The sequence below is a fragment of the Thioalkalivibrio sp. ALM2T genome (assembly GCF_000381505.1).
GTDB lineage: Bacteria > Pseudomonadota > Gammaproteobacteria > Ectothiorhodospirales > Ectothiorhodospiraceae > Thioalkalivibrio > Thioalkalivibrio versutus.
Map to the genome: position 1 here is coordinate 1 of NZ_KB906557.1, position 54,519 is coordinate 54,519.

Consider the following 54,519-nt stretch of genomic DNA (forward strand, 5'->3'; position numbering starts at 1 on the left):
CGCACGTTCACGAGCGCCCGGCAGGCGGCGGCGTTCCATGGGCTGGTACCGGTCCATCAGGAGTCCGGGACCTCGATCCAGCGGCCCCCGCGACTGGCGAAGGCCGGCTCGGGCCGGCTGCGCAAGACGCTCTACATGGCGGCTGTGGTGGCCACCCGCTACAACCCGGACGTGCGGCACCAGTATCACCGCCTCCTGAGGCGGGGCAAGGCCAAGATGGCGGCGATCGGGGCGGCCATGCGCAAGCTCCTGCACATCGCCTTCGGCGTGCTCAAGTCGCAAACCCCGTATCAACCCCGTAATGACATGCCTTGCAACTCATAGATCAAGACGGTATCTACAAAGCTCCGCAGGCACCCTGCGGGTGGACATCGTCGACCGCAGGATGCGTTGAGCACCGCGAAACGCATCATCGACTAGCCCCCGACTCTCCCCCGCACTGACATCAGGACGCGGAAAAAACCATGCGGATGCGCGCGCCGTGGAGCTCCGGGGCCTGCTCAATGAACAGCGTCCCGCCGTGATCAGTCACCAGGGTGTGGATGATGCTGAGACCGAGCCCCTGACCCTCACCACGGCCGTCATCCTGGCCGCCGCGGGTATCGGCGCGCTGCCCGCGTTCCAGCACCCGGGCACGATCGGCCGGCGGGATGCCGGGGCCGTCATCGTCGATAATCAGCATCACCTCGCCCGGCTGACAACGGGTGGTAATGCGTACCCGCGTGGTCGCATGGCGGATGGCATTGTCCAGGGTGTTGCCAAGGAGCTCGAAGATGGCCCCGCTGTCCATGCGCAGGACGCAGCCCGCAGCCAGATCGGTCTCCAGCGCCACCCCTTCGTGGGCCGCGAGCCGTCCCAGTGCCTGGCCCGTACGTTCGATGATCGGCCCCAGTGGCTCGGCGGCCTGGAACGGGGCCGGCCCGAGCCGCTGGGCCTGGTTGAGCTGATGCTGGACGATGCCCTGCAGCCGGTCGACCTGGCGCTGCATGTCGTCATGATCCGGTCGCGCGCTCTCGAGGTTCAGGCGCAGGGCGGAGATCGGGGTCTTCAGGCTGTGAGCCAGGTCCGCGAGGGCATTTTGCTGGCGCGCCAGGCGGGCGCGTTCGAACTCGACCAGGTCGTTGATGCTGCCCGTCAGGGCGCGAACCTCGGTGGGATAATCGCCAGCCAGATGCGCATGGTCGCCGTGGCGCAGGGCATCGAGGTCACGCCGGACCTGGCGCAGCGGGCGCAAGCCCCAGAACCACAACGCCAGCGAGAGGACCAGGATCATGGAAAGGGTCATGGTCATCAGCCCCTGCCAGAGGCTGGTGCGGTACTGCTCGACCTGTTCGCTGAAGGCCTCACGATCCTCCAGCATCTGGAAGGTCAGGCCGACCTGACCGCCGTCCAGTTCCCACTGCACCGGCAGGCTGAAACTGAAGTACTCGTCTTCCGTCCAGCCGCGCAGGGAGACGCCGACCGCCGACGGCGAGCGCCACAGGGTCTGGCCCTCCTCGCCCAGGATGCGCGCGTAGAGCCCGCTGACTGGCAACTGCAAACGGCTCTCGGGGAGCATCTCGGGGACGCGCACATCGGCCGGGCCGACCACTTCGGCCAGCCCCATCAGCAGCAGGACTTGCGCCTCGAGGCGGGTTTCTACCGCATCCGCCGCATTGTCACGGAAGGCGGCCTCCAGCACCCAGGCGGTCAGCAACGAGAAGATCAGCACGGTGATCGCCGTGACCCCCGCCAAGCGCAGGACCAGACTCCCACGCAGCTTGCGCAGGGCCGCTGTCATGCGGACCGGGCGGCCTCGCGGCAGGTCATCGAGGGCTGTCCGACTCGTTTTCCGGCGCGGCGTCGGGTTCACGGGCGAAGCGATAGCCACGTCCGCGCAGGGTCTCGATCAAGCCCAGGCTGCCGTCGCCATCCAGCTTGCGCCGCAGGCGCCCGATCAGGACCTCGATCACGTTGCTCTCGCGGTCCTCGTCGTGATCGTAGAGGTAGTCCGCCAGCGCATCCTTGCTGAGCACCCGGCCCGGCTGGCGCACCAATGTCATCAGCAGGCGGTATTCGAAGGTGGTCAGGGTGACCGGCTCACCATTCAGCCAGACCTCGTCGCCGGCGGTGTCGATCACCAGTGGCCCGAACGCCAACCGCTCCTGGCCCGACTGCAGGCTGCGGCGTGCCAGGGCGCGCAGCCGCGCCAGCAATTCCTCGATGTGGAACGGCTTGGCGAGGTAGTCGTCAGCCCCGGCCTCCAGGCCCTCGACCTTGTCCTGCCAGCGGTCGCGCGCGGTCAGGATCAGGATCGGCAGGCGCGGCTTGGACTCGCGCGCCTTGCGGATCACGTCCAGTCCGTCCATGCCGGGGAGCCCGAGGTCGACCACCGCGATATCGCAATGGTACTCGGTCAGCAGGTAAAGCCCGGTCTCGCCGTCCGAGGCGGTATCCACGCGGCAGCCACTGCGGTCCAACTCCTCGCCAATCTGGTTGCGCAGCGCGACGTCGTCTTCAATCAGTACCACGCGCAGGTTCATTCCGGGAGCTCCACTTCAGTGCCTTCCTCGATCCGGAGGGTACGCACTTGTTGATCGTTGGTCAGGATACGGATGATGAACAGACGCGCCCCGAACTGGCTCACATCCTCGCGCGCGTGGAGCACCCGGCCGGGGTAGTGCGCCTCGATCTGGGCAACGGCCTCGTCGAGGTCCCAGACGGCGGCCTCGGGGTCATCCGTGTTGAACTGGCCTTGCGCCGGAAGCGCCACGAACAGCAGCGTCGCCAGCACCAGTGCGTGGCCCGCGCGGGGCCGCGTCAGGTCCCGCCCGCGGTGTCCGGGCTGGAGATCCGGCGTGGGTCGCATATCGGTGCATTCTCCGGACGCGTGCGTGGGCAGATGTTGAAGATACAAGGGTATCGGCCTAGCCTGAACGATATCTGAAACCGACTGGAACCGTCATGCACGAGGCCTCTGCCGAACAACCCGAAGTCCCACTGGAAGAACAGGCCGGCCCGCTGCCGTGGAAAGACCTGATGCCGCATTTCGCGCGCGGCGTGGTGATCCGCGTGGCACCGGAGCTGGATCTGATCGAGGTCGCCCGCGCCATCCGCGACGATGCGACCCACCAGGTCAGCGAATGGCTGGCCAACGACCAGGTCGCGCGGGCCTCGGATGACGATGCCCGCCGCTGGGCCGCGAACGACCCGATCTTCACCGCGATCGTGGCCGCCCCCTGGGTCCTGGCCCAGGAACGGACGCCGGCCCACTAGATGGCCATCTCCCTCGGCGTCACCGGCGAGACGATGGAGCGGTTAATCCAGGCCGCACGGGAATTCCATGCCAAAGAGGATGTGGTCTTCCCGGATACCGGAAGCGAGGGTAGTGACGACGACTGGGCGATGCAGATCCTGGCTGATCACGCCAGCGACCTGACCCTGCAGGAGCTGGAAGGCACGCTGCGCGACCTGGGTCCGGACCAACAGGCGGAGCTGCAGGCCCTCAGCACCCTGGGGCGCGGGGATTACACGGCAGCAGACTGGGAGAGCGCCCTGCAGGACGCGCAGGATGACTGGAGCCCGGACACCGTGAACTGGCTGCTGACCAACCCGCTGATCGCCGACGAATGGGCCGCGGGACTGGAACAGATCGAGCGCGAGGTGTAACGCCCGCTCCCGGTGGCTATTCCAGCTCTTCGGGGTCAAAGCGCACCGCAATACCCCCATCCATCACCCGCACCACCTGGGCCTTGACCCGCGGCGCCTCGCCGCCGTCCCCCAGCATGCCGAATACCTGCAGCATCAGTTCGTCGTCCGAGGCGAGCTTCATCAGGTGCCCCACGCAGGCATTCTCCGGGTCTTCCCACTCAAGGAAGGCCCCCCCGCCGGAGATATCGTTCGTGGTCAGGGTGACCGTATCCCCGCTCTCGCACTCGGCCACGACCTCGACCGTCATCGGGATCCTTGGATGACGACGTCGTTCTCCTGTCATGGCACTCCTCCTGGCGGCATATGCCTTTGCAATGCATCGAAAAGGCGTTTTTTCTGTGCTATACGAGGTTCATGATCGTTGGTTTTCGCGATCAGGCGCAACTACCGGGCTCGAACCCGGTGGCGCAACCACAACCCGGATCTTCACACCGGGCCAAAGGATGAAGGCAGTACGTCATAGCTGTCGCTCGCAAAAAGCCACTTCTAACGGAGGAGTCCGTTCCAATGAAGAAATCGCATTTGTATCTGGCGGGGCTTGTCGCCTCGCTGGCGATGGCGGGCACTGCCACCCAGGCCCTCGCCGACGACGAAATCACCCGGGGCCAGCTGATGGCCGCGTCCTGCAAGGCCTGCCACAACGCCGCCGCTGCAGGCGACGGCGTACCGGAACTGAACCGCATTCCCGCTGAAGTCATCGAGAGCCAAATGAAGGCATTCCGCGACGGTGACCGCGACGCGACGATCATGGATCGTCACGCCAAGGGCTACACCGACGAGGAAATCGAATCGATGGCCGGCTACTTCAGCCGCTTCTGATCAGGGGGAAACGAATCATGCATGACTTTAATCGACGCAATTTCCTGAAGGTCGCGGGCATCAGCAGCGCCGCGGCCCTCACCGGTATCGGCTGTGCCGCCAATGGCATGCGCGGGGCCGAAAAGGCCCACATCGTGGTCGTCGGCGGCGGCTCCGGCGGCGCGACCACCGCGAAATACATCAAGCAATTCTCGCCCGACATGCGTGTAACGCTGATCGAGCCCAACGCCACCTACTACACCTGCTACGGCAGTAACTGGGTGATCGGCGGCTTCGCCGGCATGGACGACATCGCCCAGGGCTACGACACCCTGCGCGATGAATACGGCATCGAGATCATCGAGGACCGCGTCACCGCGGTGGACGCCGATGCGCGCAGCGTGCGCCTGAGCGGAGGCGACCGCGTGAGCTACGACAAGCTCGTGATGTCACCGGGCATCGACTTCCGCTACGACGACATGCCGGGCATCTCCGAGTCCGATGCCGAGCGCATCCCGCATGCCTGGAAGGCCGGTTCGCAGACCGAACTGCTGCGCTCCCAGCTGCAGGACATGCCGAACGGCGGCGTATTCGTCATGGTCGCCCCGCCCAACCCGTTCCGCTGCCCGCCGGGGCCGTACGAACGGGTATCCCTGGTCGCGAACTACTTCAAGCAGGAGAAGCCGCGTTCCAAGATCATCATCCTCGACCCGAAGGATGGCTTCTCCAAGCAAGGCCTGTTCGAGGAGGGCTGGGCCGAGCATTATGGCGACATGATCGAGTGGCGTGCCGGCTCATCGGGCGGGCGCGCCGAGGAGATCGACGTCTCCAACATGACGGTACTGGCCGACAGCGGTTTCGAACGCGTCCGCGCCGACGTGCTGAACTTCATCCCGGCCCAGCGCGCCGGTCAGATCGCTCATGACGTGGGCCTGACCAACGACGAGGGCTGGGTACCGGTGGACCAGCTGACCTTCAAGTCGGAGATGGACGACAACATCTACGTCCTGGGGGATGCCAGCGTGGCGGGCGCCATGCCGAAATCCGGCCACTCGGCCAACAACCAGGGCAAGATCGTCGCTGCCGCCATCGTCCGCGAACTGGCGGGTCAGGAGCCGATCAACCCCTCCTCGGCCAACACCTGCTACAGCCTGGTGACCCCCGACTACGCGGTCAGCGTGGCCGCGGTCTACCAGTACAAGGATGGTGCGCAGGCCGGGGTCGACGGCGCCGGTGGCGTCAGTCCCTCCGGTGCCAGCACCAGCTTCCGGCGTCGCGAGGCGCAGTACACCCGCGCCTGGTACAACGGCATCACCAGCGACATCTGGGGCTAAACCCCGGCGTTCCACTATGGAACACACCCAAACGGCGCCTCCGGGCGCCGTTTTTTGTTGGCCACCACGAAGTACACGAAGAAGGGCGATTTGCACCACAGATGTCAGCGATGAAACCGGAGATAACATACAAGAAGGGTAGGATGCCGATGAGCACCGCGAATCGCATCGGTTCCGCGGAACTGCCGCCCCCTGATGCATCTCGCAACGCTCAACGCATCCTACTCGCCTGATAACCGCCTGATCCCGGCCCTTCTCCGTGCCTTCGCACGCTTCGTGGTGAATACACCCGCGTCAGGCGTTGAGGTCGGGGATCAGACGGCTGCGCAGGCGCTGGATAGAGTCCTTCAACTGCAGCTTGCGCTTCTTCAGGCGCTGAATGGCGAAGATGTCCGGTGCGGCCTGCTCGTGCATCACGCCGATCGCGGAATCCAGAGCCCGGTGCTCGGCCTCCAGCTCAGCCAGGCGTGCGCGAATCTGACTCTCGGTTTCCAAGCCGTCCCCCAGTGGTCCCGTGAAGTGGTGGCCGTATACCGGGAGACACCCCGCGTGGCCATTCGGATCATCAAACCCGTATGATCGCAGACCGTCCCCGATGGGACCATAGCGAATACCCTTCATCCGGAGCCCCCCCGATGGCGACCCACAACACGCCGCTGACCATTCAGACCCCCCGCGGCGTCCGCCTCGGCGGCGTGATCGTTGCGCCCGAGCCCGATGCCCTCCGCGGCCAGGCCTGCATTGCCCACTGTTTCGCCTGCTCCAAGGACTTCCCCGCCACGGTGCGCCTGGCGCGCGCCCTGGCCGCGGAAGGCATCGCCACCCTGCGCTTCGACTTCATGGGGCTGGGCGACTCCGAAGGGGAGTTTCGCGACAGCACGCTTGCAACCTACTGCGAGGATCTGCACTCCGCCATCGAGGCGCTGGAGACCTACACAGGGCGGCATACCAACCTGCTGATCGGCCATAGCTTCGGCGGCGCCATGGCGATCTATGTGGGGGCGCAGCGCGAGTCGCTGGACGGCATCGTGACCATCGCCGCCCCCAGCCGCCCCGGCCATGTCGCCCACCTGTTCGGCGATACCGCGGAGGAGATTCGGCGCGAGGGTTCGGCCCGCATCAGCATCGGCGGGCGCCCGGTGGAAATCGGCCACGCCTTTATCGAGTCGATCAAGGAGCCGACCCTGGATGCCGCACTGGAGACCCTGGAGCAGCCACTTCTGCTGCTGCATGCACCGGGCGACACCGTGGTCAGCGTCGACCACGCGCGCAAGATTTTCCAGCAGGCCCATCACCCGAAGAGCTTCGTCGCCCTGCACCAGACCGACCACCTGCTCTCGCGCCCGGAACACACCCGCTATGTCGCCGGCCTGATCCGCGCCTGGTCAGCCAATCTGCTCGACTAGACCCGGAACGGCAGGAGCTCCCCCGTAGGAGCCTGCTTGCAGGCGAACGCCCCTGCCCATATCGAGCGTTGGCAGGGGCTTCGCGTGCAAGCACGCTCCTACATATCCGGGGCCTACCAGTAGTTCTCGGTCGTGATCTGCCCCGGCTTGCGTCGGCGGTTCTTCTCCAGGCCGCGCTCGCGCAGGATCGCGGCGGTATCCTTCACCATGTCCGGGTTGCCGCACAGCATGACCTGGGAGTGCTCCGGCGTGATCTTCAAGCCCGCGTGATACTCCAGGCGGCCCTCGGCAATCGCGGCCGGTACGCGGCCCTCGAGCCCACCCGGGAACGGCTCGCGGCTGACAAACGGGATGTACTGGAACCGCTTCGCATCACGTTCCTGGAACTGCCGGATCGTGTCCTGGTAGGTCAGTTCTTCGGCCTTGCGCGCCGCGTGGATCAGGCGGATGTTCTCGAAGCGTTCCCAGGGGATATCGGTCTTCAGCATGGACAGGAACGGCCCCAGCGCAGTGCCCGTGGAAAGCAGCCACAGGTCGCGGCTGTCCGGTAGCTCATCCAGGGTGAAGAAGCCGGTCGCCCGCGGCATCAGCTCCACCGTGTCGCCCGGCCCCAGTTGCGCCAGACGATTGGACAGCGGTCCATCCGGAACGGTGATCAGATAGAAGTCCAGCGGCGTTTCGCCCGGCGCGTTCACGTAGGAGTACGGCCGCGCCACCGGCTCGCCGTCGATCTCCAGACGCAGGCGGTTGAACTGCCCGGCCTTGAACCGCTCGACCTCGGCATCCACCCGCAGCGAGAACAGTCGATCCGTCCACTGCTTGCGCTCCTGTACGACACCGGTCACCCAGCCCATATTCCTTACTCCATTACTCGGGTATTATCTCGAAGAGTGCTGGCGGGGCCGGAAGGTTTCAAGCCCCCCCGGCCAACGCCGTATAATTGTCGCAAATCCGAACACTGGAGCAGTCATGGCCCGCACCCCCTCGCAGATGATCGAACTCGGCACCGAGGCACCCCGCTTTTCCCTTCCGGACGTCGTCTCCGGCGAGACCATCAGCCTCGACAGCTTCCCCGAAGCGAAAGGCTACATCATCGCCTTTATCTGCAATCACTGCCCGTTCGTGCAGCTCATCCGTCACGAATTCGCCCGCTACGGCCGCGAATATTCGAACAAGGGCATCGCGGTCATCGCGATCAACTCCAACGACATCCAGGCCGTACCGGACGACGCGCCGGACAAAATGAAGGACGATGCCCGCCGCTTCGGCTACAACTTCCCCTACTGCCTGGACGAGGACCAGTCCGTCGCCAAGGCCTATCACGCCGCCTGCACGCCGGACTTCTACCTGTTCGACGCCGAACGCAAGCTCTACTATCGTGGCCAGTTCGACGAGACCCGCCCGGGATCCGACGTCCCGGTGACCGGACGTGACCTGCGCGCCGCCAGCGACGCACTCCTGGCCGGCAAGCCGGCGCCCGAGCCCCAGCACCCGAGCCTCGGCTGCAACATCAAGTGGCGCCCGGGAAACGAGCCCGACTACTTCAGCTGAACCGGGCACTCCTGTTCAAACAAGCCTTTGTGGGAACCGCCCTATGGGAGCGACCCTGCCCGCGCCCGATCCTGGCCGGGGCATTCGCCCGCGGGCCATCCCCAACAAGCCCCTCGCCGCGCCGTATACTGACCCCATCTATTTTCCGGGGAGCGCCGCATGCCGCCCAATAACGTAATCGACGGCCCGCGAGTCTCAACATGGCGCTGCCCCTCCTGCCAGGAGTCGGTCCCGCGCCTGCTTCCGAACGGCAAAACCAACCGCATCCCGGTCGCCCCGGAACGCATGGCACTGCCAGACGGAACTGTGCGTCAAGCCTGTGCGCGCGTGCAGGGCCTGCGTGCACCGGAAATCTGCTATGCCTGTGACCAAGCCTATCAGGAGCTGCTGGGCACACTGGTGCGCCCCCCCGCCGAGCTCGGCGATGCCCGCGGCGACCCCGGGCTGAACGACACCGGCCTCATCGGCGCCTTGCTGCCCATCGCCGACCAGGGTACGCAGATCCTCATCTTCAACGTGATCAACGAGGAACTGCGTTGCACCGAGATCGAGCGCCTGATCAGCTTCAACCCCGACCGCCTCACCTACCCCGGCTCGCGCGGCGCCATCGCCCCGCGTATCTGGGCGCTCTACGAAGACCACCTGGCCCAACTCCACGCCCGCGCACCCGTCCCCTACCACCCCGAGTAGAAGCACCTCAGCCCCCGGTGGAGCCTCCCCACGACGGATTGATGGGTACGTCATCGCGAGGCGCGCCGTGGCGACCTCCGCGGACAGCCCGAACGCCACCCCCTCACCCGCGAGCATCGGGGTTTCGGATGGATATTGCCACGGCCCCTCAGAGGCCTCGCAATGACGGAGGATATCGTCCTCCCGGCCGAAGCGAAGCGTAGAGCCGGGATCTCGCCGGAATGGGGACAGGATCAGGAGATCCCGGATAACCGCTACCCGGTTTCCGGGATGATGAACGTGGAGAGGATGCGTCAGGCGTCGTCTTCGGCGTCCACACGCGCGAGCATGCGCATCCCCCCAACCATGCAACGCAGCGCCTCCAGGGTCTGCAGGTCGAACGCCGCCCCGGTCTCGCCCGGCAGCGTCCAGTACTTCGGGCGGCAGGTGGCCGGGCGTTCGGCGGGCATCGCGCGGGCGGCCGCCGCGTCGACCGCCACGAGCAGGTCGGCCCACGCCAGATCCTGTGCCGTGACCCCGCCCATGGCACGCGCCGGGCGCACCTCGATCCAGTCCTCGAACGCGTCCGCGGCCGCCAGCTCGGCCACGCGTGCAGCACGCCCGTCGGCACGCTCGGCCGCCACCAACAGGCGCGCCCGCCGCTTAAACATCTCCGATACCCCGCAAGCCCATTTGTCCAGCCACCGAGGTCAACGCCAAGCTATATTCAGAGACACGAATTACCCACCCCATATGGAGAACGGACACCATGGCCCACCTCGACTGGTCGCATTATCCGGTGAATGAACTGAAGCTCGTCTACAGCACGTTGCACACGCAACTGACGCTGGAGCCCGAGCTGATGGATTCCGAACTGATGGCCGACCTGCAGACCCACCTGCAGCAGGAAGCAAAGGCTGCCGGCGTGGACGCCTCCACCCACTCGCAATGGGCCGCATGGCTTAACGACCGATAGAAACCTATGGAACACATGCCCCACGCAGCTAGCGGCGGACGTCGAAGCCCGACAGGCGGCCGAAAAACCCTAGCCCCTACAACTCCTGGCGCATCTTCTCGAGACCGCTGACCAAATCTGGAAGGTGCTCGTCCACCAAACTCCAGATCGTGTCGCTGTCGATACCCAGATAGGCGTGGATCAACCGATTGCGGGTAGCAACGATCATGCGCCAGGGAATATCCGGATGGGCCTCCCGGACCTCGGAGGGCACATGACTAGCAGCCTCGCCGATCAGCTCGAGGTTACGGAGTACGGCGTCGAAGACGAGCTCATTCTGTATGAACATGTCGCGATCAAGACCATCCGTATAGGCCATCGCCTTGCGAGCGAACCGAACCATGTCATCCAGATAAAAACGCCACTCGCGCCCGGCCATGGACTCAGACACGGATCGCCTCGCGCTCGACGAACGGACGAAGCTCGGCGCGCAGAGCTTTTTCCGAGACCAGGTCCACCGGATAACCCAGAAGATCCTCGAGGTAAAACTGGACACCGAAATACTGTTGTGCAGAGGCCGGGCCGTCGTAACCCACCAGGATATCGACGTCACTCTGCTCTCCGGCCTCGTCGCGGGCCAGCGAGCCAAACAGCGCCAGGCCGCACACGCCGAATTCGCGCTCGAGATACGCGCGGTGATCTCTGAGCGCCTTCAAGACTGCGGTACGGTCCAGCCTGCGAGACATTTGGCCCATTACATCGTCCTGTTAATGCCCGTCGGTCATCCCGGCAAAGTGCTCAGGCGTCGCCTTCGGTGGCCTTGCGATGTTCGGCGGCGAAATCGAGCATGCGCTGGGTGGCGACCAGGGCCTTCTGGCGCGCGGTCTCGTCGACGAAGATCTCGTTCTTCGCCGGCTCGTTGGTGTCTTCCAGCGTCTCGGCCAGCGAGACCAGATCGTTCATCGCCATCCACGGGCAGTGCGCGCAACTGGTGCAGGTGGCGCTGTGGCCACCAGTGGGCGCCTCGATCAGCTTCTTGTCCGGTGCGGCCTGCTGCATCTTGTAGAAGATGCCCTTGTCCGTCGCCACGATGAATTCCTGTTCCGGGCGGTCCTTCACGGCCGCGATCAGCTGGCTGGTGGACCCCACCACATCCGCCTGGTGGATCACCTCGCGCGGGGATTCCGGGTGGACCAGCACGGCGGCGCCGGGATGGCGCCCGCGCAGATCTTCCAGCGCCCAGGACCGGAACTCGTCGTGCACCACGCAGGAGCCGTCCCAAAGCACCATATCGGCGCCGGTGGTGCGGCGGATGTAATCGCCCAGGTGCTTGTCCGGGGCCCAAAGCACCTTCTTGCCCTGATCGCGCAAGTGCTCGACCAACGGCACGGCGATGCTGGACGTGACGACGTAATCGGCCTGCGCCTTCACGTCCACCGAGGTATTCGAATACACGACGACCGTGTGATCCGGATACTGCGCGCGGAACTTCGCGAATTCGTCCGCCGGACAGCCGAGATCCAGCGAACACTCCGCCTCCAGCGTCGGCATCAGCACGCGCTTTTCCGGGCTCAGGATCTTGGCGGTCTCGCCCATGAAGCGCACGCCGGCCACCACCAGCGTCTCGGCCGGGTGCTCCTTGCCGAAGCGCGCCATCTCCAGGGAGTCGGACACACAGCCTCCCGTCTCGTCCGCCAGGCGCTGCAGGGATTCGTCCACGTAGTAATGCGCAACCAGCACCGCGTTGCGCTCGATCAGCAAGCGCTTGATGCGGCGCACCAGCTCGTCGCGCTGGGTGTCGGTCAACGCGTGCAGCGAGGCCGTCACATGGTCCGTGCGCGGCACGTGGAAGATCGGTTTTTCGGCCACCGGTGCGTTCATCTGCCCTCTCACCCCAGGATCCGGGGTAGATCATCGTCTTCTAATAGTACGACAGGCCCCCGGCCGCTGTCGTTCCTGCACATTGTGGGGTCGTATCCGCGCATCCCAACCGGCCCGCCTATAATGTTGCGGCCATGACCGAGCTGAAGCAGCAATACAAGGCGATGACGTTCGAGGAACGCATGGACCTGGCCCTGTCCGCAGACCTCGAGGACCAGTGGCGCCCGCTACTGGTACGCGACCAGCACGCCCAGGTGAAGGCGTATTTCTCGCGGCGCATGGACCTGACGCCGGAAGAGGTCGTCCTCCTACTGGCCGACCCGAACCAGACCGTGCGCCTCAACTGCGCCAAGCGCCCGGACCTGACCCCGGACCAGGTGGAGGCTTGCGTAAACGACCGCGACCCCAACCTGCGCTACTTCGTCGCGCGCAATCCGCTGTTAACCGAGGCCCAGAGGGAACGCCTGATGAAAGACGAGGACGAACTGGTACGCATCGCCGTGCGCAAGGGCCCGAAGACCCGCGGCACCCGCGCACGCCCTGGACAAGCCGAGATGATCCGTTGACCGAGACCCCGCCAGAAAAGCCGAAACGCCCCAAGCCCTCGCGGCGACGCCGCGCGCTCAGCTGGGGCATCCAGATCGGGCTCGCGCTGGTGATCTTCCTGGCGGTGCGCGCCTGGATGGCGCGCGACATGGTCGAGGGCCCGGCGCCGCAGTTCGAGGCCCATCTTCTGGATGGAACGCCCGTTTCGCTCGCGGACTACGCGGACGAACCCATGCTGCTGCACTTCTGGGCCACCTGGTGCCCCATCTGCCGCCTGGAGGAAGGCGAGATCGTGCGCCTGTCGCAAAGCCACCCGGTGCTGACCGTGGCCATGCAATCCGGCGTGGAGGAAGAGGTCCTCGATCACCTGAACGAGCGCGAGCGCGAACTCGCCGTGATCAACGACCCGGACGGCGCCCTGGCCGCTCGCTACAACGTGCGCGGCGTGCCGGCCAGCTTCATCATCAACCCCGACGGCGAGATCGTCTTCCGCAAACAGGGCTACGCCCCACCGCTCGAACTCCGCCTGCGCCTCTGGCTCGCCCGCTGGCTGTAGCGGCACCGCCCGACACGGTGCAGTTCGCTTCGCTCAGTGCACCCTACGTCTAGCAAGCCCCGAGTAGGATGCCGTTAAGCGCAGCGAAACGCATCACCCCCGCCTTCCCCGGCCCGTACCCCCCACTACGCCACGATCACCGGACCAACCGGCTTGCGGGCTACCCGCCCCTTTATATGTACATCATCCTGTGCATGTACGCGCTCAGCCTCCCAGAGGTACCCCATGGACGCCATTAGCTACACCGCGGCCCGGAGCAATCTGGCCAAGACGATGGAAAAGGTCTGCGAGGATCACTCCACGATCATCATCACCCGCAACAAGGCGCCCTCCGTGGTCATGATGTCACTGGAAGACTACGAAGCCCCGCAGGAAACGGCCTACCTGCTTCGGGCGCCAGAGAATGCTCGACGCCTGCTGGCATCGGTCGCCGAACTGGAAAAGGGAGGGGGCAAGGAGCGGAGCCTGGAGGAGTGAGGCTGCTCTTTGCTGAACTTGCCTGGGAGGACTACCTCTACTGGCAACGACACGACAAGAAAACCCTTCGCCGCGTGAACGAGCTAAGCAAGGCCATCCAGCGCGACCCGTTCACGGACATCGGGAAACCCGAACCCCTCCAGCACAACCTTCCCGGCTACTGGTCCCGCCGGGTCGATAGCGAACACCGCATCCTGCTGATTGCGCAGCTCCGCTACCACTACTGACCGGAACCATCGGCCGCGACAGCACCCCGCAGCATCACGCGGCGCGGGGTTCGATCTCACTGCGAACGCGGTCCGCGAGTTCAATCTGGGCGCGCCGCAGTTCGTATTCAACCTGCAGGTTAAGCCAGAAACGTTCAGTTGTGCCGAAATAGCGTGCCAGCCTCATGGCCGTGTCGGCGGAGACGCCGCGGCGCTCACGCACAATGTCATTCATCCGCGTCGTCGGTACATGCAATGCCCCGGCAAGCGCGTTCACACTCAGCCCCAGCGGAACAAGAAACTCCTCACGCAGGATTTCGCCTGGATGGATGGGCCGCATACCGTTTGTATTCATGCTCGAACCTCCTTCGAGAACCCTTCAGTGGTAATCGACGATCTCCACGTCCTCGGCACCCTCGTCCGTCCACCGGAAACAGATGCGCCACTGGACGTTGATGCGTTTCGCTTCGCTCAGTGCACCCTACGTCCAACCATCCCCGCGTAGGATGCTGTTGAGCGAAGCGAAACGCATCACGCCCACAACAGCCCGCCCAGCGTTTCACCCTGCACCGCGACCCCGCCCGGTACGTCTCAAGCGTCCAGCTCGCGCAGGACGCGGAAGCCCAGGTTGGTGTCCATCTCGTCGATGTTGCGACGTCGGCGGGCGGCACTGCGGGTGTTCACGGCCGGATCGAACCAAGAGCCACCCTTGGTCACCACCCACTCGTTGTCCGAGTCAGCGCGGTAAACGCCGTCGCGAGGACAGTTCGCGTGGCTGTCGCGCCAGGGGGTCGCGGTGAATTCCTGCACGTTACCGTGCATGTCGTACAGCCCCCACAGGTTGGGCTGAAAGCTGCCGACATCCAATGGGCGCGACAACGGGAAACACGCCGGGATATACCACCTGCGCCGCTGGCGGCGCTCCTCGTACGGAAACAGCGAATTGAAGTGCACGTCGCGGCACCCCACCACCTCGCCAAAGGCGAACGGCGTGCGCGTGCCTGCCCGACAGGCGTATTCCCACTCCGCCTCGGTCGGCAGGCGATAGCGCTTGCCCGTCTCCTCGCTCAGCCAGTCGAGATACTGATGGATGCTGTCCGGCTTGATGTTGAAGATCGGCATGCGCGGAGTACTGGGCCACACCAGCCACTCCCAGGGTTCCCAGCCGGTCGCGGCCTGGAAGGCCTCCCACTCCTCGCGCGTGACTTGATAGCGCCCCAGCGCAAAGGGTCGCTCCAGCGCCACGTAGCGCCGCGGTGCCTCGTGCGGCTGATGGCCGTACTCCGAGGCATCCGAACCCATCTCGAACTCGCCCGCCGGGATCACCTGCAGCTCCGGCGTCAGTGCGCCGGAACGCGCCTCGTCACGAAAGCCAACCGACACGCCTGCCTGGCGCGCCGCCTGCTGTTGCAGATCCAGCAGATCCGCCTGATCCATCCGCTGCACGTCCTTCACCATGAGCCTGCTCACCTCCAGCACCTTCAATTTCCCCGTACCTGCCACGCCACGTCATTCCGAAGACATCGCGACACCGCCCCGTCATTGCGAGCGCAAGCGAAGCACTCTCCTGTCGCATCCGCGGCATCCAGCCAGAACTACCGCCCGCATGCCTGCCCGGACCTCTGACTTGTAGGCAACCTGTCGCCAGCAACGTTCCAGCACCACCCGACCTGGCCCGTGGCCTCGACCGCCGCGCTCGTCTATGCTCTCGCATGCACGCGATCTCAGGGAGGAGACGACGATGCAGACTTGCAAAGGAATCACGGCCATCGAGCTGATGGTCGCGTTGGGTGTGCTCGCCATCCTGGCGATGCTCGCCGCCCCTAGCTTCGGCCAGATGCTCGAGCGTCAACGCGTCATCGGCGCCACCAACAGCCTGCTCAACGCCATGCATCTAGCGCGCAGCGAAGCGATCAAACGCAACGAGCGGGTCACCCTTTGTCCGTCCAGCGACGGTGAGACCTGCCGCGAAGACGGCGACTGGGCATATGGCTGGATCTGGTTTGCCGACCCGGAACACTCGGGCGAGCGCTCTGGTGGGGACCCTCTCATCGGCTACGAGAATCTAGGGCTACAGGACTTGCTCTCTATAAAGGGGAACACCCCGGTCCGGGACTACGTGTCCTACGTAGCCCGGGGAACAACCCGGCGCACGAGCGGCGCATTGCAGATGGGCAGCTTTATGGTTTGCGACAACAGTCACGAAGGCCGACGCGTCATCGTCAGCAGCATCGGGCGGCCGCGGAGCGAGCCATCGAAGACCTGTCCTGGTTAGCGTTGTCCTCAGCCCACAAAAAACGTTCGGCCACGAACCTACGCATCACCAGCAATCATCGCCACCCGGGGCTCCATCCCGCGCCGCGCTCCCTCCGGTAACCACGAGCGTAATGCTCTGACAATTGGAGTCATTCGCCTGGCGCCCCTGGGCGGTGGCGGTCGCGGTAAAGCTCGACCCCGACTCGTTGGATATCGCCAGCTGGTAATGCCCATCGTCCGATTCGGCGGTCAGCCCCAGGTCCGAAAGGTCTCCGGTGTAGGCCGGATTGTTTGCCCGCCAGCGCTCCTGCTCCAACTGGATGCGCAGCAGGGCGTCATGTGCATCGGCGCGCTGCGACTTCAGGATATAGTTCTGGTACGACGGATATGCGATTGCCGCCAGGATGGCCACGACCGCGACCACGATCATCAGCTCGATCAGGGTGAATCCCAGCGCCTTCGTGTTTGCTGCCTTCATCGCTCCATCCCCTCGGACACTTCCGTTTTCGTCAAATCTGATTCCACCACAATCGCCCAGCGGTAAGCCCCACCAATATCGCGAGTGGAAGCATTCGCACCACGAGCGGTAGCCAGACGACATGCCCAAGATACCCCAAACCGTATAATGGGAGTCGAGACCTCCCTTCCTCCTGCCCCGGGGACCGCGCATGGCCGCACCGCTAAAACCCTTCGGCTTCACCCTGATCGAACTGATGATCACCATTGCCGTGCTAGTGATCCTCGTCACGCTGGCCGCTCCGGCCTTCAACCTGGCCGAGCAGCGCCGCGTGATCGGCGCCGCCGAGAGCGCCCTTGATCAGATCCAGACCGCCCGCAGCGAGGCCATCAAGCAAGGGCGCGACATCTGGTTCGTCAGCCAAACCGACGATGACGAATGGTGCCTTGGCATCTCCCAAACTCCCGGCTGTAACTGTTTCGAACCAGCCGGCGCTGGCGATGCATGCGAGATCACGATGGCAGGCCAAGAGGACCCTACCCTGCGAACTACCACCTCCAGTAACTACCGGAATATCACCATGGCTGGGGATCAGGAATTAAGGTTCGACCATGTCCGAAGCACAGCTTCAGGTACACGTAACACCCTCGAATTCACCTCGTCACCAAACAACTTCCTAATGGAAGTTCGGATCAATCCGATTGGGAGGCCAAGTGCCTGCGGAACGAGTCGCGCAATGGGAGCGTATCCGGCATGCTGACCACCCAACGCTGCCCACGCCGCACCCCGAAAACGCAGCGCTATTCGGGCTTCACTTTGGTCGAGTTAATGATCGGGATCCTGGTCGGAACCATCGTCGTAGCCGGAGTCATTGCTCTCTACATCACCGTCATACGCGGAAGCGCCTTCGTTGTCACAGAAGCCCGCGTGACACAGGACACCCGTATTTCGATGGACCTAATGGCCAGTGACATCCGACGAGCCGGCTACTCACACCCGAGCCGTATCGATGTTTCCGAAGAAACCGGAATGCCGGAAAACCCCTTTATGGTCGAAGACCGCAGCATTGCCATCCACGACCATGATGGTGGTGACGGCAACTGCATCTTGGTGAGCTACGACCCCACCTTTCAGTACGCCCCAGAGGACGCCTCCCTCGAGTTCGACCTCTCGGACCTTGCTGGATCCAGCCAATTCGTCTTCGGCTACCGTCTAAATGCAGAAGGCGTCATTCAAATCCTCGCGTCATCCGATCTAACCAGCACCGAAAGTTGCGAAGCAGGTCGATGGGAAGCGCTAACCGACCCCGCAACCATACGTGTCGATTCGCTCACCTTCAGCACTGAAGGTTCAACATGCCTCAACACATCACTGGACCTTAGTAGTGCCAGCGGCAACACAGAAGACGACGCGTTCTGGGAGGCGGGGGGCGGGAGTCGCACCTTCTGCGAGGGGGCGTACAACGGAGCGCTCGAAGACGATCAAGACAATGTGCTGATCGAAAGTCGACAAGTGCGAGTCATCCTCGATGCTGTCGACCGATCCAGCGCCAGCACGCGGGTAACCTTTGACGAGAGCATAAGGGTCCGCAATAACCGAATCTTTTCGGTGGAGGCCCCTTAATGCGCCACGCTCCCTTCAGCTCGCTCCCGACAAAACAACGTGGACTCGCAACCCTGTTGATCGCATTGATCATCATGGTCGCCGTCACCGTAACCGTTTTATTCACGGCGCAGACTAGCATCCTTGAAGAGCGCATGGCGGCCAATGAAACCCGCATGAAACAGACCACCAATGCGGCTCAGGCAGGGCTTGAGCGGGCGGTTGCATTTGCCCAGGATGGCGAGGAAAACGTCGGCCAGGTGTTTGAGCACAACTACTCACTAGACCGGCCGGTTTTTTACCGTTCCGCATTCATAAGCCCCGACGCGGTAGATGAGATACCCATCTGCCCCGATTCGCCTGACGACTTTCAAGGCATAGCGGCCGCCCTCGGCCAACCTGAGAGCTTGCGGAATGCGGGTATCTGGTCTTGTGGCTGGAGTGACGACCAAAGCGCACGTCGAGGCGTGACCACGACCATCCTCGGCGCCCCCTCTCTGGCGGACCCACCCACCAACCCGCTCACAACACGGGGGGGTGTAAACACCAATGGCCGGGCCCGCGTATTCAATGCCTACAACAATTTGACCATCTGGTCCGGCCAAGATCTGGATGTCACGGGGAATCCGGGCAATACGTTTATCCGCAACCAAGATCACCCGCCGCTCAGCCAGAACGACCCGCTCCCCGACGAGCCCGCCCAGTGTGGGGTTGGAACCGTGTATGTATGTACCACGGATGCGAATATGCGCGGACCCGATGTGATCACCGGCGATCTTCAGCTCAGTTCACTTTCGGACGACGACTTTTTCCGAAATTTTATGGGGCAGGATCCCAATAGCTATCGGGACAACGTAGTCACGGAACTCGACCCAGACAGCATCGACGGGATGACCAACGAGGTCATCTGGATGACGGGCGATGCGGACCTTAACGGCACCGTGGGCGAGCGTGACAACCCGGTAGTACTTGTCGTGGAAGGAAACGCCCAACTCAGTGGCAACTTTGAGTTGCATGGGGTTCTGTACGTCCGTGGCAACCTGAGCGCGAACGGTACACCAGCCGTCTATGGGGCCTCCGTCATCCAGGGGGACACCACCGATGCAGGTGGCACACCGTACTTTGTCTTCGACCCCGTCGCTGCGTCAGGAGCGGGAGAATTGGGCGCACGAGGGGCCATCTCTGGCGCTTGGCGAGATTGGGCTCACTGGGTCAACGAATAATGAATACTCGAGTAAATTATCCGAGCGCCGCAGGAGATCGGACCATGCGCAACCATCCCAGATTCCGCCTCTGCGGCATATCGTTGATCGAAGCCCTTATCGCAATCGTAGTGGTGTCCGTCGGGCTATTGGCAATCGCACGCCTCCACGGCGACCTGCTTTCAAATGCCGGCGACTCTAAAGCGCGCGCGGAGGCAATGCAGATTGCGGAAACGGAAGTCGAGAATCTACGCAACGCCTCGACCCTTACGGATCTGAATCGGCGGCTGGACAACGTCCGGACCGAGGCAGAGGGGCGTAATGCCAACTACACACTCGAATGGACCAACCTGCCGAACACGTCCGATTTCGGATTTTTTGAGCCCGTGGTACGTGTCGCCTGGACCGATCGACGGGGCGAGGAACAGGCCGTCGTAATCAGTACAGCAATCGCCTGGAGTAATCCTCGATTCAGCGTCGCCGCAGCTCGAGCCGGCTCGCAGAGTGGAAACTTCCTCAACGCACCGACAGGCCGCGCACGGATGGGCGGTGGCGACCTGCTCGAGGGTTCCGACGTCACGACCACGACCAATGTCGTCGAGGGCACAACCATCGAAGATGGCACAGAGACTCGGCAGCGTGATGGCGAAGTCCAGCTCGTACGTGGTGGCGAAGTCATCATGACAATGGATACCACCAACCCCGGGGAGTTATTCAGCACTATTAGCGGCCGGGTGTATTACGGAGGAACAATCAGCCTGAACCCTGTCGTAACCCGGGTGCTGTCGTCCGATGCCGGCTTCTGCACTCGCCGTGGTCAAGAGGCGCTAGGTAGCCCACTTGAGCCCTTCACAGATAACGCTTCGGGGTACTCGTACTTTTATTACCAATGCTATGTCGGTGAGGCTTGGTACGGAAACGTGGGTATCGTTCGCCAGGAGAACGCAAATCCAAACGATCGCTCCTGCGTCGGTGACCATACAGCGGAGGCGACCAGCGCATGGGACAGCCGCGAGCCCCGCGCCAGCTCGAACCGTTTCTATCGGTCGTTCATCGAAACCTCGGCTGGCATTCGAGCGATCGGCATCGGGATCACCCCCGCTGAAGGCGATAGCCAGAACCCCACATACGTTGCCCAGAATCTGACGGGCCACGATTTCAAGCTTACCCGGTTCCGTAGTGGCAATAATCGTCCACGCAACTGCTACGAGGCCCTTGAGGATGGGGAAGGCGCATTCGAAGGTAACGCGGGCCGACATGTTTGCCTTTACGAAGGCGGCATCGGCTGCGGCACCGACGATGGAGATGCGCTACCTCAACCCGGCGACCAGGAAAGTACCCTGGTTGCCGGTGATGTCACTCAGATTGACGCTGGCCCCGGCAGCCGGCCCGTCCTGGGAGATCTGACCTTCGACAGCGTGTATGCCACCTGCGGCCCAAATGTCGAGTCCGTTGGGTCCGGTGTAAATTCGGTAGATTCGATCACGTCCTACGAGTGTGTAATTGATTGGGAAGGTTGGACCGGTGAGACCTGGTCCAGCGATATGATCCTGACCCTGGGCCCGGAGACCAAGTTATGCGACGTGGCAAACCCCGAACTTGGAGGCGGCACGGTGACGAAGGAGGGAGACAACATCCTATCCTTTGATCAAATAAGCCAAACCGAGGCACTGACGTTCGACTTCGCGGTCGCACACGAAGACGCCAACTGTCCGTAAGTCCCACGGATTAGCCCCACCCCATGCGACCTTCGGGCGGGGCACTCCAAGCGCGGCCTCCGGGGTCAGGTCTTGCCCTTTGCCCATCTGAGCCCGCCTTACCGACCGCAACTTAGCGGAGAGCGGGCATCGTCCAGACCACCTCAGCGTATTGCCAGTCCCGGGAAATCCCGGATAACCGCTTTGCGGTTTCCGGGATGACAGCGGACGGCAAGACACAAAAAAGCGCCCGGCGGATGCGATCCGACCGGGCGCTTTTCTTTGCCTTGGCCCTGAAGGGGCGTTTGTGCTGGCAGTTACGCCGAGGCGCGGGAGGCCTTTTTGCGTTCGTGTTCCAGCAAGAACTTCTTGCGGATACGCAGGCTTTCCGGGGTGACCTCGACCAGTTCATCCTCGTCGATGAACTCGATGGCCTGCTCCAGCGTCATGCGGATCGGCGGGGTCAGCTGGATGTTCTCGTCGGTGCCGGAGGCCCGAACGTTGGTCAGCTGCTTGGCCTTGAGGGCGTTCACGACCAGGTCGTTCTCGCGCGAGTGCAGGCCGATGACCATGCCCTCGTAGACCTCTTCGCCGGGGCCGATGAACATCTTGCCGCGACTCTGCAGGTTGAACAGGGCAAAGCCCGGCGCCTTGCCGGCGGCATTGGCGATCAGCACGCCGTTCTGGCGCGAGGCCACGGCCCCACTCTGATACGGGCCGTAGTGATCAAAAATGTGGTGCAGGATGCCGGTGCCGGAGGTTGCGGTCATGAACTCGGTCTGGAAGCCGATCAGCCCGCGCGACGGGATGATGAAGTCCAGCCGCACGCGGCCCTTGCCGTCCGGGACCATGTTGGTCATGTCACCCCGACGCTCGCCGAGCTTCTCCATGATCGTGCCCTGGTGCTCTTCCTCGACGTCCACGGTGACGTGTTCGTAGGGCTCCTGCTTCACGCCGTCGACTTCCTTGATGACCACCTCGGGGCGCGCGACCGCCAGCTCGTAGCCTTCGCGGCGCATGTTCTCGATCAGGATGCCCAGGTGCAGCTCGCCACGGCCGGAGACCTTGAACTTGTCCGGGTCCTCGGCCTCTTCGACGCGCAGGGCGACGTTGTGCTTGAGCTCTTCCTGCAGGCGATCGCGCAGCACACGCGAGGTCACGTACTTGCCCTCGCGTCCGGCCAATGGCGAGGTGTTCACCTGGAAGGTCATGCTGACGGTCGGCTCGTCGACGGTCAGCGGCTCCATGGCCTCGACGTGGTTCGGATCGCACAGGGTGTCGGAGATGAACAGCTTGTCCATGCCGGTGAAGGTGATGATGTCGCCGGCATTGGCCTCCTCGACCTCCACGCGCTCGAGGCCGTGGAAACCCATGATCTGCAGCATGCGGCCATTGCGTACGCCGCCTTCCCGGTCGACGATCTTGACCGAGCTGTTCGGCTTGATACGCCCGCGCTTCACGCGGCCGATGCCGATCAGGCCCTGGTAGCTGTTGTAGTCCAGCGAGGAGATCTGCATCTGGAATGGCCCGTCCGCGTCGACGTTCGGCGGCGAGACGTGCTTGACGATCGTCTCCAGCAGGCAGGTCATGTCGCCTTCGGTCACGCTGGAATCCATCCCGGCAAAGCCGTTCAGCGCAGAGGCGAACACGATCGGGAAGTCCAGCTGCTCGTCGGTCGCGCCCAGGCGATCGAACAGGTCAAACACCTGGTCCACGGCCCAGTCGGGGCGCGCGCCGGGGCGGTCGATCTTGTTGACCACAACGATCGGCTTGAAGCCCATCGCGAAGGCCTTCTGGGTGACGAAGCGCGTCTGCGGCATCGGGCCGTCGACCGCGTCCACCAGCAACAGCACCGAGTCGACCATCGACAGCACGCGCTCGACCTCGCCACCGAAGTCGGCGTGTCCGGGGGTGTCGACGATGTTGATGCGGTAGTCCTTCCACTCGATCGAGGTGTTCTTGGCGAGAATCGTGATCCCGCGTTCCTTCTCGATGGCGTTGGAGTCCATGATCCGCTCGCCGTGATCGCCACGCTTGTCGAGGGTGCCGGACTGGCGCAGGAGCTGGTCGACCAGCGTGGTCTTGCCATGATCAACGTGGGCGATGATGGCGATATTGCGAAGCTTCTCGGTCATGGAATGCAAACTCTAGATACTGGCAAAAGGGCGGACACTATACAGACTTATGCGTGTCCGCGCTGTGACTTCCACGTTTTAAACGCAGCCTCCGCCTAATTGCCGCCCTGCACGCCCGGGCAGACCTATCCGCCACCCCGTCGTCCCGGCCACCCATCCTCAACAGACAATCCCGGGTCTACGCCTCCCTCGTCATCCCGGCCGCAGCGAAGCGAAGAGCCGGGATCTCCTAGGGTTCCACCGATGCGTCGCTAGCCCTTGGGGATCCCGGATAACCGCTGTGCGGTTTCCGGGATGACCAGACTGGTGGACGGGAGGGCGAGGTGGTGGCGCATTCAGGCGGAATGAGGGACGAGCGGTGCTGAGGGCGAAAACCATCGAGTGCCTAGCGGGCAGGCAAGCAGGCCGGGCGCCGAGTCAAGGCTTGGAGTCTTCTTCCGGGGGCGGGAACTGGAGGTGGAAGCCCTGTTCCTTCAGGTTGGCGAGGACCTTGTTCGGGTCTTCCTGGGCCAGCGAGCGCTCCGGAGTCAGGTCGAACTCCAGGGCGAATTCGAGCCGTCCCAGCGCCAGCATCACGCCTTCGGGCAACTCGGAGAAGTCTTCCTTTTCAGGCAGATAGACATAGGTGTCGGCGCGCTTTGTCGCGCGATAGACGTAACACTGCATCGGTTCAGTCCTCGAGATAGGTGTAGCCGGTCAGACCGTGTTCCAGTTCCGCCAGCAGGCGCCCGGCGGCCTCGCCGCGCAGGCCGATGGCGTCGATCTTGGCGCGGAAGGCGCGGCGCAGGTCGTCCGGGGCGAAGTGCACGTAGGAGAGCAGCTCGTCCACGGTGTCGCCACGCTCGGGGTTCAGCAGACGGTAGCCGCCCTGCTCGGTCAGCTCGACGTTGACCGTGTCGGTGTCGCCGAACAGGTTGTGCAGGTCGCCGAGGATCTCCTGGTAGGCCCCGACCAGGAAGATGCCGAGATAGTAGGCCTCGCCCGTTTTCCAGGGGTGCAGCGCCAGGGTGGTGTGCGTACCCTCGCGCTCCACGTAGTGCTCGATGTGGCCGTCGGAGTCACAGGTCAGATCCTGCAGCACGGCGCGGCGGGTCGGGGCCTCGTCCAGGCGGTGCAGCGGCATGATGGGGAAGATCTGGTTGATCGCCCAGGTATCCGGGATCGACTGGAACACGGAGAAATTGCAGAAAACCTTGTCCGCCAGTTTGTCCGTGAGCTCCGCATGGATCTCGGCCGGCAGCGCATCCGGCTGTGCCAGCAGCCGCTGACACAGGGCGAAATAGATCGCCTCGGCGCGCGCCCGGTCCGCCAGCGACAGCATCCCGCGGGCGAAACGCGCCTGCAGGTCGGACAGGCCGAAGGCCGCATCGTGGTAGATCTCGGAGGCCGGGCGGTCGCGCTCGTCCAGCAGTGCGCGCATCGCGGCGATCTCGGGCAGCTCGTCGTCCGGCGCGGGCGGTATAGCACCATCCCCCGGGGCCGGCTCGCAGTCGATCACGTTGGTGATCAGCACCGCGTGGTGCGCGGTCAGCGCCCGCCCGGACTCGCTGAAGACCTCGGGCATGGCGAGATCATGTTCCTCGCAGATGCGCTTGAGCGGACGCAGGATGTTTAGCGCGTACTCCTCCACCGAGTAGTTGATGGAGCATTCGTTGCGCGAGCGCGATCCCTCGTAGTCGATACCCAGGCCGCCGCCGACATCCACCACCTGAAGCGCGGCACCCGCTTCGGTCAGCGCGGCGAAGTAGCTGGCCGCCTCGCCCATGCCGTTCTGGATGTCGCGGATGTTCGCGATCTGCGACCCCATGTGGAAGTGCAGCAGCTGCAGCCGATCCAGCCAGCCGAGGCCGCGCAGGCGCTCGAGGATGCCCAGCACATCCGCCGCGGACAGACCGAACTTGGCCTTCTCGCCGCCGGTGTTCTGCCACTTGCCCTTGCCAATCGACGCCAGGCGCACACGCAGCCCCAGCAGGGGCGCGATATCCATGTGCTCGGCCTGGCGGATGACCTCCTCCAGCTCCGAGGGCTTCTCGATCACGATGTACACGCGATGCCCGAGCTGGCGCCCGATCAGCGCCAGGCGCACGTATTCGCGATCCTTGTAGCCGTTGCAGATGATCGCGGCGCCCGGGCGCGACTGCGCGAGCACGGCCATCAGTTCCGGCTTGCTGCCGGCCTCCAGCCCCACCCTCGGGGTAAAGCCCTCGGCATCCGGCGCATCGCCCGCGGCGAGGATCTGATCGACGACGCTGCGCTGCTGGTTCACCTTGATCGGATAGATCGCCGTGAACGCGCCCTGGTAGGACAACTCGCGTGCAGCTGCATCGAAGGCCCGCGCCAGGCGGCGCACACGCCCGTCCAGCACGTCCTGGAAACGCACCAGCACCGGCGGCCCGATATGCTCCTCGCGCAGCCGCCCGGCCAGCTCATGCAGATCGACACCCGGGTGATCCGGCCAATCCGGTCGCCGCATCACCACATGGCCAGCGTCGTTCAGATCGAAAAAGCCACCATTCCAGTGGTCGATCCCGTAAGTGGCGCGGGCCTCATCCAGATTCCAGGGCGTGACGGTCATGGCGATACCGGGTTTTCAGAGCTAGGAATGCCCCGTCATTGCGAGAAGCGAAACGACGAAGCACATAAGCAGCGTAGCTGCGTTGAACGGCCACAGGCCGGCCCGAAGGGCGAGCGTAGCGAGTAATCTCTTGTCAAAATCACCGGATCCCAGCGCCGTGCTCGCTTCGGGAGATTGCCGCGTCGCCTGCGGCTCCTCGCAATGACAGGTTGCGCAGAGTTGCCCGCAGGATACAGGGCACTATCATAGCGGCGCATCATACCGTCCACCGCATCCGCAAGGGGAGCCGCCCAATGGCACTCGACAACAACTGGTTCAGCGAACCGCACGAAAACATGGCGCTGTCCCTGCGCATCAAGCAGAAGCTGCACGAAGAGCAGACCCCCTACCAGAAGATCGAAATCTACGAGACCGAGGCCTTCGGCAACCTGATGGTGATCGACGGCTGCGTGATGCTCACCGGGCGCGACAACTTCATCTACCACGAGATGATGTCGCATCCGGTGCTCTACTCGCACAGAGCCCCGAAGAACGTGGTCATTATTGGCGGCGGCGACTGCGGCACCCTGCGCGAAGTGCTCAAGCACGACGAAGTGCAAAAGGCCGTGCAGGTGGATATCGACGAGCGCGTCACCCGCTTGGCCGAGCAGTACTTCCCGGAACTGTGCGACGCCAACGACGACCCGCGCGCCGAGCTCCTGTTCGACGACGGCGTACAGTACCTGCAGGACGCCACGCCCGGCTCCGTCGACGTGATCATCGTCGATTCCACCGATCCGGTGGGCCCGGCCGAAGGCCTGTTCTCCACCGCCTTCTACAAGGACTGCGTGAAGGCCCTGGGCCCGGATGGCCTGCTGGTCCAGCAAAGCGAATCGCCGCTATTGCATACCGAGAGCATCATTCGCCCGATGCACGACAGCCTGCGCGCGGCCGGCTTCATCGATGCATTGACGATGCACTTCCCACAACCCACCTACCCCTCCGGCTGGTGGACCTGCACCATCGCGGCGAAGGACGCCCCGGTGTCCTTCCTGCGCGAGGAAGCAGCCGAGGAGTCGACGTTTATCACCCACTACTACAACGCCGCCATCCACCGCGCCGCCGGGGCCACGCCCGAGTTCTTCCGCCGCAAGCTGTTCGCCTGACGGCCCTAGCCGCCCGGGTGGGTTGCCAGCCCAGGGGCTCCAGCCAACGCCTGTGATGCGGTTCGCTGCGCTCAGCGCATCCTACGGCGCCCGACTACGTGTGGCGGCCCGGCTTGAGGCGGTCGAGGCGCAGGCGTTCGCGGGTGTCGAACAGGCGGCGGGAGGCGAACCAGACCGCACCGAGGGTGCCGAAGCCGGTGCCGGCAGTGATCAAGAACATGATCAGGATCTGGTACTTGACCGCCTCTACTGGCGGGGCGCCGGCGAGGATCTGGCCGGTCATCATGCCCGGCAGGCTGACGATACCGGCCGCGGCCATGGCATTGATGGTCGGCATCAACCCGGAGCGGGCAGCCTCGCGGCGCATGGTGGCGACGGCCTCGCTCCAGCCTGAGCCCAGCGCCAGCCGGGCCTCAATGGTGCGGCGCTCGCGCCAGACCGTCTGGGTCAGGCGGTCCAGCCCCAGCGCGATACCGGTCATGGTGTTGCCCAGCAACATGCCCAGCAGCGGGATGGCGTACTGCGGCTCCCACCAGGGCGAGGGTCCCACCATGGTAGTCAGCGCGAGCACGGTGACGGCAAAGGCCGAAACGAACATGGTGACCGCACCGATCCCGTAGCCCCACAGCCCGGCAAAACGGCGCTGCTGGCGCGCCATCACCTCGTAGCCCGCGATCGACACCATGACCAGCGCCATCAGCGCCACCCAGCCCAGGTGCGCGTGGTCGAACAGCGTCTGCAGCACCAGGCCGATCAGCAACAGCTGGATCACGGTGCGCGCCCCAGCGATCAGCAGGCTGCGCCCCAGCCCCATGCGCGCCCAGATAGTCAGGCCAGCCAGGGCGACAACCAGCAGCGCCGCCAGCGTCAGGTCCAGCGCGGATAGCGAGATCAGGTCCATGCGTCACCCTCCAACTGGCCATCGCGGATGGTCAGGATGCGCCCGCCCAGACGCTGGCGCTGCAGCGTGTCATGACTGACCCACAGTGCCGCCGCCTCTTCTTCGGCCAAGTACGCCCGCACCGCGCGCTCGATGCGCTTGGTGTTCTCCAGGTCCAGGTTGGCGGTGGGCTCGTCCAGCAGCAGGACACGGGGCCGGTTCAGCAGAGCGCGCACCAGGCCCAGGCGCTGTTTCTCGCCGCTGGAGAGACGCTCGACCTCCCACCCCAGCGAGGCCTCCGGCAACGCGACCTGTTCCAGCAGGTGCAGCGCCGCCTCGCGCGAGAAATCGGCCGGCAGGTGTTCGTCCACGCGCTCGCCCCACCAGGCGGTCTCGGCCGGCACATAGGCCACGCGCCGGCGCCACTGGACCGGCAGCATGGCGTCGCGCGCCTCGCCGTTCAGCACCACCTCCCCCGTGCTGGGGTCGAGATCCGCCAGGGCGCGCAACAGCAGGGACTTGCCGGCACCCGAGGCGCCGGTGACCTGCACCAGTTCGCCCGGCTGAACCGCCAGGTCCAGCGGGCCCAGCTGGGCTGTTTTCAGTTGTCGGACGTCCAGCAGGCGATCCATGCGTCAGGCTTCCAGTGCAGCAAAAACGGGATCGTAACCGAAGCCGGGGTACGGGGATGAATGGCCGGACCGGGAGACGCTGCTTGGGGGAGAGGCTCGGAACCGGGATCAGGTTGCAGCGGGATGTTACCTGCAAGTCCGGCGCGGGCAGGAGCTTCGCGGGCAGCGCCGCCTTCCCCGGTAATGCTCGATGAACCACAAAAAAGGGCGCCCGATGAAGGGGCGCCCAAAGGCCAACATCCAAGTCCTGGGAGACTGTCTTGTCGGCGTCGGAGGAGACGATGTATCGGGATCGAGCCGGGTTACGGCCCGACCCCGGTTTCAGGTTAACGAAGCTTTATTGCTTCCCAGTGAACTCCGGGTAGGCCTCGAGACCGCACTCGGCGATATCGGCACCCATGGCTTCGTCCTCTTCGCTCAGGCGAATGCCCATCACCGCCTTGAGGATCGCCCAGACAATCAGGCTGGCCACGAAGACGAACACGAAGATGGCGAGCAGACCCACGATCTGGCCGAAGAAGGTCGCGTCCGGGTTGGACAGCAGGACCGCCATCACGCCCCAGATACCGGCCGTCCCGTGCGCGGAGATCGCACCAACCGGGTCATCGATCTTCAGCTTGTCGAGGGCGACGATCGAGAACACCACGATCACGCCACCAACGGCACCAATGATCATCGCCAGGACCGGGCTGGGCATCATCGGCTCGGCGGTGATGGACACCAGGCCCGCAACCGCACCGTTCAGCGCCATGGTCAGGTCGGCCTTGCCGAAGATCAGACGGGTGGTGATCAGCGCGGCCACCACACCCCCAGCCGCGGCCAGGTTGGTGTTGGCGAACACGGCGGCCACGGCATTGGCGGACTCGATGTCCGACACCTTCAGCTCGGACCCGCCGTTAAAGCCGAACCAACCCAGCCACAGGATCAGCACACCCAGCGTGGCCAGCGGCATGTTGGAACCCGGAATGGCGTTGATCTTGCCATCCGCACCGTACTTGCCCTTGCGCGCCCCGAGGAGCAACACACCGGCCAGCGCCGCAGCGGCACCCGTGAAGTGAACGATGCCGGAACCCGCGTAGTCCAGGTAGCCGATCTGGTCGAGGATACCGCCACCCCAGCTCCAGAAGCCCTGGATCGGGTAGATAAAGCCGGTCAGCACGACCGCAAAGGCCAGGAAGGCCCACAGCTTCATGCGCTCGGCCACGGCACCGGAGACGATGGACATCGCCGTCGCCACGAACACGACCTGGAAGAAGAAGTCGGCACGATCGGAGTAGTAGATGTCGCCACCGCTACCCAGCACGTCCGCGACTGCGTTGTCGCCGCTGATCAGGAAGCCCAGCCCCGGGATAATGGAGCTGAGACCATCGCTGTACATGATGTTGTAGCCGATCAGCATGTACATGATGCTGGCGATCGAATACAGGGCGATATTCTTGGTTGCGATTTCGGCCACACTCTTGGTGCGCACCATACCGGCCTCGAGCATGGTAAAGCCCGCGGCCATCCACATCACCAGTGCACCGGCCACCAGAAAGTAAAAGGTGTCCATCGCATAGGCGAGTTCGACAACTTGCTGTTCAATTTCCATGATTGAAATTCCTCATTCGCTGGAAGGCAAAGGTTTAAAGCGCTTCCGGTCCGGTTTCGCCCGTGCGAATGCGCACGACCTGCTCCACCGGCGTAATAAAGATCTTGCCGTCGCCGATCTTGCCCGTGCTGGCGGACTTTGAAATGGCCTCGACCACCTGATCCACCAGGTTTTCGTCAACAGCCACTTCAAGCTTCACCTTGGGCAAAAAATCGACTACATACTCGGCACCGCGATACAACTCGGTATGACCGCGCTGGCGACCAAAACCCTTCACTTCGGTCATGGTCATGCCCTGCACGCCGATCTCCGAGATCGCCTCGCGAACATCATCAAGCTTGAACGGCTTGATCACGGCGGTAATCATCTTCATGTCAGACTCCTGTGGGCGGGCCCGCCACCATGCGGGCCCGCCTTTGCGTTAAGAGGTAAGGCCGGGATTCAGAACGTCTTGGACCAACCCACCCAGGCGCCCAGGTCCTCGTCGGACTCGTCGACGTACTCGAGGTTAAGGCTGAACTCGCCCCAGTCCCCCGCGTCGCGCGCCAGGCTGGCGGTGTAGTGGGTGTAGTTTTCGGCATCGGAATCGTCGAAGCGGGTGCGACCCACCAGGAAACCGGCGCTGTAGACATCCATGAACGGGATATCCAGACCGGCGTAGAAGTACATGTCGTCATCCTGCAAGGCCGAGTCATCACTGTCGTGAACAACATAGGCCATGCCGCCATAGAGACCGACGGTGCCAGTATCAAAGCTGACTTCCCCGTAGATCTCGCCAAAGTCGGCGCTCAGAGAGCCGGTATCATCACGGGCATCGGGGTAGGCATAGTAGATGTAGCCAACGTCGTATCCGAACCCGCTTGCGAACTCGTCGGCGAATCCGGCATAGAGATCGAGCTCGTAGCTGGTGTCATCGCCAAAATCGACGTTCGACAGCCAGGTTCCGGCGTAAAACCCGGAGGCATGCTCGTAATCAATACCGCCCTGAATGGCCGCACCGTCATCGCTTTCGGAAAAGCCTCGGAAGTAGTAGTTGGACACCGCACCAATGTTCACGGACAGCTCCGCGGCGGCGGTGGAGGTAAACGCGACGCCACCGGTGGAGCCTACGGTGAGGACAGCAGCGGCCAGCGCGGAACGGGTGAACTTCTTCATATTGGTCTTCTCCCAGATTGGTCAATCGAGTGTCGCGTAGTCGACAACACGGTCCTTGCATGGGCTGTGCCAAGTACCAAATGGGAGCAAAATCGGCTTTTAACAACACCTGTTGTGGTCGAACCACGGGCAATTGCCTCTAAATGGTGCGCACTAAAAGTGCACACGCACCAAAAGCGTGCGAACCGGCCATGTTGTGAACCATGTCCGGCGCCAGAGAAGATTCAGGTGAACAAGAAGGGGGTATAAGACAGGCGGCATTCAGGGGGAACGGCCGCTATGGCGAGCGGAACCGAGCAAGGCCGCTGCCTGAGAGGTTGCGACGTCCGGTGGTCGCGACTCGCGATCGCGGAGAGAACGAGGCAGCCAGGGCCACTGAGGACCCGTGAGAGCGATGTTTAGGAGGAAAGGCTTCCGCGTTCGATCTCGATGCCGACCTCGCGCACCCCGGATACCGCGCCGGGCTTGCCCAGTTTGATGCGCACCCAGGGTGAACCGAACTGGGCCATCAGGGCCTCGGCAATCTCCTCGGCGAGCGATTCCAGCAGCGCGTGCGGCTCGCGCGTGACGATGGCACGCACCGCGTTGGCCACCGCCTCGTAATCGACGGTATCGCCGATCTCGCCGGAATAGGCGGCGATGCGGGTATCCGCCGCCAGTTCGATGTCGAATCGCAGGCGGCGCTGGATCCGCTGTTCCCAGTCGTAGACACCGACAACGGCATCGATTTCGAGGTCGCGCAGATAGATTCGATCCATGGGCTCGGCGGGCTCCTGTAGGTCGGCGCCTATCCTACTGCCCGGACCGCACGAGGTACACCGAGCCGTTATCATGGAGGGCCCTTGAGCGGCTTCGAGAAACGCATGAGCGAGCCCTTCCACGAACTCCCCTGGCCCACGAACCCGGACGGTGAGCCGCGGCGCATCGGGGTAGAGATCGAGATGGCCGGGGTGTCGCTAGAGACCATGGCCGAAGCGGTCAAAGCCGAGTTCGGCGGACACATCGAATCCGACAGCCCCTTCGTCTTCCACGTGTGCGATACCGACGTCGGCGACTTCCAGCTGGAGTTGGACGCCCGCGTACTGAAGGACCGCGCCTACCGCGAGCACCTGTCGCGCCTGGGCATCGCCTTGGACGATTCCGACGAGGCCGCGCTGGATCGCTGGCTGGCGGACGCTGCGGGCCTTCTGGTCCCACACGAAATCGTGGCTCCGCCGATCGCGGCGGCCGACCTGCCCCGCCTGGACCGGGTGCGCACGGCCCTGCAAAAGGCCGGCGCCCAGGGCACCGAACGCTCCTTGTTGTACGCTTTCGGGCTGCAGATCAATATCGAGATCCACCGTACCGATGCCGAGTGGCTGCTGGCGATCCTGCGCAGCTTCCTGCTGATGGTCGAGGCCCTCACCGCGGCCGGGGCGATCGATCTGGCACGGCGACTGTCGCCCTACATTCGCGCGTTTCCCGGGCCCTTTGTACGCCACATGCTGGACCCGGACTTCCAGCCCGATCAGGCGGGCCTGATCGATGCCTACCTGGCGCACAGCCCGACCCGCAACCGACCACTGGACCTGTTGCCCTTGTTTGCCCACCTGGACCCGGAACGGGTCAACGCCGCACCGGTGGAACACGACTTGATCAAACCGCGCCCGGCCTTCCATTACCGCCTGCCGAACTGCGAGATCGACGACCCGGAATGGAGCCTGGCGCGCCCGTTCAATGGCTGGGTGGAGGTGGAACGCCTCGCCGCGGACCCGGAACGCCTGGAGCGCCTGTCACGCGAATACCTGGAACGCCCTGGCCAGGCCCTCGGCCGCTGGGCCGACGACTGGAGCCAGCGCCTCCGTGACTGGTTCTGACTCGGCTCCCAATGCATCCAGCCGGGTCACGCCCCCAGCCCGTCGCCCGGTGATCGCGATCACCGGGCCGGACCAGGGTGGGGGTCCGGCCTGGCTGTTCACCGCCCTGGCGGTGTGGCGCGCGGGAGGCCGCCCTTTGCGGTTGCGCCCGGGCCGACCGCGCGGCCGTTGCCCGTTCGACGGACTGATCGTGGGCGGCGGAGCGGATGTCGACCCCGAGCTCTACGGCGAGACCCTGCCCGACGGGCCGGATGCGGCCGCCATCCGCCAGGCGGAACAACGCCTCTCGCAACGGCTGATCGGCTATCTCTTCTACCCGGCCCTGTGGCTGCTGCGCCGGCTGTTCCAGTCGCACGGTGGCGTACTGGACGTTGACCGTGACCGTCTGGAGAAGGCCCTGATCCACCGCGCGCTGGACGATCACCGCCCGATCCTCGGCATCTGCCGCGGCATGCAGCTGGTCAACGTGGTGCGCGGCGGCACGCTGCAGCGCGATCTCGCCGAGTTCTACGTGGAAACACCGCAGGCCCGCAGCCTGTTGCCGGTCAAGCCGGTCCAGCTGGAGCCGCGCAGCCACCTGGCGGACATCCTGGGCGACGCCACGCTGCACGTGAACGCCCTGCACAATCAGGCGGTGGATGGCCTGGGGCGCGGGCTGAGGGTCGCCGGCCACGAGAGCAGCGGCGTGGTGCAGGCGATCGAGGCCGACCGCGGCTGGTGCATCGGCGTGCAGTGGCACCCGGAATACCTGCCGCAGAAACGCCGCCACCAGCGTCTGTTCCAGGCCCTCGTCCAGGCCGCCACCCCAAAAGACTGAAACCCTGGTTCACCACGAAGCTCACGAAGGCACGAAGGAGGGCAGGTCAACAGCGATTTGAACCACAGAGGGCACAGAGACAACCAAGGGAATTAACCGAGTAGGATGCCGTTGAGCGCAGCGAAACGCATCAATCCGGAACGGGGAAGCCCTGGGCCGCGACACGATGCGATTCGCTGCGCTCATCACATCCTACCTTCTGAAATCCTTGCTCCTTCCTCTGTGTCCTCCGTGCTCTCTGTGGTGAAACAGGTTTTTGCCCTTCTTCATGCCTTCGTGAGCTTCGTGGTGAAAACCCCTTTCGACGAAAACGTCAGGCGGGATAGGCGACGGACAGGCCGCCGAGGCCGCAGTAGCCGTTGGGGACCTTGGCCAGGTATTGCTGGTGGTAGTCCTCGGCGAAGTAGAACGCCGGCCCCTCGGCAATCTCGGTGGTGATCGCGGGACAACCGGCGGCATCCAGCGCGCTCTGGAAGCGTTGGCGGCTGGTCTCGGCGGCCGCCAGCTGGTCCGCATCGGTGGTGTAGATCGCGGAGCGGTACTGGGTACCGACGTCGTTGCCCTGGCGCATGCCCTGAGTCGGGTCGTGGCCTTCCCAGAACGTGCGGAACAGCGCATCCAGGTCGACTCGCCGCGGATCGAACACCACACGGACCAGTTCGGTGTGCCCGGTCTGGCCGCTGCATACCTCGCGATAGGTCGGATTCGGGGTATAGCCGCCGCCGTAACCGACGCTGGTGGAGTACACCCCGTCCAGCTGCCAGAACAGGCGCTCGGCGCCCCAGAAGCAGCCCATGCCGAACTGGATCACCTGCATGCCCTCGGGGTACGGCGGTGCCAACGGGGTTCCCAGCACCATATGGCGCTCGGGCACCGGCATCGGCTCCTCGCGCCCGGGCAGGGCCTGCCCCGGCGCAGGCATGCGGGGTTCGGAGAATGCGAACATCGGCGACTCCATCAGTCAGCCGGGGTGAGCCGGATCAGCTCCCCCGGGTTGTGGTCGGTAAGTACGTAGATTGCGCCTTCGTGCACGCGCACGTCGCGAACGCGGCGATCCAGATCCGGCAGCACCTCGGACTCATTGACCAGATCGCGCCCGTCGAAGGTCAGGCGGCGCAGCGTCTGGTGCGCCAGTCCGCCAACCAGCAGGTCACCATCCCAGTCGGCAAAGGCCGGATCGCGCAGGATCGCCATGCCGGACGGGGCAATGGAAGGCGTCCAGTGATGCAATGGTGACTCCATCCCCTCCTTCTCGGTCAGACCCTCGCCCACCTGGCCGCCACGGTATTCCTCGCCGTGGGTGATGACCGGCCAACCGTAGTTCAGGCCAGGTTCGATGATGTTGACCTCGTCACCCCCGCGCGGGCCATGCTCGTTCTGCCAGAAGATGCCGGTCTCGGGGTCCACCACCATGCCCTGCGGGTTGCGCACGCCCCAGGCCCAGATCTCCGGGCGGGCGTCGGGATCATCCACCAGCGGGTTGTCGTCCGGCACCGAACCATCGTCATGCAGCCGGATGATGCTGCCGATATGGGTGGAGGTGTCCTGCGCATGATCGCGATCGCCGCGGTCACCCACGCTGATGTACACGTACCCGGCCTGGTCAAACACGATGCGGCTGCCGAAGTGGCGGCCGCCGCTGACACCCGGCTCGGCGGTGAACAGGGTCTGGACGTCCTGCAGCTCGCCATCCTGGAAGCGCCCACGCGCCAGGCGGGTCGTCAGTCCGCCCTCCACGCTCGCCGAGTAGGTGAAGTACAGCCAGCGGTTGTCGGCGAACTCCGGATGCAGGGCAAGATCCAGCAAACCGCCCTGGTTGCGCGCCTGCAGGTCGTCCGGCAACCCCGGGACCAGCGCGCCCCGCCCGTCGAAGGACTCGGCGTCCTCGAACCAGCGCAGGGTGCCCGGGCGTTCGCTGATCAGTGCACCGCCTTCGGGCAGGAAGGCGATGGCCCAGGGGTGATTCAGGTCTTCGTGCAGCACGCTGACCTGCAGATCCTGCTGCCCGGCCTCCAGGCCCTCGGCCGAGACCCCGGAGGACCCGGTGCATGCCACCAGAAGGCCCATGGTCATGGGAACCAGCGTTGCACGTCCCAGGATATGTCTGCGCTTGCTCATGGTTCGCTCCTTGTTCGGTCCGATGTCCATTGGTACCTGCGTTCAGGCGGCGGGTTCCCTCGGCTGGCAGACAGGGCACCAGTACGTCGAGCGGCCGTGTTCGCCCAGCAGGGCATATTCGACCGGTGCGCCGCACTGCCGGCAGGGCTCGCCACGGCGGCCATAGACGTTCAGGAACGCTCCCTCCTCCGCGCGCTCGCGGGTGATGCGCGGACCCGGCTTCAAGTTGCGCCGCAGCAACCGCTCGGCATCGCGGTACAGCCCCGCCAGCACCCGCTGCGACACCTGCCCGAGAGGCCACAGCGGGTGACAGCCTTGCAGGAACAGCACCTCTGACTTGTAGATGTTCCCGATGCCCGCCGCCAGCGACTGATCCAGCAGCACATCCAGGATCGGGCGCGCCGGGTCCGCGACGGTCCGCACCCGCATGACCACGGCATCCAGGTCGATCGCCGGGTCCAGAAGATCAGGGCCGACACGGGCATCCAGACGCGGGACATCCGCCGCCCCCGCCGTGCGCGGGCGCCACTGCAGCTCGCGAGGATGAAAGCAGACCAGTACCCGCTCCGGGAGGCTGAGGACGGCCCAGGCACTGGAGGCCGGCTTGTGCCAGGCGACACCCGGGGCGTACTGGTGCCAGGTCCCGTACATGCCCAGGTGGGTGCGCAATTGCCACGGCCGGCCATCCGCAGCGGCAAGATCCAGCAACAAGTGCTTGCCCCGGGCCTGCACGCTTCCGGCGGTCATCGCGCCATGCTCGAGCAACGGATCGCCGCGCCGGGTGCGGGTCGCTACCGCAGTCAGCGTTGCGCCCTCCAGTACCGGCCGCAACGCGGCGGCCAGCTTGTGGATCGTGTCGCCCTCGGGCATGAGGGCGGGATCAGCGCTTGCGCGCGGGGTACAGGCGCGACTCGCCCTCGGGGCGGGTGCGGAACAGGCGCATGGACCACAGGTACTGCGCCGGGGCTTGCTCGATGCCTCGCTCAATGGCGGCGTTCATCTGCCGCGCATCGACGGCATCATCGCCCGAGGGATAGTCTTCCAGGGGCGGCCACAGGCGCATCACGTACTGGTCCGCCGCCGCGTCATACCAGGCGAAGCTGGGCAGGACCGCCGCCTTCGACATGCGCGCCAGACGCGCCAGCGCGGTCAGCGTGGCCTTCTGCACACCGAAGAAATCCACGAATACCGCGCCCTCGGCGCCCAGGTCCTCGTCCGGCAGGTAATAGAAGAAGCGACCGCGCTTGAGCTGGCGAATGGCCGGGCGCAGGCCCTGGTCGCGGGCGAAGATATCGCCGGAATAGCGCGTGCGGCTGCGGTGGTTGATCCACTCCAGCACCGGGTTCTTCATCGGCTTGGCGAAGGACACGCCGTCGAACATCTGACTCATGCGCACGCCGCCGTAATCCAGCGCCAGGGAATGCGGCGCCAGGATGATCACTGGCGTCCCGCCGGAGCGCAGGCGCTCGTAGTGCTCCAGACCCTCGATGCGAATGCGGGCGGCGTGCTGGCCGGGCTTGCCGAACCACAGCAACCCGTAGTCCAGCGCCGTCTGCGCCTGGTAGCGGTAATAGGCCTCCAGGCGCTGGGCGCGCTCCGCGGCGCTCATCGCCGGGAAGCACAGCTCCAGGTTGCGCTCGACCACCGTCCGACTGCGCCCGGCCAGCCGGCGAATCAGCCGGCCCAGCCCGCCGGCGAGACCGCGCACGGCCGGGCGCGGCAACTCCTGCAGCACCCAGGCCAGGCCCAGCAACAGCCAGCTGCCCCAGTAACGCGGGGCGAAGTGCGCGGCGGTCAGCGGGGCCTGGTAGGCACCAGCGTCCTCGCGCCGCCCGGTTTCGTCGTCGACAGCGCTCATGCGCCCCCGGTACCGTCGGCGGGCCCGTCCGTGGCGGCCTGCTGCTTGCGGGCGCGCTTGGCGTAGACCTCCATCTCCTTCGCGGCCTGCAGATCACCCTTCTCGGTGGCCACGCGGATACCGCGCTCGCAGGTGGACAGGGCCGACTCGGGGCGCTCCAGCTCCACCAGCGTCTTCGCCAGCAGCTTCCAGGCCGCGGAATAGCCGCCGTCCAGATCCAGCGCCCGCTGCAGATGTGGCACTGCGGCCTCCAGTTGGCCATCGGTCGCCAGGGCATTGCCCAGCGAGAAACGCAGCATGGCGGAATCCTGGCCGCCGTCGAGCATATTCTGGAAGCGTTCGATCATGTCGTTCATGGGGCACCTCCCTCGGCGCACGCCGATCCGTACAGTCAGGCTAACGCCGCCAGAAGGCGGGCGACAGAAGCACCAGCACGGTAAAGATTTCCAGGCGCCCCATCAGCATCGCAACCACCAGGACCCACTTGCTGAAGTCGTTGATGGAGGCATAGTTCGCACCCACCTCGCCCAGACCGGGACCCAGGTTGTTCAGCGAAGCGGCCACTGCCGAGAACGAGGTGACCTGATCCAGACCGGTCACCATCAGCAACAGCATCATCACAACGAACACCATTACGTAGGCCGCCAGGAAGCCCCACACCGCCTGCACGACACGATCCGGGGCCTCCTTCCCGTTCACCTTCACGGTGATCCGCGCGTGCGGGTGGATCAGGCGCTTGATCTCGCGCAGGCCCTGTTTCACCAGCAGCAGCACACGCACCACCTTCATGCCGCCGCCGGTAGAACCGGTACAGGCCCCGATGAACGACAGGAAGATCAGCAGCACTGGCAGAAAGCCTGGCCACAGGTAGAAGCTGTCGGTGGTATAGCCCGTCGTGGTCGCAATGGACACCACGTGGAAGATGCCCTTGCGCAGGGCCTCCGCAGGGTCACCGACGAAGCCGGTCCAGAGCATGAAGGTCACCACGATCACGCTGGCCACGGCCAGCAGGAGCAGGTAGGTCCGCAGTTCCTCGTCGTGACGATAGGGGGCAACGGTGGCGCGATGGATCACCAGGAAGTGCAGGGCGAAGTTCATCCCCGCGATGATCATGAAGACGATGGCAACGCTCTCGATCAGGGCACTGTCGAAGTGGCCGATGCTGGCGTCATAGGTCGAGAAGCCGCCGATCGCGATGGTCGAGAAGGCATGTGCGACCGCATCGAAGGCATCCATGCCCGCGGCCCAGTAGGCCAGCGCGCAGGCGACGGTCAGGCCCAGGTAGATGTACCAGAGGTTGCGTGCGGTCTCGGCGATACGCGGCGTCAGCTTGTTGTCGCGGATCGGCCCCGGGGTCTCGGCCTTGAACAGCTGCATGCCGCCCACGCCCAGGAGCGGCAGGATGGCCACCGCCAGCACGATGATCCCCATGCCGCCCATCCACTGCAGCTGCTGGCGATACCACAGCAGCGCCCGCGGCAGATCATCCAGCCCGGTCAGCACCGTGGCACCCGTCGTGGTCAGCCCGGACATCGACTCGAAGGCGGCATCGGTCAAGGACACATGCAGGTTCGGATCGAGGTACAGCGGTGTGGCCCCGGCGATCCCCAGTCCCAGCCAGAACAGCACCACCAGGATGAAGCCGTCGCGCGCCTGCAGGTCCTGGCGCATGCGGTACAACGGCGCCCACAGCAGGCCGCCCATCAGCAACAGGAGGGCGAAGGCCTGCAGGAAGACATACGCGGTGGACTCCCCGTACAGAAAGCCGATGGCCGCCGGCGGCAGCATCGCCAGACTGAACAACGTCAGCAGGACACCCAGCAGCCGGGCCGTGGAGGCGAGATGGAGCATCCGCGCGCTGCGCCTAGGGAAACACTGATGAATGTACGCACTCGCGCTCGAGTCGCTTTTGCGTGCGAACAAGGCGCGGTGACTGCCGTGCAGTCATTCTGCACAAGGGAACCGCAACGCCGTGCGCGCGCAAAAGCGGCCGAGCCCCGCGGGGTTGGTAACCCAGGTTCCCCGATCCTGCGTTGCGGCCCTTGCCGGTAGAACCACTACCGGCTGCGCACCGCGCCTTGTCTCGGAAAACCTGGGATACCAACGCGAGTGTGTACATTGATCAGTGTTTCCCTAAAAGAACAGCGCCGTGGGCTGGAACAGGCGCTGCACCTGCTTCACCTTGCGCCGATCGGTCACGAACAGAATCACGTGGTCGCCGGCCTCGATGACCGTGTCGCGATGGGGGATGATGACCTCCTCGCCCCGCACCACCGCTCCGACGCGAGTGCCCTCGGGAAAGTCGATCTCGTCGATCCGGCGGCTGACCACCTGCGACGTCCGGGCATCGCCGTTGACCACGGTCTCGATCGCCTCGGCCGCACCGCGGCGCAGGGCATGCACGGTGGCGGTTCCGCCCTCGCGCACCCGCGCCAGCAGCGCACCGATGGTCGCCTGCTGTGGCGAGATCGCGACATCGATCGTCCCGCTTTGCAGCAGGTCCACGTAGCTCGGCCGATTGATCAGCGACATCACCTTGCGCACGCCCCAGCGCTTGGCCAGCATCCCGGCGAAGATGTTCGCCTGGTCGTCGTTGGTGACCGCGCAGAACACGTCGCTGTGCTCGACGTTGATGGATTCGAGGAAGCGGTCATCCGAGCTGTCCCCGTGCAGCACCAGGACATTGCTGGGTAGCGTCCGCGCCAGATGATCGGCACGCTCGGAATCGCGCTCGATCACCTTGACCCGGTAGCGCTTGCTCAGCGTCTCGGCCAGGCGCTCGCCGATGTTGCCGCCACCGGCCACCATGATCCGCTTGTAGGGCTTTTCCAGCTTGCGCAGCTCCGAGGTCACCGCGCGGATGTTCTTCTTCGCCGCGACGAAGAACACCTCGTCATCGGCCTCGATCACCGTGGAACCATCCGGCTGGATCGAGCGATCCTTGCGGAAGATCGCGGCCACCCGGGTCTGGATGCCCGGCATGTCGTTTTGCAGATTCTTCAGCTCGTGCCCGACCAGCGGGCCACCGTAGTAGGCGCGCACCCCCACCAGCGAAACTCGGCCCTCGGCGAATTCCAGCACCTGGAGCGAACCGGGGTGCTCGATCAGGCGCTGGATGTGGCTGGTCACGATGGCCTCGGGCGAGATCAGCATGTCCACCGGCATCGCGTCCTGGGCGAACAGCGCCGGGGTCTCGTGGTAGTCGCGGGCCCGCACCCGGGCGATCTTGGTCTCGATATTGAACAGCGTGGAGGCCACCTGGCAGGCGACCATGTTGGTCTCGTCCGAGTTGGTGACCGCGATCAGCATGGACGCGTCCTGCGCACCGGCTGCCTCCAGCACCGAGGGGTGCGCGGCAAAGCCGTGCACGGTCTTGATGTCGAAACGATCCTCCAGCTCCGCCAGCATCTCGGCGCGGTAATCGACCACCGTAATGTCGATCCCGTCGGCGCTCAGCGCCTCCGCCAGCGACTGACCGACCTGCCCGGCCCCGAGGATGATGATGTGCTTCATGCGTCTCCCGTCCCGGAGCGGGTTCAGCTATCGGATTTCACACGCTTGGGGTCGATCCCCAGCGCCTTGAACTTGCGGTACAGGTGCGTGCGCTCCAGCCCCACCCGTTCCGCCAGGCGCGTCATGTTGCCCTCGGAGCGCTCCAGCTGTTGCTGCAGGTATTCGCGCTCGAACTGTTCGCGCGCCTCGCGCAGCGGCAGATCGGGGATGGCGACTACCCCCTCGCCACCCTCCTCGGCGCGCTGCGGCTGCCCGCTGAGGGTACGCTCCACCTCGTCGCGGGTGATCTCGTCGCCGGAGCCCAGGATCATCAGCCGCTGCACCAGATTGCGCAGTTCGCGCACGTTGCCCGGCCAGTGGTACTGCTGCAGCCGTTCCAGGGCCGGACGCTGGAAGGCGCGCGGCGGCAGCCCCTCCTGCTGGTGCAGGTGGCGCATATGACACTCCAGCAGTTCCGGGATGTCTTCGGGGTGCTCGCGCAGGGGCGGGATGGTCAGTGGCAGGACATTCAACCGGTAGTACAGGTCCTCGCGGAAGTGGCCCTGCTTGACCGCCTCGGCCAGGTCGTACTGGCTCCCTGCGATCACGCGCACGTTCACGCTGATCGGCTGGTTGCCGCCAATGCGGGTGATGCGCTGAGTATCCAGCGCATGCAGCAACCGCCCCTGGGTCTGCAGATCCATCTCCGCGACCTCGTCCAGGAACAGCACGCCACCCGCCGCCTGCTCCAGCAGCCCATAGCGCACATGTTCTCCCTGCTCGCTGCCGAACAGCTCGGCGATCGCCTCCTCGCCCGAGAGCGACCCCACCGAGACCACGATGAACGGGCTCTCGCGGCGCGCGCTGCGCGCATGCAGCAGCCGCGCGAAGGTCTGCTTGCCAACGCCTGGCTCGCCGGTGATCAGCACCCAGGTATCGTGCTGCGCCATGCGCTGCACCTGGTCACGCAGGTTCACCATGGTGGCGCTGTCGCCCACCGGGTCGGCCACCGTCCCCGCATGGCGCTTCAGGCCCACGTTCTCGCGCTGCAGGCGTGCGGCCTCCAGGGCATTGTTCAGGGTAATCAGCAGCTTGTCGATGGACAACGGCTTCTCGATGAAGTCGTAGGCGCCCAGGCGCGTGGCATCGACTGCGGTCTCGACGTTGCCGTGACCGGAGATCATCACCACCGGGCAGGGCAGCCCCTCGTCATCGCCCCACTCCTTGAGCAGGGAGATCCCGTCACCGTCCGGCATCCAGACATCCAGCAGGATCAGGTCCGGGCGGCGACTGCGACGCTGCGCCTTGGCCTCGGCCACGGAGCCGGCGAGTGCTACCTGATAGCCCTCGTCCTCCAGCACATCCTGCAGCAGCATGCGGATGTCCGGCTCGTCGTCGACTACGAGTATGTAGGCTTCGCTCATTCGGGCTCCTCGTGAACCACCGGACCATGCTCCACCGGGATGCGGATGCGGAAGACCGCCCCGCCCGGCCCGGACTCTGCATTATGGCACTCAATCATGCCGCCATGCTCCTCCACGATCTTCTGCGCGACGGCCAGACCGAGACCGGTGCCACGCGGCTTGTCGGTGGTGTAGGGCTCGAAGATGCGCTCGAGGAACTCCGGCTTGATGCCCGGGCCGGTGTCGATCACGCGCAATTCGATATGCGGACCGGCCGAGTCGTCGAGATACGCCGTGGCGACATGCACCTCCATGTCCTCGTGGCCCTCGCCCGCCTCCAGGGCGTTCTTGATCAGGTTGTGCAGCAACTGGCGCAGACGCCCGGCGTCGCCATGGATTCGCGGCAGGGACGCATCCAGCGTGACATCGACGCGCGAGCGCCCGTCCTGGTCCAGGTACAACTCGCAGACGTCCCGGATCAGCTGGTTCAGATCCACCGACGCGCGCTCCAGCTGCGGGGCCTGGGCATAGTCGCGGAAGGCGTTGACCAGGGTCTTCATCGCCTCCACCTGCTGCACGATGGTCCCGGTTGCCCGGTCCAGCACCTCGCGATCCGCCCCCTCCAGCACCTTGCCCAGACGCCGCGACAGGCGCTCGGCGGACAGCTGGATCGGGGTCAGCGGGTTCTTGATCTCGTGCGCCAGGCGGCGCGCCACCTCGCCCCAGGCGGCGTCACGCTGGGCCTTCAGGAACTCGGTCATGTCGTCGAACACGATCGCGTGCAGACCACGGCTGGACCCCGAGGTCGGCAGCCACACGGCGCGGGTCATCAGTACCTTGCGCCCGCTACGGGTGAACACCACCACCTGGCGCGACCATTCTTCTTCCTGGCGCACCAGGGCATCGCTGATCGCCTCGAAAAACTGCGCCACCAGCGGGCACTCGGCGCCCACCTCCGACATCACCCGGGTGCGCGCCCGCTGCAGGTCGCACTCCAGGATCTCGCTGGCCGCGGCGTTCGCGGTACGCAGGCGCAGGCTGCCATCCAGCGCCAGCACGCCGGAACGCAAGTGTTGCAGCACGCTCTCCAGGTAGGCGCGCTCGGCGTCCAGCAGGCGGCGGTTGCGTTCCGCCTCGTCGCGCGCCTCGTTCAGGGTGCGCGTCATGGTATTGAACGACTGCACCAGGAAACCCAGCTCGTCGGCGCGCTGCACCGCCAGGCGGGTGCTGTAGTCGCCCTGGGCGACCATGCGTGTGCCCTGCACCAGGTCGGAGATCGGGCGCACCATGCGCCGCGCCACCAGCAGCCCGGCCCAGAGCGCGGCCATCAGCGAGATCGCCAGCGCCAGTGACAGGGTGAACACAAAGCCCTGGATCATCGGCCCGCGCAGATAGGCGAACTCGCGATAGTCGGCGAAGGCGTCCTGCACCCGCAGCGACAACGCGCTCATGCGCGGGTCCACGGGGTAGATGCCCTGCAGGATACGGTTCTCCGAGCCCGGGCGGCGGCTGCTAGTGGTCGCCACCACGCGGATGATCAGCGAGCCGTCGGGCTGCGGCTCCAGCCGCGAATACGGCTGTTCCGGGCGCACCCGCATCAGGATGTCGGACCCGGGCGGGGTCGGCAGACGACGGATCGGACTGTCGGTGCTGGAGGCGATGATGCGGTTGTTGGAGCCGACCAGGGTCAGTTCCTGCGCCCCGACCTGGCGGCGATAGTCGTTTAGGGCCAGCGGCACCAGCCCCTCCGAGACCCCCTCGAGATCGCCCATCAGTTCCTGGGTCTCGTTCGCCAGCTGGCGCACCCGCAGATCCAGCGACGAGCGCGACAGCTCCAGCGCATCCTCCAGCGCCGATTCCACGCGCACGTCGAACCACGAATCCACGCCCTCGTTCAGGAACTTGAAGGAGAAGTAATAGACAACCGACACCGGCAACACCGCCACCAGCATAAACACCGCCACCAGGCGCAGCGTCAGCCGGCTGCCGGGGACCCCGCGGCGATACTGGATCGCCATGCGCGCGACCTGATAGATGATCAGCCCGCCCAGCGCCACCAGCACGGCGACATGGAACACCAGCAGCCACAGGAACAGCTGCTCGAAGCGCGCCTGGTTCTGGGCGGCATCGCCCATCACCACCAGCGAGGTCAGCAGCAGCACGAACAGGAGCCCGATGCCGAACAGCCCCCACGGGAAGCCCCTTAGGGAAACGCTGATCAACGTACACCCTCGCGTTGGTAACCCAGGTTTTCCGAAACAAGGCGCGGTCCGCAGCCGGTAGCCATTCTACCGGCAAGGGCCGCAACGCCGGATCGGGGAACCTGGGTTACCAACCCCACGAACCATTGAAAGCAGGGGCTCGGCCGCCCGTTGTGATCAAAAACGGGCCTGCGCACGGCGTTGCGGTTCCCTTGTGCAGAATGACTGCACGGCAGTCGCCGCGCCTTGTTCGCACGCAAAAGCGACGAAGCAGCGAGCGTGTACGTTGACCAGCGTTTCCCTAATCCAGTGACCATCGCCGCCACTCCTGTCGCGTCGTCAGATCACCGCGCAGCCCGGCATCCAGCTGCAGGGGCAGCGGCAGCGCCGAGTACACCAGCATCAGGCGCGCCGCCAGGTCGAACTCCCCGGGATTCGCGCGCGCCGACTCGGGAATCCCATCCAGGCGCAGCCGACCCAGCCGCCGGGCGACCTGGTCCAGGGCATCCCCCAGGGTCGGTTTCAGGTCCATGCGCTCGTCGGTCACCGCGGTTACCAGGTAGTGCCGGTTCAGCGCAAAGTATTGCAGCTGGACCCGGCGTGTCTCGCTCGCCAGGGTATTGCGCCCTACCCGACGGCCGCGCTCCAGACGGGTTTCCGCCTCGAACTCCAGGGTCACGCCGTTGGCCAGCGCAGCCTCCAGCACGGCGGGCAGACGCATGTCGATATCCAGACGCACCAGCACCGTGGTGTCGTCCAGCCATAGATGATTGGCACCACGGATCTCCACCGCCGCGGCCGGCGCAGGCAGCGCCATCAGAGCAAACAGGCAGCACAGCGCCGCGAGGGGCCCGCGCCACGGGGAAGCGCCGCTCGGCATCAGGGGGCCTGCTTCTCCAGGAGCGCATAGTAGAAGCCATCACCGCCCTCGAGCCCCAGCGGCAGCGACACGCCGACCTCGCGCGGCCGGCCTCCGGGGATACCCGCATCGCCGTTCACGGGAAGCACCCGCGCATCCGCGGTCGCGGCCACGAACGGGGCCACAACGGCCTCGTTTTCCGGCGACAACAACGAGCAGGTGGCATACAGCAGCCGCCCGCCCGGGCGCAGCAGGCGCCAGGCGCCGGCCAGCAGGCGGGCCTGCTCCGCGGCCAGACGCGGGATGTCCTCGGCTCGGCGCAGGGTCTTGATATCCGGATGCCGCCGGATCACCCCGGTAGCGGAACAGGGCACGTCCAGCAGGATGGCGTCGAAGGCCTGGCCGTCCCACCAGTCGTCGGCGGCCTCCAGGTCGGCGGCGACCAGGTGCGCGTCGAAGCCCAGCCGGTCGAGGTTCTCGCGCACCTGCTCCAGGCGTTCCGGGTCATTGTCCAGCGCGGTGAGGTCCAGTTGGCCGCCGGCGCGCTCCAGCAGGTGCCCGGTCTTGCCGCCCGGGGCCGCACAGGCATCCAGAACGCGCTCCCCCGGCTGCGGATCCAGCAGGTGCCCGGCCCATTGCGCCGATGCGTCCTGGACCGAAAGCGCCCCGTCGGAAAATCCCGGCAAGGCAGCAACGTCGACCGGGTTCTCCAGGGTCACCGCACTGGCGAGGGTGGGGTGCGGCTGGGCCGGCGTCCCCGCAGCGGCCAGGGCCTCCAGGGCCACCTCGCGGCTGTCGCGGTGCAGGTTCACCCGCAGGGTCATCGGCGCCGGCAGCGTCGAGGCCTCCAGCAACGCCTCCCAGTCCTCGGGCCAGGCGTCGCGAATCGCCTCCAGCAACCAGTCCGGGACCGCATAGCGCAGGCCCGGCTCCGCCTCGATCCGGGCGGCCAGCGCATCCTGCTCGCGCAGGGCACGGCGCAGCACCGCGTTGATCAGCCCCACCGCACCAGGACGATGGATCTCGCGCGCCAGCTCGGCCGTCTCGCGCACGGCCGCATGGTCCCGCGTACCGAAATGCAGCACCTCGGCCAGGCCCTGCGCCAACAGCACGCCGATCACGGCATCCTTCTTGCGCAGCGGCCGCTCGAGAAACCCGCCGACCAGGCCCTCCAGCTGCGGATACCAGCGCAGGGTGGTGTAGGCCAGGGCCTGCACCCAGGCGGCATCGCGCGGCGCGAGCCCCTCGGTCACCAGCTCCACCGCCCGGGTCAGCGACTGCCCCTGCAGCACCACGCGTTCGACCGCCTCCAGCGCACGCTGACGCGGCGAACGCGAATCCACCCGCGAGGGCACCACACGCTTTTGCTTGCCCGCCATCAAACCACCCCCGTCAGGGTCTGGCCGACCAGATCGGCATTACGAGCCCAGTCGGCCGCCGCGACCGGGCGACGTCCCGGCAGTTGCACCGTTTGCAGCCGCAGAATGCCATCCCCGGTGGCCGCGTCCACGCCTTCCGCGCCGGCCTCCAGAATGGTGCCCGGCGCCGCATCAGCGGCACCGGCAATGGGGCTCGCGGCATACACCCGCACCACCTGACCCTGCCAGCCAGTCTGGGCGACCGGCCAGGGATTGAACGCACGCACCTGGCGATCCAGGGCCGTGGCCGGCTGCGACCAGTCCATCCAGGCCTCCTGTTTCTCCAGCTTGCGGGCATAGGTGGCCTGCGCATCATCCTGCGGCAAGGGGGCGGACTCGCCCGCGGCAATCGCCGGGAGCTGCTCGACCAGCAGTTCGGCGCCTTCACGGGCGAGAACGTCGTGCAGGCTCCCAGTGGTGTTCTCCGGTGTAATCGTCACACCCCGGCAGGCATGCACCGGGCCGGTATCCAGCCCCGGGGCCATCTGCATGAGGCAGACCCCGGTCTCGGCATCCCCCGCGAGGATGGCGCGATGGATCGGCGCCGCACCGCGCCAGCGCGGCAGCAACGAGGCATGGATATTGAGACCGCCCAGCGGCGGGATCGCGAGCACCGCGCGCGGCAGGATCAGCCCGTAGGCCGCCACGATCAGGATATCCGGGCGCCAGGCCGCGAGCGCCGCCTGGGCCTCAGCGGATTTGAGGCTCTCCGGCTGCACCACCGGCAGGCCCGCGGCCTCGGCGACCTGCTTGACCGGGCCGGGGCGCAACTTCCGCCCGCGCCCCGCCGGGCGGTCCGGCTGGGTGTAGACCGCGACCGGCGCATGCCCGCTCTCGATCAGGGCCTGCAGCGCCGGGACCGCAAATTCGGGTGTCCCGGCATAGACGATGCGCAGGGAGTCGACGTCCGTGTCCGCCACCCCCATCAGACCGCGGGGACCGCGGCCTTGTCACCCGCCCCGCTGCGGACGCCCTGCTTCTCCAGCTTCTTGCGGATGCGGCTGCGCTTCAGGCTGGACAGATAATCGACGAACAGCTTGCCGTCGAGGTGGTCGATCTCGTGCTGGATGCACACCGCGAGCAGGCCCTCGATGTCCAGCTCGAAGGGCTGGCCGTCGCGCCCCAGGGCGCGCACACGGATGCGGTCGGCGCGCTGCACCTTTTCGTAGAAACCGGGCACGGACAGGCAGCCCTCGTCCATCTCCTCCTCGCCGGAGGTTTCCAGGATCTCGGGGTTGATCAAGGCATGCGGCTCGCTCTGATCATCGGAGACATCCGCCACCAGCACACGCTTTTGCACGTTGATCTGGGTGGCCGCCAGGCCGATGCCGGGTGCGGCGTACATGGTCTCGAACATGTCGTCCACCAGGGTACGGATCTCGTCATCCACCCCGGCGACCGTCTCGGCCTTCAGGCGCAGCCGGGGATCGGGGAAGTGCAGGATTTCACGCTTGGCCATGAAAAAACCTCAAACTTTGTACTGTACAGACGTCGCAATTCTGCTAACGTTGGACCGCAATATCCGCGGAGTTGCGTCATCCGGATGGGGCCGGGCCACAGGAAGGCTCGGGGAGCGCGCGGACCTGACAGGGGACACCAAAATGTACAAGACCAGGGCCACCACGACCTTCGTTCTGCCGGGCATTCTCTTCAGTGTAACGCTGTTGTTGAGCGCCTGCGCGGCCACGCCAGAGAATGGCAGCGCCGAAACGGCCGCATCCGGCACCAGCGAAACGCAAGCTGCCGCCCGCGAGTCGCGCAACGCACTGGAACAACGCAGCTCCGCCGAGGCCGAGCCGGAGATCCGCGAATCCGCACCGGAGCGCTACGTCGTCAAGAAGGGCGACACGCTCTGGGATATCTCCGCAATGTTCCTGCAGGACCCCTGGTATTGGCCGGAGATCTGGCTGGTCAACCCCGAGATCGAGAACCCCCACCTGATCTATCCGGGTGACGTGCTGAGCATTCATTACGTGGATGGCCAGCCGCGAATCATGGTCGACGGCGGCCCGCGCGTACGCCCGACCCATCGCCTGTCACCCGAGGCCCGGGTGGTGGAGCGCGACGAGGACATCTCCCCCATCTCCACCCTGCAGTCGTTCATGTTCCGGCCGCAGGTGCTGGACGAAGAGACCCTGGAGAACGCGCCGTACGTCCTCGCCTCGCAGGACGAGCGCGTGATCTTCGGCCCGGGCGATCGCGTCTACGTGCGCAACGCCGAAGACACCGAACAGTACGAGCTCTACCACATCGTGCGTCACGACGGCATGCTGATCGACCCGGATACCGGCGAGGAGCTGGGCGTCGCGACCCTGCCGGTGGGCGAGGCGGAGATCATCGAGCCGGGCAACGTCGCCCGCGCCGATATCCGCAAGGGCGAACGCGAGGCCATCCGTGGCGATCGCCTGGTACCGTACGCCGAAGAGCAGGACCGGCTGTTCGACATTGGCCGCGCGCCGGCCGGCGCCGAGGGCACGATCATCTCGCTGTTCGACGCCATCAGCCAGATCGGCCAGCTCCAGGCCGCCATCATCAACCGCGGCGAGCGCGACGGCATCGAGAACGGTCAGGTCTTTGCGGCCTTCAGCGCCGGACGCGAGGTACGCGACCCGATCAGTGATCGCGCCAACGACGTGGTCACCCTGCCGGAAGAAGAAGTCGGCACCGTGATGGTCTTCCAGACCTTCGAGAAGGTCTCCTACGTGCTGGTAACCGAGGCCGAACGCACCCTGCGCGAGGGTGACAAGGTTCGCGCCCCCTGACCGGACTTGCGGGCCGGCTGCATGCGTGATGCCGGAACGGCGGCCGCTCCGCACCAGGACTGGCTACGCCTGATCAATACCCCCGGCCTCGGCCCGCGGCGCCTGCTGCAACTGGTCGAGGCCTTCGGCACTCCGGGCAACGCCCTCGACGCCCCCGCCGCCGAATGGCAGCGCGCAGGCATCGACCTCAAACTGGACGATGCCGCGCGCCAGGCCCGCGACAAAGGGGCCGAAGCCGACCGGGCCTGGCTGGATGCCGATCCCCGGCATCACCTCCTGTGCCTCGACGACCCCGCCTATCCGCCCCTGCTGGCCGAGCTCCCCGACCCACCGCCGGTGCTGTACCTGAACGGCAACCCGGAACTGCTGCGCGCCCCGCAAGTGGGGATCGTCGGTAGCCGCGAGGCGACCCCGCAGGGCGAGCGCCTGGCCAGCGAATTCGCGCGCGAGCTGGCCACGGCCGGGCTCACGGTCACCAGCGGCCTGGCGCGCGGCATCGACGGCGCGGCCCACGAGGGCGCCCTGGCCGCACCCGGCGGGCGCACCATCGCGGTGGTCGCCACCGGGCCCGACCGCATCTACCCCGCCCAGCATCGCCGGCTTGCCCATCGCATCGCGGACCATGGCCTGGTCGTCTCGTTATGGCCCACCGACACGCGGCCGCTGGCGCGGAACTTCCCGCAGCGCAACCGGGTAATCAGCGGGCTTTCGCTGGCCACCCTGGTCGTCGAGGCGGCCCTGAAGAGCGGTTCGCTGATCACCGCGCGGCTGGCCGCCGAACAGGGGCGCCAGGTCTATGCGGTCCCCGGCTCGGTACTCAGCCCCGCCAGCCGCGGCTGCCACCAACTGATCCGCGACGGCGCCCAGCTGGTGGAGTCGGCCGACGAGATCCTCGACGATCTCGCGGACTGGCTGGGCGTGGCGCCCAACGCCCCGGTTGTCCCAGCCGAGTCCGCCAGCGAACCGCTGGACCCGGAGCAGGAACGCGTGCTGAACGCGATGGGTTTCGACCCGGTCCCACTGGAAACCCTGCGCGAACGCACCAAATTGACCATCGAACAGCTTTCATCCATGCTGGTTTTGCTTGAACTCCATGGCCGCGTGGCCGCCCTCGACCACGGGCGCTACCAGCGCCTCGACGCAGGATCCCCCGAATCATGAACGAGAACGTGCTGGATGTGCTCATGTATCTCTTTGAGCACACCATCGACGAGGAATCCGACGAGGAGCCGGACCGCTCGGAACTGGAGCGCCACCTGGTGGAGGCCGGTTTCGCCCGGCGCGAGATCGATCGCGCCCTCGGCTGGCTGGACCGCCTGATGAGCGAGGCCCCGTTGGCAGGCCGCGGCGGGGACGGTGCCGCCCAGCGGATCTACGCCCCCGAGGAGCGCAAGCGCCTGGACACCGAGTCTCACGGCTTCCTGCTGCACCTGGAGCAGAACGGCCTGCTGACGGCCGGCACCCGCGAGCTGGTGCTGGATCGCGTCATGGAGCTGGATGCCGAGGAGATCGACCTCGACCAGCTGCGCTGGGTGGTGTTGATGGTGCTGTTCAACCAGCCCGACGACGCGATCGCCTATTCCCGCCTGGAAGAGGTCATGCGCGACGATTCGGGCCCCAGTGCCGTGGATTATCTGCACTGATTGCCCCGTCTTCCGGTGGACACACGGTAGCCACGGGCGTTTTCCTCATCTAGTCTTTAGCGCCCGTGAACCCGGTTGCATGCTTGCAACCGCCACCGCCCCGACACGGAACCCGCTGCCACGGAGACGGTCCCGAGCCACATGAGCAAGCACCTCGTCATTGTAGAGTCCCCCGCCAAGGGCAAGACCATCGAGAAGTACCTGGGTCCCGACTACCAGGTCCTCGCCTCGTATGGCCACGTACGCGATCTCGTACCCAAGGAGGGCGCGGTGGATCCGGAAGACGGCTTCCGGATGAAGTACGACATCATCGAGCGCAGCGAGAAACAGATCGAGGCGATCGCCAAGGCGCTGAAGAAGTCCGACGACCTGATCCTCGCGACTGACCCCGACCGTGAAGGCGAAGCGATCTCCTGGCACCTCCACGAGGTCCTGCGCGAACGCGGCCTGCTGGAAAACCGCGACGTGCACCGGGTGGTGTTCCACGAGATCACCAAGAAGGCGATCCAGGAAGCCATCGAGCACCCGCGCGACCTGGCCCAGCCGCTGATCGACGCCCAGCAGGCGCGCCGCGCACTGGACTACCTGGTCGGCTTCAACCTCTCGCCGCTGCTGTGGCGCAAGATCAAGCGCGGCCTGTCCGCCGGGCGCGTGCAGAGCCCGGCCCTGCGCATGATCGCCGAGCGCGAGAACGAGATCGAGGCCTTCGTCGCACGCGAGTACTGGACGCTCGACGCCCTGACCGAACGCCAGGGCCAGTCGTTCACCGCGCGCCTGACCCACCTGGACGGCAACAAGCTGGACCAGTTCGACCTCAACAGCACCGAACTGGCGCACGACGCCCAGAAACGCCTGACCGACGCCGCCAGCGGCGAGCTCCGGGTCGCCAAGGTCGAGAAGAAGCAGCGCCGCCGCAACCCAGCCGCTCCGTTCACCACCTCGACCCTGCAGCAGGAGGCCTCGCGCAAGCTCGGCTTCACCGCCAGCCGCACCATGCGCACCGCCCAGCAGCTCTACGAAGGGATCGACCTCGGCTCCGGCGCGATCGGCCTGATCACCTACATGCGTACCGACTCGGTAGCCCTGGCCGGCGAAGCGATCGGCGAAATCCGCGGTCTGATCGAGGAGCGCTACGGGGCGAACAATGTCCCCGACAGCCCGCGCCAGTACAAGACCAAGTCCAAGAACGCCCAGGAGGCCCACGAGGCCATCCGCCCGACCTCCGTGCGCCATGTGCCGAACGAGATACGCGATCGCCTGAGCAGCGACCAGGCACGCCTGTACGACCTGATCTGGAAGCGCACCGTCGCCTGCCAGATGATCCACGCGACCTTCGACACCGTCGCTGCTGACCTGGTCCCCGGCGACACCGACCACCGCTTCCGCGCCACCGGCTCCACCCTGGTCGACCCCGGCTTCATCGCGGTCTACCAGGAGGGCCGCGACGACACGCAGGACGACGACGAGGACAAGCGCCTGCCAGAAATGGCCGAGGGCGACAGCGTCAAACTGAACGAAGTCACCGCCGACCAGCACTTCACCGAGCCGCCGCCGCGCTACACCGAGGCCAGCCTGGTGAAGACGCTGGAGGAATACGGTATCGGCCGCCCCTCCACCTACGCCAGCATCATCTCCACCCTGCAGTCGCGCGAGTACGTGGAGATGGATGGCAAGCGCTTCATCCCGACCGACACCGGCCGGATCGTGAACAGCTTCCTGACTCAGCACTTCGACCGCTACGTGGACTACGACTTCACCGCGAAGCTCGAAGACGAGCTGGATGCCATCTCGCGCGGCGAGAAGGACTGGGTCCCGGTGCTGGAAGCATTCTGGGGCGACTTCCGCGACCGGGTGAAGGAAAAAGAAGAGAACGTGACCCGCGCCGAGGCCGTGCAATCGCGCGAGCTGGGCCCCGATCCGCAAAGTGGGCGCCCGGTCAGCGTGCGCCTGGGCCGCTTCGGGCCGATCGTGCAGATCGGCACCAAGGACGACGAGGAGAAGCCGCGCTTCGCCGGCCTCCTGCCCGGACAGAAGATGGACAAGGTCACCCTCGAGGAGGCGCTGGAGCTGTTCAAGCTGCCGCGCGATCTCGGCGAGACCCCCGAGGGCGAACCGGTGATGGTCAACATCGGCCGCTTTGGCCCGTACGTGAAGTACGGCTCCAAGTACGCGTCGCTGGGCCCGGACGACGATGTCTGGACCATCGAGCTGCCACGCGCGCTGGAGGTCGTCGCCGAGAAGAAGAAAAAGGACGCCGAACGCTTCATCAAGAGCTTCGACGCGGAAGGCATCCAGGTCCTGAACGGGCGCTACGGCCCCTACGTGACCGACGGCAACAAGAACGCCAAGATCCCGAAAGAGACCGACCCCAAGTCCCTGACGCTGGAACAGTGCCAGGAACTGATCGCCGCCGCCCCGGAACGCAAGGGCCGCGGACGCAAGGGGGCGACCAAGTCCACGGGCAAGACCGCTGCCAAGTCCTCTAGCAAGGCCGAGGGCAAGACCGCCAGCAAGACGTCGGCCAAATCGACCGCCAAGTCGACGACTACGAAGAAAACGGCGACCAAGAAGAAGGCCACCGCCAGCAAGACGGGCGCAAAGAAGACCACCGTCAAGAAGACCCCGGCGAAGAAGTCGTCTACTGCGAAGTCCGCCAGCGCTGGCGACAACCGCCTGAGTGCCGAGCCCTCCGGCGA

General features: G+C 65.4%; 60 protein-coding genes and 1 pseudogene (1 of these 61 only partly in view). 25 read left to right on the forward strand and 36 right to left on the reverse strand.

The window, feature by feature from the left end; all coding sequences use genetic code 11:
* Window positions 1-324: IS110 family transposase (locus tag F816_RS0102635; protein WP_019593421.1), on the forward strand; the 324-nt coding region annotated here is incomplete at its 5' end.
* Between the two features lie 121 nt (window positions 325-445).
* Here the strand turns inward: F816_RS0102635 and F816_RS0102640 are convergent.
* The 3 genes from F816_RS0102640 to F816_RS0102650 are packed head-to-tail and all read right to left on the reverse strand — an operon-like array spanning window position 446 to window position 2,848.
* Complete coding sequence (locus tag F816_RS0102640; protein WP_019593422.1) at window positions 446-1,780, reverse strand: HAMP domain-containing sensor histidine kinase; 1,335 nt, start codon at window positions 1,778-1,780, stop codon at window positions 446-448.
* A 25-nt stretch (window positions 1,781-1,805) separates the two neighbouring features.
* On the reverse strand, window positions 1,806-2,522 hold the full coding sequence (locus F816_RS0102645; RefSeq protein WP_019593423.1) for a response regulator transcription factor: 717 nt from the start codon (window positions 2,520-2,522) through the stop codon (window positions 1,806-1,808).
* Window positions 2,519-2,848, reverse strand: a complete 330-nt coding sequence (locus tag F816_RS0102650; protein ID WP_018938253.1) for a PepSY domain-containing protein — start codon at window positions 2,846-2,848, stop codon at window positions 2,519-2,521. Before F816_RS0102650 ends, F816_RS0102645 begins: the two co-directional genes overlap by 4 nt.
* A gap of 95 nt (window positions 2,849-2,943) precedes the next feature.
* Here F816_RS0102650 and F816_RS0102655 point away from each other — a divergent pair, with 95 nt between their 5' ends.
* Window positions 2,944-3,255 (forward strand): DUF2288 family protein, encoded by a 312-nt coding sequence (locus tag F816_RS0102655; protein WP_019593424.1) that lies wholly within the window; start codon window positions 2,944-2,946, stop codon window positions 3,253-3,255.
* Window positions 3,256-3,648 carry a DUF3775 domain-containing protein gene (locus F816_RS0102660; protein ID WP_019593425.1) on the forward strand — a complete coding sequence of 131 codons (393 nt, stop codon included), beginning with the start codon at window positions 3,256-3,258 and terminating at the stop codon, window positions 3,646-3,648.
* Between the two features lie 16 nt (window positions 3,649-3,664).
* Here the strand turns inward: F816_RS0102660 and F816_RS0102665 are convergent, their stop codons facing one another.
* On the reverse strand, window positions 3,665-3,973 hold the full coding sequence (locus F816_RS0102665) for a PilZ domain-containing protein (protein WP_081622658.1): 309 nt from the start codon (window positions 3,971-3,973) through the stop codon (window positions 3,665-3,667).
* A gap of 224 nt (window positions 3,974-4,197) precedes the next feature.
* Between F816_RS0102665 and F816_RS0102670 the strand changes: the two genes are divergently transcribed.
* A complete protein-coding gene (locus tag F816_RS0102670; RefSeq protein WP_019593427.1) occupies window positions 4,198-4,509 on the forward strand; it encodes a c-type cytochrome in 312 nt (103 codons plus the stop codon).
* Between the two features lie 17 nt (window positions 4,510-4,526).
* A complete protein-coding gene (locus F816_RS0102675) occupies window positions 4,527-5,822 on the forward strand; it encodes an FCSD flavin-binding domain-containing protein (RefSeq protein ID WP_019593428.1) in 1,296 nt (431 codons plus the stop codon).
* Between the two features lie 294 nt (window positions 5,823-6,116).
* Here the strand turns inward: F816_RS0102675 and F816_RS0102680 are convergent, their stop codons facing one another.
* Window positions 6,117-6,317 (reverse strand): YdcH family protein, encoded by a 201-nt coding sequence (locus F816_RS0102680; RefSeq protein WP_018168326.1) that lies wholly within the window; start codon window positions 6,315-6,317, stop codon window positions 6,117-6,119.
* 140 nt (window positions 6,318-6,457) lie between these two features.
* Here F816_RS0102680 and F816_RS0102685 point away from each other — a divergent pair, with 140 nt between their 5' ends.
* Entirely contained in the window at window positions 6,458-7,228 is a 771-nt protein-coding gene (locus F816_RS0102685; RefSeq protein WP_019593429.1) for a S9 family peptidase, read from the forward strand.
* A 113-nt stretch (window positions 7,229-7,341) separates the two neighbouring features.
* Here F816_RS0102685 and F816_RS0102690 read toward each other — a convergent pair whose 3' ends face one another.
* Window positions 7,342-8,082 carry a ferredoxin--NADP reductase gene (locus F816_RS0102690; protein ID WP_019593430.1) on the reverse strand — a complete coding sequence of 247 codons (741 nt, stop codon included), beginning with the start codon at window positions 8,080-8,082 and terminating at the stop codon, window positions 7,342-7,344.
* A gap of 115 nt (window positions 8,083-8,197) precedes the next feature.
* On the opposite strand from F816_RS0102690, the gene F816_RS0102695 reads away from it, so the two are divergent.
* Window positions 8,198-8,779, forward strand: coding sequence for a thioredoxin family protein (locus F816_RS0102695; RefSeq protein WP_019593431.1), 582 nt, complete (start codon window positions 8,198-8,200; stop codon window positions 8,777-8,779).
* A 159-nt stretch (window positions 8,780-8,938) separates the two neighbouring features.
* The gene (locus tag F816_RS0102700) at window positions 8,939-9,469 is read left to right on the forward strand and encodes a hypothetical protein (RefSeq protein WP_018168330.1); all 531 of its coding nucleotides are present in this window, start codon (window positions 8,939-8,941) and stop codon (window positions 9,467-9,469) included.
* A 293-nt stretch (window positions 9,470-9,762) separates the two neighbouring features.
* On the opposite strand, the gene F816_RS0102705 is transcribed toward F816_RS0102700, so the two are convergent.
* A complete protein-coding gene (locus F816_RS0102705; RefSeq protein ID WP_019593433.1) occupies window positions 9,763-10,119 on the reverse strand; it encodes a hypothetical protein in 357 nt (118 codons plus the stop codon).
* A gap of 98 nt (window positions 10,120-10,217) precedes the next feature.
* Here F816_RS0102705 and F816_RS0102710 point away from each other — a divergent pair, with 98 nt between their 5' ends.
* Window positions 10,218-10,424, forward strand: coding sequence for a hypothetical protein (locus F816_RS0102710; protein WP_019593434.1), 207 nt, complete (start codon window positions 10,218-10,220; stop codon window positions 10,422-10,424).
* 76 nt (window positions 10,425-10,500) lie between these two features.
* Here F816_RS0102710 and F816_RS0102715 read toward each other — a convergent pair whose 3' ends face one another.
* The 3 genes from F816_RS0102715 to nadA are packed head-to-tail and all read right to left on the reverse strand — an operon-like array spanning window position 10,501 to window position 12,284.
* The gene (locus tag F816_RS0102715; RefSeq protein WP_026333101.1) at window positions 10,501-10,842 is read right to left on the reverse strand and encodes a DUF86 domain-containing protein; all 342 of its coding nucleotides are present in this window, start codon (window positions 10,840-10,842) and stop codon (window positions 10,501-10,503) included.
* A 4-nt stretch (window positions 10,843-10,846) separates the two neighbouring features.
* Window positions 10,847-11,158 carry a nucleotidyltransferase family protein gene (locus F816_RS0102720; protein ID WP_018144604.1) on the reverse strand — a complete coding sequence of 104 codons (312 nt, stop codon included), beginning with the start codon at window positions 11,156-11,158 and terminating at the stop codon, window positions 10,847-10,849.
* Between the two features lie 43 nt (window positions 11,159-11,201).
* On the reverse strand, window positions 11,202-12,284 hold the full coding sequence (gene nadA / locus F816_RS0102725) for a quinolinate synthase NadA (RefSeq protein ID WP_018144605.1): 1,083 nt from the start codon (window positions 12,282-12,284) through the stop codon (window positions 11,202-11,204).
* Window positions 12,285-12,418: 134 nt separating this feature from the next.
* On the opposite strand from nadA, the gene F816_RS0102730 reads away from it, so the two are divergent.
* The 4 genes from F816_RS0102730 to F816_RS0102745 all read left to right on the forward strand — a co-directional run bounded on the left by F816_RS0102730 (window position 12,419) and on the right by F816_RS0102745 (window position 14,090).
* Window positions 12,419-12,850, forward strand: coding sequence for a hypothetical protein (locus F816_RS0102730; protein WP_018168333.1), 432 nt, complete (start codon window positions 12,419-12,421; stop codon window positions 12,848-12,850).
* Window positions 12,847-13,386, forward strand: a complete 540-nt coding sequence (locus tag F816_RS0102735) for a protein disulfide oxidoreductase (protein WP_019593436.1) — start codon at window positions 12,847-12,849, stop codon at window positions 13,384-13,386. The genes F816_RS0102730 and F816_RS0102735 overlap by 4 nt, the downstream gene beginning before the upstream one ends.
* Window positions 13,387-13,611: 225 nt before the next feature.
* Window positions 13,612-13,863 carry a type II toxin-antitoxin system Phd/YefM family antitoxin gene (locus tag F816_RS0102740; protein WP_019593437.1) on the forward strand — a complete coding sequence of 84 codons (252 nt, stop codon included), beginning with the start codon at window positions 13,612-13,614 and terminating at the stop codon, window positions 13,861-13,863.
* Window positions 13,860-14,090 (forward strand): Txe/YoeB family addiction module toxin, encoded by a 231-nt coding sequence (locus F816_RS0102745; protein ID WP_019593438.1) that lies wholly within the window; start codon window positions 13,860-13,862, stop codon window positions 14,088-14,090. Before F816_RS0102740 ends, F816_RS0102745 begins: the two co-directional genes overlap by 4 nt.
* Window positions 14,091-14,124: 34 nt before the next feature.
* Here F816_RS0102745 and F816_RS0102750 read toward each other — a convergent pair whose 3' ends face one another.
* The 3 genes and pseudogenes from F816_RS0102750 to F816_RS0102755 all read right to left on the reverse strand — a co-directional run bounded on the left by F816_RS0102750 (window position 14,125) and on the right by F816_RS0102755 (window position 15,527).
* Window positions 14,125-14,424, reverse strand: coding sequence for a HigA family addiction module antitoxin (locus tag F816_RS0102750; RefSeq protein ID WP_019593439.1), 300 nt, complete (start codon window positions 14,422-14,424; stop codon window positions 14,125-14,127).
* Between the two features lie 24 nt (window positions 14,425-14,448).
* Window positions 14,449-14,529, reverse strand: a pseudogene (locus tag F816_RS15115) (plasmid maintenance system killer protein); the annotation flags it as partial.
* Window positions 14,530-14,660: 131 nt separating this feature from the next.
* On the reverse strand, window positions 14,661-15,527 hold the full coding sequence (locus F816_RS0102755; RefSeq protein WP_019593440.1) for an SUMF1/EgtB/PvdO family nonheme iron enzyme: 867 nt from the start codon (window positions 15,525-15,527) through the stop codon (window positions 14,661-14,663).
* 283 nt (window positions 15,528-15,810) lie between these two features.
* Between F816_RS0102755 and F816_RS0102760 the strand changes: the two genes are divergently transcribed.
* Entirely contained in the window at window positions 15,811-16,344 is a 534-nt protein-coding gene (locus F816_RS0102760) for a GspH/FimT family pseudopilin (protein ID WP_019593441.1), read from the forward strand.
* A gap of 45 nt (window positions 16,345-16,389) precedes the next feature.
* Here F816_RS0102760 and F816_RS0102765 read toward each other — a convergent pair whose 3' ends face one another.
* Complete coding sequence (locus tag F816_RS0102765) at window positions 16,390-16,803, reverse strand: type IV pilin protein (RefSeq protein WP_019593442.1); 414 nt, start codon at window positions 16,801-16,803, stop codon at window positions 16,390-16,392.
* A 190-nt stretch (window positions 16,804-16,993) separates the two neighbouring features.
* Between F816_RS0102765 and F816_RS0102770 the strand changes: the two genes are divergently transcribed.
* From F816_RS0102770 to F816_RS0102785, 4 genes are read left to right on the forward strand one after another with little or no spacing between them, the layout of a single operon-like run.
* Window positions 16,994-17,542: a GspH/FimT family pseudopilin gene (locus F816_RS0102770; protein ID WP_019593443.1), complete on the forward strand. Its 549-nt coding sequence runs from the start codon at window positions 16,994-16,996 to the stop codon at window positions 17,540-17,542.
* Window positions 17,536-18,405 (forward strand): prepilin-type N-terminal cleavage/methylation domain-containing protein, encoded by an 870-nt coding sequence (locus F816_RS0102775; RefSeq protein ID WP_019593444.1) that lies wholly within the window; start codon window positions 17,536-17,538, stop codon window positions 18,403-18,405. Before F816_RS0102770 ends, F816_RS0102775 begins: the two co-directional genes overlap by 7 nt.
* Entirely contained in the window at window positions 18,405-19,607 is a 1,203-nt protein-coding gene (locus tag F816_RS0102780; RefSeq protein ID WP_019593445.1) for a PilX N-terminal domain-containing pilus assembly protein, read from the forward strand. The genes F816_RS0102775 and F816_RS0102780 overlap by 1 nt, the downstream gene beginning before the upstream one ends.
* A 44-nt stretch (window positions 19,608-19,651) precedes the next feature.
* A complete protein-coding gene (locus F816_RS0102785) occupies window positions 19,652-21,304 on the forward strand; it encodes a hypothetical protein (RefSeq protein ID WP_019593446.1) in 1,653 nt (550 codons plus the stop codon).
* Window positions 21,305-21,600: 296 nt separating this feature from the next.
* Here the strand turns inward: F816_RS0102785 and typA are convergent, their stop codons facing one another.
* The 3 genes from typA to speA form a co-directional block, all read right to left on the reverse strand.
* Window positions 21,601-23,418 (reverse strand): translational GTPase TypA, encoded by a 1,818-nt coding sequence (gene typA, locus F816_RS0102790; protein ID WP_019593447.1) that lies wholly within the window; start codon window positions 23,416-23,418, stop codon window positions 21,601-21,603.
* Between the two features lie 417 nt (window positions 23,419-23,835).
* Window positions 23,836-24,084 carry a YcgL domain-containing protein gene (locus tag F816_RS0102795; protein ID WP_019593448.1) on the reverse strand — a complete coding sequence of 83 codons (249 nt, stop codon included), beginning with the start codon at window positions 24,082-24,084 and terminating at the stop codon, window positions 23,836-23,838.
* Window positions 24,085-24,088: 4 nt separating this feature from the next.
* A complete protein-coding gene (gene speA / locus F816_RS0102800; protein ID WP_019593449.1) occupies window positions 24,089-25,993 on the reverse strand; it encodes a biosynthetic arginine decarboxylase in 1,905 nt (634 codons plus the stop codon).
* Window positions 25,994-26,286: 293 nt separating this feature from the next.
* On the opposite strand from speA, the gene speE reads away from it, so the two are divergent.
* Complete coding sequence (gene speE / locus F816_RS0102805) at window positions 26,287-27,138, forward strand: polyamine aminopropyltransferase (protein WP_019593450.1); 852 nt, start codon at window positions 26,287-26,289, stop codon at window positions 27,136-27,138.
* Window positions 27,139-27,232: 94 nt separating this feature from the next.
* Here speE and fetB read toward each other — a convergent pair whose 3' ends face one another.
* The 6 genes from fetB to folB all read right to left on the reverse strand — a co-directional run bounded on the left by fetB (window position 27,233) and on the right by folB (window position 32,154).
* Window positions 27,233-28,039: an iron export ABC transporter permease subunit FetB gene (gene fetB, locus F816_RS0102810; RefSeq protein WP_018168345.1), complete on the reverse strand. Its 807-nt coding sequence runs from the start codon at window positions 28,037-28,039 to the stop codon at window positions 27,233-27,235.
* Window positions 28,030-28,650 (reverse strand): ATP-binding cassette domain-containing protein, encoded by a 621-nt coding sequence (locus tag F816_RS0102815; protein ID WP_019593451.1) that lies wholly within the window; start codon window positions 28,648-28,650, stop codon window positions 28,030-28,032. Before F816_RS0102815 ends, fetB begins: the two co-directional genes overlap by 10 nt.
* Before the next feature lie 337 nt (window positions 28,651-28,987).
* Window positions 28,988-30,241, reverse strand: a complete 1,254-nt coding sequence (locus F816_RS0102820) for an ammonium transporter (protein WP_019593452.1) — start codon at window positions 30,239-30,241, stop codon at window positions 28,988-28,990.
* 34 nt (window positions 30,242-30,275) lie between these two features.
* The gene (locus F816_RS0102825; protein WP_012981610.1) at window positions 30,276-30,614 is read right to left on the reverse strand and encodes a P-II family nitrogen regulator; all 339 of its coding nucleotides are present in this window, start codon (window positions 30,612-30,614) and stop codon (window positions 30,276-30,278) included.
* Between the two features lie 68 nt (window positions 30,615-30,682).
* On the reverse strand, window positions 30,683-31,396 hold the full coding sequence (locus F816_RS0102830; RefSeq protein WP_018144632.1) for a TorF family putative porin: 714 nt from the start codon (window positions 31,394-31,396) through the stop codon (window positions 30,683-30,685).
* 398 nt (window positions 31,397-31,794) lie between these two features.
* Window positions 31,795-32,154, reverse strand: a complete 360-nt coding sequence (folB, locus tag F816_RS0102835) for a dihydroneopterin aldolase (RefSeq protein WP_019593453.1) — start codon at window positions 32,152-32,154, stop codon at window positions 31,795-31,797.
* Window positions 32,155-32,259: 105 nt separating this feature from the next.
* Here folB and F816_RS0102840 point away from each other — a divergent pair, with 105 nt between their 5' ends.
* Both F816_RS0102840 and F816_RS0102845 read left to right on the forward strand, forming a co-directional pair.
* Window positions 32,260-33,252, forward strand: coding sequence for an amidoligase family protein (locus F816_RS0102840; RefSeq protein WP_026333102.1), 993 nt, complete (start codon window positions 32,260-32,262; stop codon window positions 33,250-33,252).
* 49 nt (window positions 33,253-33,301) lie between these two features.
* A complete protein-coding gene (locus F816_RS0102845) occupies window positions 33,302-34,069 on the forward strand; it encodes a gamma-glutamyl-gamma-aminobutyrate hydrolase family protein (RefSeq protein ID WP_019593455.1) in 768 nt (255 codons plus the stop codon).
* A gap of 313 nt (window positions 34,070-34,382) precedes the next feature.
* Here F816_RS0102845 and msrA read toward each other — a convergent pair whose 3' ends face one another.
* From msrA to def, 13 genes are all read right to left on the reverse strand, one after another.
* Window positions 34,383-35,015, reverse strand: a complete 633-nt coding sequence (gene msrA / locus F816_RS0102850; protein ID WP_019593456.1) for a peptide-methionine (S)-S-oxide reductase MsrA — start codon at window positions 35,013-35,015, stop codon at window positions 34,383-34,385.
* A gap of 11 nt (window positions 35,016-35,026) precedes the next feature.
* The gene (locus F816_RS0102855; RefSeq protein ID WP_019593457.1) at window positions 35,027-36,187 is read right to left on the reverse strand and encodes a PQQ-dependent sugar dehydrogenase; all 1,161 of its coding nucleotides are present in this window, start codon (window positions 36,185-36,187) and stop codon (window positions 35,027-35,029) included.
* Between the two features lie 42 nt (window positions 36,188-36,229).
* Window positions 36,230-37,057: a DNA-formamidopyrimidine glycosylase family protein gene (locus F816_RS0102860; protein WP_019593458.1), complete on the reverse strand. Its 828-nt coding sequence runs from the start codon at window positions 37,055-37,057 to the stop codon at window positions 36,230-36,232.
* A gap of 10 nt (window positions 37,058-37,067) precedes the next feature.
* On the reverse strand, window positions 37,068-38,045 hold the full coding sequence (locus F816_RS0102865; RefSeq protein WP_019593459.1) for a lysophospholipid acyltransferase family protein: 978 nt from the start codon (window positions 38,043-38,045) through the stop codon (window positions 37,068-37,070).
* Window positions 38,042-38,401, reverse strand: a complete 360-nt coding sequence (locus tag F816_RS0102870; RefSeq protein ID WP_019593460.1) for a tetratricopeptide repeat protein — start codon at window positions 38,399-38,401, stop codon at window positions 38,042-38,044. Before F816_RS0102870 ends, F816_RS0102865 begins: the two co-directional genes overlap by 4 nt.
* A gap of 40 nt (window positions 38,402-38,441) precedes the next feature.
* Window positions 38,442-39,896, reverse strand: coding sequence for a TrkH family potassium uptake protein (locus F816_RS0102875; protein ID WP_019593461.1), 1,455 nt, complete (start codon window positions 39,894-39,896; stop codon window positions 38,442-38,444).
* A gap of 282 nt (window positions 39,897-40,178) precedes the next feature.
* Complete coding sequence (trkA, locus tag F816_RS0102880) at window positions 40,179-41,558, reverse strand: Trk system potassium transporter TrkA (RefSeq protein ID WP_018144642.1); 1,380 nt, start codon at window positions 41,556-41,558, stop codon at window positions 40,179-40,181.
* A gap of 23 nt (window positions 41,559-41,581) precedes the next feature.
* Entirely contained in the window at window positions 41,582-42,961 is a 1,380-nt protein-coding gene (locus F816_RS0102885; RefSeq protein ID WP_019593462.1) for a sigma-54 dependent transcriptional regulator, read from the reverse strand.
* Window positions 42,958-45,162, reverse strand: coding sequence for an ATP-binding protein (locus tag F816_RS0102890; protein WP_019593463.1), 2,205 nt, complete (start codon window positions 45,160-45,162; stop codon window positions 42,958-42,960). The genes F816_RS0102885 and F816_RS0102890 overlap by 4 nt, the downstream gene beginning before the upstream one ends.
* Before the next feature lie 280 nt (window positions 45,163-45,442).
* The gene (locus F816_RS0102895) at window positions 45,443-46,021 is read right to left on the reverse strand and encodes a DUF4390 domain-containing protein (RefSeq protein WP_019593464.1); all 579 of its coding nucleotides are present in this window, start codon (window positions 46,019-46,021) and stop codon (window positions 45,443-45,445) included.
* Complete coding sequence (gene rsmB / locus F816_RS0102900; protein ID WP_019593465.1) at window positions 46,021-47,379, reverse strand: 16S rRNA (cytosine(967)-C(5))-methyltransferase RsmB; 1,359 nt, start codon at window positions 47,377-47,379, stop codon at window positions 46,021-46,023. The genes F816_RS0102895 and rsmB overlap by 1 nt, the downstream gene beginning before the upstream one ends.
* Window positions 47,379-48,344 (reverse strand): methionyl-tRNA formyltransferase, encoded by a 966-nt coding sequence (gene fmt / locus F816_RS0102905; RefSeq protein WP_019593466.1) that lies wholly within the window; start codon window positions 48,342-48,344, stop codon window positions 47,379-47,381. The genes rsmB and fmt overlap by 1 nt, the downstream gene beginning before the upstream one ends.
* Complete coding sequence (gene def, locus F816_RS0102910; protein ID WP_019593467.1) at window positions 48,344-48,877, reverse strand: peptide deformylase; 534 nt, start codon at window positions 48,875-48,877, stop codon at window positions 48,344-48,346. Before def ends, fmt begins: the two co-directional genes overlap by 1 nt.
* A gap of 142 nt (window positions 48,878-49,019) precedes the next feature.
* On the opposite strand from def, the gene F816_RS0102915 reads away from it, so the two are divergent.
* The 4 genes from F816_RS0102915 to F816_RS0102930 form a co-directional block, all read left to right on the forward strand.
* Entirely contained in the window at window positions 49,020-50,180 is a 1,161-nt protein-coding gene (locus F816_RS0102915; RefSeq protein WP_019593468.1) for a LysM peptidoglycan-binding domain-containing protein, read from the forward strand.
* Window positions 50,181-50,201: 21 nt separating this feature from the next.
* On the forward strand, window positions 50,202-51,341 hold the full coding sequence (gene dprA / locus F816_RS0102920; protein WP_019593469.1) for a DNA-processing protein DprA: 1,140 nt from the start codon (window positions 50,202-50,204) through the stop codon (window positions 51,339-51,341).
* Window positions 51,338-51,823 carry a DUF494 family protein gene (locus F816_RS0102925; RefSeq protein WP_018144651.1) on the forward strand — a complete coding sequence of 162 codons (486 nt, stop codon included), beginning with the start codon at window positions 51,338-51,340 and terminating at the stop codon, window positions 51,821-51,823. Before dprA ends, F816_RS0102925 begins: the two co-directional genes overlap by 4 nt.
* Before the next feature lie 141 nt (window positions 51,824-51,964).
* On the forward strand, window positions 51,965-54,519 hold the 5' portion of the coding sequence (locus tag F816_RS0102930) for a DNA topoisomerase I (protein WP_019593470.1). 16 nt of this gene lie beyond the right edge of the window; only the first 2,555 of its 2,571 coding nucleotides appear in the window; it begins with the start codon at window positions 51,965-51,967; the stop codon falls past the right edge of the window.

What these genes read in the sequence shown, in the direction of transcription:
- F816_RS0102640 (WP_019593422.1), bottom strand. Translation starts at nt 1,780, where the DNA reads ATGACAGCGGCCCTGCGCAAGCTGCGTGGGAGTCTGGTCCTGCGCTTG.
- F816_RS0102645 (WP_019593423.1), bottom strand. Translation starts at nt 2,522, where the DNA reads ATGAACCTGCGCGTGGTACTGATTGAAGACGACGTCGCGCTGCGCAAC.
- F816_RS0102650 (WP_018938253.1), bottom strand. Translation starts at nt 2,848, where the DNA reads ATGCGACCCACGCCGGATCTCCAGCCCGGACACCGCGGGCGGGACCTG.
- F816_RS0102655 (WP_019593424.1), top strand. Translation starts at nt 2,944, where the DNA reads ATGCACGAGGCCTCTGCCGAACAACCCGAAGTCCCACTGGAAGAACAG.
- F816_RS0102660 (WP_019593425.1), top strand. Translation starts at nt 3,256, where the DNA reads ATGGCCATCTCCCTCGGCGTCACCGGCGAGACGATGGAGCGGTTAATC.
- F816_RS0102665 (WP_081622658.1), bottom strand. Translation starts at nt 3,973, where the DNA reads ATGACAGGAGAACGACGTCGTCATCCAAGGATCCCGATGACGGTCGAG.
- F816_RS0102670 (WP_019593427.1), top strand. Translation starts at nt 4,198, where the DNA reads ATGAAGAAATCGCATTTGTATCTGGCGGGGCTTGTCGCCTCGCTGGCG.
- F816_RS0102675 (WP_019593428.1), top strand. Translation starts at nt 4,527, where the DNA reads ATGCATGACTTTAATCGACGCAATTTCCTGAAGGTCGCGGGCATCAGC.
- F816_RS0102685 (WP_019593429.1), top strand. Translation starts at nt 6,458, where the DNA reads ATGGCGACCCACAACACGCCGCTGACCATTCAGACCCCCCGCGGCGTC.
- F816_RS0102690 (WP_019593430.1), bottom strand. Translation starts at nt 8,082, where the DNA reads ATGGGCTGGGTGACCGGTGTCGTACAGGAGCGCAAGCAGTGGACGGAT.
- F816_RS0102695 (WP_019593431.1), top strand. Translation starts at nt 8,198, where the DNA reads ATGGCCCGCACCCCCTCGCAGATGATCGAACTCGGCACCGAGGCACCC.
- F816_RS0102700 (WP_018168330.1), top strand. Translation starts at nt 8,939, where the DNA reads ATGCCGCCCAATAACGTAATCGACGGCCCGCGAGTCTCAACATGGCGC.
- F816_RS0102705 (WP_019593433.1), bottom strand. Translation starts at nt 10,119, where the DNA reads ATGTTTAAGCGGCGGGCGCGCCTGTTGGTGGCGGCCGAGCGTGCCGAC.
- F816_RS0102710 (WP_019593434.1), top strand. Translation starts at nt 10,218, where the DNA reads ATGGCCCACCTCGACTGGTCGCATTATCCGGTGAATGAACTGAAGCTC.
- F816_RS0102715 (WP_026333101.1), bottom strand. Translation starts at nt 10,842, where the DNA reads ATGGCCGGGCGCGAGTGGCGTTTTTATCTGGATGACATGGTTCGGTTC.
- F816_RS0102720 (WP_018144604.1), bottom strand. Translation starts at nt 11,158, where the DNA reads ATGGGCCAAATGTCTCGCAGGCTGGACCGTACCGCAGTCTTGAAGGCG.
- nadA (WP_018144605.1), bottom strand. Translation starts at nt 12,284, where the DNA reads ATGAACGCACCGGTGGCCGAAAAACCGATCTTCCACGTGCCGCGCACG.
- F816_RS0102730 (WP_018168333.1), top strand. Translation starts at nt 12,419, where the DNA reads ATGACCGAGCTGAAGCAGCAATACAAGGCGATGACGTTCGAGGAACGC.
- F816_RS0102740 (WP_019593437.1), top strand. Translation starts at nt 13,612, where the DNA reads ATGGACGCCATTAGCTACACCGCGGCCCGGAGCAATCTGGCCAAGACG.
- F816_RS0102750 (WP_019593439.1), bottom strand. Translation starts at nt 14,424, where the DNA reads ATGAATACAAACGGTATGCGGCCCATCCATCCAGGCGAAATCCTGCGT.
- F816_RS0102755 (WP_019593440.1), bottom strand. Translation starts at nt 15,527, where the DNA reads ATGGTGAAGGACGTGCAGCGGATGGATCAGGCGGATCTGCTGGATCTG.
- F816_RS0102760 (WP_019593441.1), top strand. Translation starts at nt 15,811, where the DNA reads ATGCAGACTTGCAAAGGAATCACGGCCATCGAGCTGATGGTCGCGTTG.
- F816_RS0102765 (WP_019593442.1), bottom strand. Translation starts at nt 16,803, where the DNA reads ATGAAGGCAGCAAACACGAAGGCGCTGGGATTCACCCTGATCGAGCTG.
- F816_RS0102770 (WP_019593443.1), top strand. Translation starts at nt 16,994, where the DNA reads ATGGCCGCACCGCTAAAACCCTTCGGCTTCACCCTGATCGAACTGATG.
- F816_RS0102775 (WP_019593444.1), top strand. Translation starts at nt 17,536, where the DNA reads ATGCTGACCACCCAACGCTGCCCACGCCGCACCCCGAAAACGCAGCGC.
- F816_RS0102780 (WP_019593445.1), top strand. Translation starts at nt 18,405, where the DNA reads ATGCGCCACGCTCCCTTCAGCTCGCTCCCGACAAAACAACGTGGACTC.
- F816_RS0102785 (WP_019593446.1), top strand. Translation starts at nt 19,652, where the DNA reads ATGCGCAACCATCCCAGATTCCGCCTCTGCGGCATATCGTTGATCGAA.
- typA (WP_019593447.1), bottom strand. Translation starts at nt 23,418, where the DNA reads ATGACCGAGAAGCTTCGCAATATCGCCATCATCGCCCACGTTGATCAT.
- F816_RS0102795 (WP_019593448.1), bottom strand. Translation starts at nt 24,084, where the DNA reads ATGCAGTGTTACGTCTATCGCGCGACAAAGCGCGCCGACACCTATGTC.
- speA (WP_019593449.1), bottom strand. Translation starts at nt 25,993, where the DNA reads ATGACCGTCACGCCCTGGAATCTGGATGAGGCCCGCGCCACTTACGGG.
- speE (WP_019593450.1), top strand. Translation starts at nt 26,287, where the DNA reads ATGGCACTCGACAACAACTGGTTCAGCGAACCGCACGAAAACATGGCG.
- fetB (WP_018168345.1), bottom strand. Translation starts at nt 28,039, where the DNA reads ATGGACCTGATCTCGCTATCCGCGCTGGACCTGACGCTGGCGGCGCTG.
- F816_RS0102815 (WP_019593451.1), bottom strand. Translation starts at nt 28,650, where the DNA reads ATGGATCGCCTGCTGGACGTCCGACAACTGAAAACAGCCCAGCTGGGC.
- F816_RS0102820 (WP_019593452.1), bottom strand. Translation starts at nt 30,241, where the DNA reads ATGGAAATTGAACAGCAAGTTGTCGAACTCGCCTATGCGATGGACACC.
- F816_RS0102825 (WP_012981610.1), bottom strand. Translation starts at nt 30,614, where the DNA reads ATGAAGATGATTACCGCCGTGATCAAGCCGTTCAAGCTTGATGATGTT.
- F816_RS0102830 (WP_018144632.1), bottom strand. Translation starts at nt 31,396, where the DNA reads ATGAAGAAGTTCACCCGTTCCGCGCTGGCCGCTGCTGTCCTCACCGTA.
- folB (WP_019593453.1), bottom strand. Translation starts at nt 32,154, where the DNA reads ATGGATCGAATCTATCTGCGCGACCTCGAAATCGATGCCGTTGTCGGT.
- F816_RS0102840 (WP_026333102.1), top strand. Translation starts at nt 32,260, where the DNA reads ATGAGCGAGCCCTTCCACGAACTCCCCTGGCCCACGAACCCGGACGGT.
- msrA (WP_019593456.1), bottom strand. Translation starts at nt 35,015, where the DNA reads ATGTTCGCATTCTCCGAACCCCGCATGCCTGCGCCGGGGCAGGCCCTG.
- F816_RS0102855 (WP_019593457.1), bottom strand. Translation starts at nt 36,187, where the DNA reads ATGAGCAAGCGCAGACATATCCTGGGACGTGCAACGCTGGTTCCCATG.
- F816_RS0102860 (WP_019593458.1), bottom strand. Translation starts at nt 37,057, where the DNA reads ATGCCCGAGGGCGACACGATCCACAAGCTGGCCGCCGCGTTGCGGCCG.
- F816_RS0102865 (WP_019593459.1), bottom strand. Translation starts at nt 38,045, where the DNA reads ATGAGCGCTGTCGACGACGAAACCGGGCGGCGCGAGGACGCTGGTGCC.
- F816_RS0102870 (WP_019593460.1), bottom strand. Translation starts at nt 38,401, where the DNA reads ATGAACGACATGATCGAACGCTTCCAGAATATGCTCGACGGCGGCCAG.
- F816_RS0102875 (WP_019593461.1), bottom strand. Translation starts at nt 39,896, where the DNA reads ATGCTCCATCTCGCCTCCACGGCCCGGCTGCTGGGTGTCCTGCTGACG.
- trkA (WP_018144642.1), bottom strand. Translation starts at nt 41,558, where the DNA reads ATGAAGCACATCATCATCCTCGGGGCCGGGCAGGTCGGTCAGTCGCTG.
- F816_RS0102885 (WP_019593462.1), bottom strand. Translation starts at nt 42,961, where the DNA reads ATGAGCGAAGCCTACATACTCGTAGTCGACGACGAGCCGGACATCCGC.
- F816_RS0102895 (WP_019593464.1), bottom strand. Translation starts at nt 46,021, where the DNA reads ATGCCGAGCGGCGCTTCCCCGTGGCGCGGGCCCCTCGCGGCGCTGTGC.
- rsmB (WP_019593465.1), bottom strand. Translation starts at nt 47,379, where the DNA reads ATGGCGGGCAAGCAAAAGCGTGTGGTGCCCTCGCGGGTGGATTCGCGT.
- fmt (WP_019593466.1), bottom strand. Translation starts at nt 48,344, where the DNA reads ATGGGGGTGGCGGACACGGACGTCGACTCCCTGCGCATCGTCTATGCC.
- def (WP_019593467.1), bottom strand. Translation starts at nt 48,877, where the DNA reads ATGGCCAAGCGTGAAATCCTGCACTTCCCCGATCCCCGGCTGCGCCTG.
- F816_RS0102915 (WP_019593468.1), top strand. Translation starts at nt 49,020, where the DNA reads ATGTACAAGACCAGGGCCACCACGACCTTCGTTCTGCCGGGCATTCTC.
- dprA (WP_019593469.1), top strand. Translation starts at nt 50,202, where the DNA reads ATGCGTGATGCCGGAACGGCGGCCGCTCCGCACCAGGACTGGCTACGC.
- F816_RS0102925 (WP_018144651.1), top strand. Translation starts at nt 51,338, where the DNA reads ATGAACGAGAACGTGCTGGATGTGCTCATGTATCTCTTTGAGCACACC.